Below are 52,995 nucleotides of genomic sequence, written 5' to 3' on the forward strand. Positions count from 1 at the left end.
GTGCAGCCGCATGCCGGCCGGCAGCGTCGCGCAGAATTCGACCAGCCGGTGGTCGAGCAACGGCTCGCGCGCCTCAAGTCCCACCGCCATGCTGGTGCGATCGACCTTGGTGAGGATGTCGCCGGGCAGCCAGATCATCATGTCGGCATATTGCGCGCGGTCGAGCGCATCGCGCGCCGGCGCCGCCCGCATCGCCGCGACGTAGCGATCCTCGGCGCGATGTCCGCCGAGCACCCGCCGCGCCTCCGTGCTCAGCAATTGCGCGCGCAGCTCGGGCGAGGTCACGCCCACGGCGCGCGCATAGGCTTCGTCGCCGTCCGTCCCGAGCGCAAGCAGCGTCGCCTTGGCGCGCAACGGTCGCGGTGCCCAGTCGGCTTTGGGGTAATAGCGCCCGAGCGTGCCGAACGCCGCGCGCCGCCACCGATCGGGCAGCATCCCGCGCACCCGTTCCTCCGCCGCCTGGAATCTGTAGCGGCGATAGCCCGCCAGCATCTCGTCGGCGCCGTCGCCCGACAGCGCCACCGTCACGCTCTTCCGCGCCAGCGCCGCGACCTGATAGGTCGCCAGCGCGCTGCCGTCGGCGAAGGGTTCGTCGAAATGGTGGACCAGCGTGTCGATCAGCGCGAAATCGTCGGGCCGGACCACCTGCGCGTGATGATCGGTGGCGAAACGCTGCGCCACCAGCGCGGCATGCGCACGCTCGTCGTGTCCCGCCTCGTCGAAGCCGATCGTGCAGGTCTTGACCGCCGCCTTGCTCGCCTCCGCCATCAGCGCGACCACCGCCGAACTGTCGACCCCGCCCGACAGGAAGGCGCCGAGCGGCACGTCGGCGACCATCCGGCTGCGCACCCCGTCGCGCATCCGCGCCAGCAATTCCTCGCCGAGCGCCTTGGCCGATCCGCCCGCGCGATCGGCGAAGCTCAGCGACCACCAGCGCCGCGGCCGCGGCACGCCCTGCCAGCGCTGGACGTGGAGGAAATGGCCGGCGGGCAGCTTGCGGACGCCCGCGACGAGGCAGGCATCGTCCGGCACATAGCCATAAGCGAGGAAATCCTCGACCGCGGTCACGTCCGGCACCCGCCGCAGCAAGGGATGCGCGAGCAAGCCCTTCAGTTCCGAGGCGAAGGCGAGGCTGCCGTCGGACAATTCGACGTAATGGAGCGGCTTCACCCCCATCCGGTCGCGCGCGAGGAACAGCGTCCCCTGGTCGGCATCGTGCAGCGCGAAGGCGAACATGCCGTTGAGCCGGTCGAGCAGCGCCGGCCCCCACGCCCGCCAGCCGTGCAGCAGCACCTCGGTATCGCCCTCGGTGACGAAGCGCGCGCCCTTGCGCTCCAACTCGGTGCGCAGTTCGGCGAAATTGTAGATCTCGCCGTTATAGGTGATCGTCAGCGCGCCTGCCTGCATCGGCTGCGGCGATCCGTCGAGATCGATGATCGACAGCCGGCGATGGCCGAGCCCGACGCCGGGTGCGGTCCAGATCCCCTCGCCATCCGGCCCGCGATGCGCCTGCGCCGCGATCATCGCGCCGATCCGCGACGGATCGACCGGCTTGGGCGTCTCGGGATGGAAGATACCGGCGATGCCGCACATCAGCGCGGCGCCACGACGGCATCGCTCACGCCGTCGACCGGGCCGAGCGCCGCCGCCAGCGCAGCGATATCGGCGCGCGCATCGCGCCCGGGCAGCACCTCCGCGGACAAATGGACCGCCACCGCGCGCTGCGTGCCGCCGAACAATCTCGCCTTCATCGTCTCGATCTTCACCACGCGCTCGTCCGACGTTACATTATCGCCGACGACGTACCATGTCGCGACGACCCGCTCCACCGGCCCGGCGGCGGTGATCCGCATCGCCTTGCCGCCCGCGATCGGCGCTTCGTCAGCGACGCGCACCCACCGGTCCTCTTCGCGGATCGCGCCGGTGCCGAAGGCGCCAATTTTATGCCCCTCGCCCTGCGACCCGAAGACCGCGATTCCCAGATCGACCGCCGCGCCGCCACGCGCATAGCGACCGAACAGCATATGGTCGGCACCCGGATAATACGGCATCCACGGCGCCCGCCGGCTGAGCGGCGCGCGCGTCCACCCCGCCACCTGCGGCAGCGCGATCCGCGCGGGCAGCGGTGTCGCGCGATGCGCGATTCCTACGCTCCACATCGGCCAGACGCTCGCCACCGCCACGGTGAGCAGCACGCCGATCGGCAGCCCCATGCGCCCGCCGGCGACCGGCGGCAGCGCGGCGGGATCGAACGCCGGCGCATCGGGCGCGCGATCGAACCAGCGCCAGCCGATCGCCAGCACCGCCGCCATCACCAGCCCGAAGAACAGCCAGCCGTAGACGATATGATCGAAGCCCGTCGCCGCCTCGACGCTGGTCAGATGCGCGGCATAGATCGTCCCGAACGCGCGCAGCCCGTTGGCGAGCACCGGCACGACCAGCGCGGCGAGCAGGAACCACGCCCGCCGCCGCCACGACACGAAACAGACGTCGGCGACCAGCACGCCGAAGGCGAGCATCGCGATGACGAACTTGGCGCCCGAACATGCCTCCGCGACCTCGAACCAATAGCGGCCCGCATGGATCAGCACGCCGTTCGAACTCGCCGGAACCCCGGCCAGATGCAGCAGCGGCATCACCATCCGCACCGTCACGGCTTGCAGCAGCGGCTCCATCTCCTCGCCGAACGGCACGAGGAACAGCGCATAGCCGAGCGGAAAGGCGAGCCCGCGCGCCACCTGCGGCCCGAGCAGCGTCACCACCGCGCCTTGCAGCATGACGACCAGCCCCAATTGCCGCGCGAAGCTGACCGAGCCGGCGTCGCCCATCAGCCACCCTGCCCCGCCGACCGCGACCAGCGCCAGCCCCGGCCACCACGCCATCGGCGTCAGCGCCGCCAGCTCGCGCCGCCGCTGCCACACCAGCCAGCCGATCACCGGGCCGATGAAGAGGCAATGGCCAAAGGTCGTGCTCGTCCACCAGATCGACACCAACCGCGCGACATCGTCGGGAACCAGCAGCAGGATCGCCGCCGCCGCCAGCGCCAGCCCGATGCCATGCCGCCGCCACTGTGCGCCGGTCACGCCAGCCCCAGCAGAGCATCAAGCGGCGCGAGCCGCGCCGCCCAGTCGTACCGTACGACCACCCGCGCCCGTGCCGCGGCACCAAGCGCCGCCGCTGCGCGCGGCTCATCGAGCAGCGCCGAGATCGCCGCGACATGCGTCGCAGCGTCGTCGGCGACACGCAGCGTGCCGCCGTGATCGATCCCCTCGGCCGCAGCGAGGGAGGCGACGACCGGCCGCGCCATCGCCATCGCCTCGAGCACCTTGTTCTGGATACCGCGCGCGAGCCGTAGCGGCGCGACGCACACGTCCGCCGCCGCGAGCCACGGCCGCACGTCGTCCACCGCGCCGGTGACGATCACGGCGTCGGACGCGAGCGCCTGCACCGCCGCGGTCGGCGCCCGCCCGACGATCGCGAAGCGGACGCCGGAATAGCGCGCCCGCAGGTCCGGCAGGACGTCGCAAGCGAACCAGATGACGGCGTCGATATTGGGCCGGTAATCCATCTGCCCGGTGAAGACGATCAGCGGCCCGTGAGGCGCGGACCCGCCCCCCAATCCCCCCGTCACCCCGGACTCGTTCCGGGGTCCACTCTGCGGCGCGGAGAGCGGCGCATGAGCCGCGACCGTTCTCCCGGAGACGGGTGGACCCTGGAACACGTCCGGAGTGACGGCGTGGGTAGGGCCGGCTTTCCGTGCCACCACGCCCGGGTCGAACGCCGCGGCGTCGATCCCGTTCTCCACCGCCACGATCCGCCCGGCCGCGCCGCCGGAGCGAAACAACGCCGCTTCCGCCTCGCTGACGAACAGGCTCGCCGAAACCTCCGCGGCAACCCGCCGTTCGAACGCGCCCAGCATCCGCGCCTCGCGCCGCATCATCCACCGCATCGGCGCCGATCCCGCCTCGGCGAAGCCAGCGAATTTGGCTGAATCCATATCGACGAAGTCCATCACCGCCGGCACGTCGGCGGGCAGATATTGCGCCATCTGTCCCGAGAAGCAGTAGACCGCATCGGCCCTTACCGCCGCAACCGCACGCCGCATGTCTCCCGATTCGAAGGCGGTCAACGACACCGGCAAGCCACGCGCCAGCGCCTCCACCGCCGCCACCGCCTGCGGCTTGCGCCGCCGCACGATCGTCACGCCCGCCAGCCCGTCGAGCGCGGCCGGCACAGCGAAATCCGCCTCGCTCTCCCCGAACGCGATCAGATGCACCCGCGCCCGCGCCATCAGATAGCGCAACACGTGATAGCTGCGGATCTTGTCGCCCCGATCGGGCGGGAAGGGCGCGCGATGGGCGAGGAAGAGGAGCTCCATCACCCCAGCCCGCGCGAAATCCACGGCCCCAGCGCATTGGCGACCGGCAACGGCAACCGCTGCCACGTCCGTACCATCAGCGCATATTTCGGGTTGAGCGGGTTGACCTCTCGGCTCCCCCCCTCGCTGCGCTTGGCATAGAGCCGCGGCACGTCGGCGAAGCCCCAATTCTTCTTGAACGCCGCCGCACCCGTCCCGGTCTTCGATCGCCCGAAATCGAACCGCGTACAGCCACGCGCCCGCGCATGGCCCATCAGCGCGAAATACATCCGGTCGTTGGCGCGCAGGCCCCGCGCCGCCGCGGTGCCGCCGCCCCAATAGGGAAACACCGCGCCCTGGAAATACAGGCTGAGCACGCTCGCCACCACCCGCCCCTCATGGCGCACGGTCAGCACGTCGGCGTCCATCGCCTCGGCGACGCAGCGGAACAGTTTAGCCGGAAACACCGGCGTGCCGAGATTGCGCACCGATTCGGCATAGACGCGATAGTGATCGCCGAGCAGCGCCGCCCCTCCCGTCTCCACCGTCAGATCGAACCCGAGCGCCCGCCGCACCTCGGCGCGCTGCTTGCGCGGCACGGCGAGCAATTCGGCATCGTCGTCCGCCGCCAGATCGCGCACGAAGCCGAGATAGGAGGTGTCGTCCGTCTCCCATCCCGCCGGCGCGGGTCCGCCACGCAACTCGACGCCCGGACAGCCGATCCGGCGCGCCAGCGCCCAGGCCGCCTCACCCAGCGCATCGACGCCCTCGCCGAGCACCCCGCCATCCACTCCGAAGCCGGTCGATACCAGCGCCTTGCCGAACAGCGGCGACCGCATCGCGGTCAGCGGCAGCGCGCCGACGATCGCCCCGCCCCGCGCGGCGACGAGATAGCGCGCGCGCTGGCCGCAGCCGCGTTCGACAGCGCGGCTCCAAGCGGTGAGATGGAACGGCGTCGCGCCTGCGCTACGACGGACGAAGTCGTCCACCGTCGCGCTCTCCCCGGTATCGCGCAGATCGGCCTCGCGCACGCCGATCGCGGTCACGACAGCAGCGCCGCCTCGCGCGCCACGACCGTATCGACCCGGCCCCAATCGTGCCGTTCGATCAGCCCGCGCAGCTTGCCCGCCATCGCCCCCAGCCGCGAATAATGCCGCACCTTCGATCGCAGCGGCGCCTGCCGCACCCGCGGCTGGTCGGCATCGACCTCCCAGGGGTGGAAATAGAAGATGCCGGCATGGCCTTCGCGATTGACCTGCCGCACCGCGAAATCGGTCAGCGCCGACGGCAGCAGCCGGAAGAACCCGCCCCCCGTCGCCAGATGCCGCCCGCCGATCCGCGCCACCGTCACCGGCAGTTCGATCAAAGGCGAGTCCTTGATCGGCCGGAACGCATAGCGCGGTGCATCGCGCCAGCCATAATGGTCGTGCGCCACCGGTGCGACGCTCGACGAATAGACATAGCCCGCCTCCGCCAGCTCAGTGAACGCCCACAGGTTGCGCGTGTCGATCGAGAAGCTCGGCGCGCGATAGCCCGTCACCGCCTGCCCGCCGGCATTCTCCAGCGCCGTCCGCGCCCGCGCGAGATCGGCGCGGAACGCCGCCGCATCCATCGTGAACACGCGCTGGTGATCCCAGCCGTGGCTGGCGATCTCATGCCCCGCCTCGACGATCCGCCGGATCAGCCGCGGCTGCCGCGCCGCCACCCAGCCGAGCGTGAAGAAGGTCGCCTTGACCCCGCTCTCCGCGAACAGGTCGAGCACCGCGCCGGTGTTCGCCTCGACGCGGCTGGCGATCGTCGTCCAGTCGCTCTTGTCGATGACCCGCTCGAACGCGCCGACCTGAAACCATTCCTCGACGTCGACCGACAGGCCGTTGCGCACCGCGCTACGCGGCATGGTCCCACGCCGCCGGAGGACGGATCGGGACGTGATCGTCGCGGATGTCGGACGCGCCAGCGGCCATCGCCGCGGAGGCTGCCGCCGCCTCGTGACGATCGGCTTCGACCCAGTCGACCAGCAGCGTCAGCACGCGCCGGAGCGCGCCCTCCTGCTGGTTGATCCGCGCCTCCAATGCCGCGATCCGCGCCTCCGCGGCGGCAGACAGTCCCTCGTCCGCGGCGGCACGATCCGGCACCGGCTCCGCGACCGGCTCCGAAGGCGCGGCGCGCGGCACGAAGCGCCTCACCGAACTTTCCTGCTCGACCGGCGCCGGTGGCGGCGCAGCGGCCGCCGACGGTTCGCTCGCCGGCATCGGCAGATCGCCGTGGAGGTCGCCGAGCACCTGCCGGACGACCGCACCGTCGATGATCTCCGCCCCCTCGACCGCAGCGTGCAGCATCACCCGTCCCGCGAGCAGGTTGAGCCGCCGCGGCACGCCGCCCGACCCCTCGTACAGCGCGGCGAAGGCATCCGCGGCGAAATCCGGCCGCCCCTGCCAGCCGACCACCGACAGCCGGTGCGCGACGTAATCGGCGACCTCATGCGCTTCCATCGGGTCGAGATGGTGGATGGCGATCACCCGCTGGCGCAATTGCTCCAGCCGCTCCGAGCCGTGCAGCCGCTCGCGGAACTCCGGCTGACCGAGCAGCAGGATCTGCAGCAGCGCATGCCCGCCCGCCTGGAAGTTGGACAGCATGCGCAGTTCTTCGAGCGAATCGATCGGCAGCGCCTGCGCCTCGTCGACGATCAGCAGCGTCCGCCGTCCGGAGCGTGCCACCGCATGCAGCCCGCGCTCGATCGCGGTGAGCAATTGCGCCTTGGCGAGACCCTGCGGATCGACGCCCAGCCCGGTCGCGACGATGCGCAGCAGGTCGTCGGCGGGGATCGCGGTCGACACGATGGTGATGACGTTGAGCGCCTCGGGATCGATCTGCGCGGTGAGATGGCCGACGAGCGTCGTCTTGCCCGCGCCGATGTCGCCGGTGACGACGACGAAGCCTTCGCCCTGCGCCAGGCCGTAACCGAGATAGGCCATCGCCTTGCGATGCGTCGCCGTCTCGTACCAGAAGCGCGCGTCGGGCGTCAGCTGGAACGGCCGCCCCGATAATCCGAAATGCGCGTCGTACATAAGCCGATGCCCTTAGAACGAGTAGCGCGCGGCAAGCAGTGCCTGCGCCGACCAAGCGGTATCCACGTCACCGGTATCGAACGCGTAAACGCCCGCGCTCGCCGTGGTGGTGATCCGCCCGAAACTGTGACCATAACTCGCCGTACCGCCATAGGACCAGAGCCCGGCGCTGCGGGCGATCCCCGATTCGTAGTAATTGACGAACAGGTTGGCGTCGAACGTCGACAGCGCGGTCAGCGTGCGATTGAAGAACAGCTGCGCATAGGCGCTCTGGTCCTCGATCCCGTACAGCGTCACGCCGGGTACGTCGTCGCGGTTGAACAGCTTGCGGTTGGCATAGCCGACGCCACCGCCATAGGTCGACCGCCCGCGCGTGATCGACAGCACCGCATCGACGCCGCGTGCCCGATAGCTCGCGGTCGAGATCGACTGGAACACGTCGTTGAGGCAACCGCCCGGCGTCGAACCGCTGGTCGAGAAGATGCAGCCGTTATATTGCTGAGTGAAGGCGTCGCGCGCCGACAGGAAGCTGGTCGGCAGATTGGCGAGCCCGGTGCGCAACTGCCGGCCGAAGGTGGTGACGCTGTCGTAGACGTCGGCGGCGAAGCCGACATGCTCCGACGCCTGATAGGTCAGCAGCCCGGTATAGCTCAGCGAGCCGTAACGCTTGCCGACATGCGCCTCCGCCGACAGCCGCCGGTTGGGCCGCCACACCACGCCGGCATCATAATAGACGCCGTTGGTACGATAGGCGATCTGGCGCGGTGCCGCTGGATCGGTGACGAACCGTCCGTCGCGATCGACCACCGGCGCCCCCGCCGCATCGGTCAGCGCCGCGCGGTTGCTCGTCTCGACCAGTTCGTATCCGACCCCGCCGGTCAGCGCGACATAGGGCGAGACCGGCAGCAGTGCGTCGCCGCGTACCCGCCAGCTCTGGTAGCGGCCGTCGAGCTGCCCGGCATCCTCGCGCTCCCAGCCGCCGCTCGCGGTCAGACCGACCGGCAGCACCTGCCCCGGCCGTACGCTGGCGCTGACCCCCGCAGCCTGGCCGAACGAATCGTCGTAATAATCGAGCCGCGGCTGTCCCGCCGGCACCGCGGTGAAGCTCGGGCTCTCGACCTTGGTATAGCCCGCCTGATAGCTTGCCGCGATCGCCACCGGACCGGCCTGCGTCGCATAGCTTGGACCGCCATAGATCGCATAGACTTGGCTGATGTTGTCGACATTGCCGACCAGCACGCCCGGTGCCGCGCCGCGGATGTCGGAGCGGCTGCGCGTCGCGATGCCGCCCGCCTCCAGCGTCAGCCCGCGCGCGACCTGCGCCGACACGCGGGCGAGCCCGGTATGGATGTCGTCGTCGCCGATCCGATCGTCCCAGGCGATCCGCCGTTCGTAGCGATAGGACAATTGTCCCGTGAGCCGCGCGCTGCTCGCCGCGACGTCGATCCCCGCGGCGATCGTCGAATAGGTCAGCACGTCGCCGGAATTCAGATCGGCGTCGAGCACCTGACCCAGCTCGATATAGGGCACGGCATTCAGCCGCCGGCTCTGCGCCTCGGCCTGACCGGCGACCGCCAGCGCGGCCAGCGCCCCCCCTACCGACAGCATCCGGATCACTTGCCGGGCTCCTGCCCGTAATAGGTGCCGTAGCGATGGCCGCCGGGGACGAAGGACACGGCGTTGAGCACCAGCGCGATCTCGTCGCAGCCGTCGAGTCGCTGCACCGCCTCGCGTAGCTCGTTCTCCGGCGTGCGGTCGGCCCGCACCACCAGCACCACCTGCCCGACCAGCATCGCCAGCACCGCCGCGGGCGACGCCGCCAGCGCCGGCGGCGAATCGAAGATCACGATGCGCCGCGGATTGGCTTCGAGCAGCCGCGCGAGCACCTCGCGCGTCCGTGCCGAGGCGAGCAGTTCGGTGTCGGTCGCGGTCTTGGTCCCCGCCGGCAGGATCGCCAGCCCGCCGACATCGGTGCGGATCACCAGGCTCTCGACGTCGATCCGGCTGTCGGCGAGCGCGTCGAGCAGCCCCGGCTGTTCGGCGAGGCCGAGCCGGGCGAGCACGTCGGGCTTGGCGAAATCGGCATCGACCAGCAACACCTCGGTGTCGCGCTCCGCCGCCATCGACAGCGCCAGATTGACCGCGCAGAAGGTCTTGCCGTCCCCCGGCCGCGCCGAACAGACGAGCGCGGTACGCGCCCGGTCGCGCGCCGCGGGATCGTCGCGCCCGGCCCGCGCGACGCGTTCGCGGGTGATGAGCAACTGCCGCTTGATGAGCCGGAATTCCTCGGCGAGCGGGCCGACCGGCGCGCCCGGGACGATCATCCCCGCCTCGGCGAGCATGCCGCGGTCAATCCCGGCGATATCGGTCAGCTCGGGCGTTTCGTAGAAGGCGTCGGGCAGCTCGTGGCCGACCGGCGCGCGCAATTCCGCCGGAATCGCGAGGAAGGTCGGGTCCGCGCCGGGATCGGCGGCGGTCCACGCATCGACCGGCGGCGGTGGCGGCGGCGGTGCGGCGACCGCCTCCAGCACCGGCAGGTCGAGCGCCGGCGCCCGGCGACGCAGGTGCGTGCCGAAATCATAGACGCGCGCGGCGCGCTCGAGCAGCGATTCGGCACGATCCGGCGTCGGCGTCATCTCGTCGTCCCGTCGCAAGCCGTTCATGCCGCCATCCCCCGTTGCAGCACTTCGACGCCGAGCAGCAGCACATAGGCCGCGACCAGTCCAGCGGTGCCGCCGAGGAACAGCTTGAGCCGTTTGGTCCGTTGGTCCGCCTGCATCCGCGTCACCACCTCGCCGATCGAGCCGATCACCGGCATGCCGGTCGCCTTCTCCAGCCGCGGCCCGGTCGCAAAGGTCGCGCGCAACTGGCCGAGCGCGAACGCCGCACCGATCCCGGCGGCGAGCCCGGCGATCAACACGCCGGTCAGCAGCAGCATCCGGTTGGGCGCGGTCGGCGCGCGCGGCATCGTCGGCGGGTCGATCACCGAGAATTTGACGTTGTCGGTCTGCGTCTGCGCCTGGCCGCGCAATGCGATCTGCTGGCGCTGGGTCAGCAACTGGTCGTATTGATCCTTGAGCACCTGATAGTCGCGGTCGATCTGGCCCTGCTCCGCCGCCACTTCGGGATCGCCCGACAATTTGGCGTTGAGCTGGTCGAGGTCGCCCTGCAACTGCGCCTTGCGCATCTTGAGCGCCGCCACCGCCGACTGTTTGTCCGCCATCATCGACTGCAGCGAGAGGTACAAGGGGTTGGGCGTGCCGCCGCTACCCGCGCCGACCGGCTCGCCGCGCGCCGCCGCCTGCGCCGCGGCGAGCTGCCGCTTGAGCGCCACCACATCGGGATGCTGGTCGGTATAGCCACGCGCCCGCGCATCGGCGAGTTGGCCCTGGATCGCGTTGAGCGCCGCCCGCGCCGGCCCGGCGGCGACGCCGCCCGCACCCGGGATCGACGCCGGCGTCCCCGCCATCTGCCCCTGCACCGCCGCGAGGCTCGACTGCGCCGCGGCGAGATCGCCGTCGACCTGCGCCATCTGGCTGCGCGACGCACCGATGCGGTCGCCGACCGATCCGGTGCCCGGCAGGGAGCCGAGGTAGCGCGTCTGGAAGTCGGCGCGCTTGGCGTCCGCGTCGGCGAGCTGCTTCTGCAACTGGTCGAGCTGCTTGTTGAGGAAATCGAGGCTCTGCGTCGTCTGGCTGCGATCGCGGCCGAGGTTCTGCTCGACGAAGATGTCGATCAATTTCTGCGTGATCGCCCGCGCCAGCTTGGGGCTGGAGGCGGTCGTCGTGATCTGGAACAGATTGTCCTGCTGGCTCTCGACCTTGATCGCGCTGGCGAGGCCGGCGACGCGATCGGCGACGTCCCGATCGCTCGACACCGTCTGCGCCAGATCGGTGCCGCGCACCACCTTCTCGAGGTTGACCGCGCTGATCAGCGTCTGGCGGATCGTGTCGACGTCCTTCTGCTGGGTCTGCGCCGGCGCGTCCATCGACGCGGGCAGGATCGACTGCATCTGCACGAAGACGCGCGCGCGCGATTCGTAGCGGCTCGGCATCTGGCTGACCACGAACCAGCCGGCGACGCACACCCCCCACGCCACCGCCAGCGCGAGCCAGCGCCGCGTCCAGATCGCATGCAGCGCCAGCCGCACCTCGTCGTAGAGGCCGTTCATCGCGCGCCGATCCCGCCGGACCGGTTCAGGACACCCACGCCCACGCTCAGAACATCGATTCGGGGATGATGATGACGTCGCCCGGTTGCAGGCTGACGTTGGCGCTCGAATCGCCCTTCTTGAGCAGATCGGCGATCTGCAGCTTATATTCCTGCTGCTCCCCGGTCTTGCGATCGTGGCGCACCAGCTTCGCCTTGTTGCCCGCGGCATATTGGTTCAGCCCGCCCACCGCGATCATCGCATCGAGCAGCGTCATGTTGGCGCGGTACGGAATGGACGCGGGCTTCTCGGTCGCGCCGATCACCCGCACCTGCTGGCTGTAGGTGCCCGAGAAATTCTCGACGATCACCGAGACGATCGGGTCCTTCACATATTGGCCCAGCGCCTGCTTCATGTCGGCGGCGAGCACCGACGGCGTCTTGCCGACCGCGGGCATGTCGTTGATCAGCGGTGTGGTGATGCGGCCGTCGGGGCGCACCTGCACCTTCGCCGACAATTCCGGATTGCGCCACACGAAGACGTTGAGCTGGTCGAGCGGGCCGATGACATATTCCTCGCCCGGCTGCTCCTTGCTCGCGACATAGGTCGCCGGCGGCAGCACGGGTCCGCTGGCGCTGCTCGCACAGCCGCCGAGCACCGACGCCGCGGCACCGACGGCGAGCAGGACACGGACGGGAACACCGGAACGCATAATCTTCTCCTGACCCCCAGACGCAGGACCGCATTGCGATGCGGGGCGCGTGCGGCACGTCATGGGGCGGGAGAGGTGAAGATAGCGTTAGGAACGCTAGGTCAACGATTTCGCCGACATGCCGACGCCCTCCCCAAGGCCGCCGGCCTTCGTTATCATGAACCGATGATCCGTGCTCTTCTTTTGGTGACCGCATCGTTCACCTTCGCCGATCCCGTTTCGGCACAGTCACTGCAGCCGCTGACCGATCTCCAGATCACCGCGGTCAGTTCCGCCACCCAGTCGGAACGGATCGTCCCCGGCCAGCAGCAGACCGTCCGCCGCCACAGCGGCCCGGTCAGCGTGGTCGTGACGGAGAGGGGCATCGGCCGCGCCCGCCTGCTCCGCATCGACGGCGAGGTCGCGGCGGCGGAAGCGACCCAGCGCCCGCTCTGCGGCGCCGCGGTGACCGCCGGCGCCTGCCACCCCGGCGACCCCGCCACCGGCATCGAGATCACCTATCATCTGGGTCCGCTGCCGTCCGGTACACGGATCGGGGTACAGGACACGTCCGCCGCGCTTCCCGCCCGGACGCTGGGCGCGGAGATCGTGCTGCGATAGCCGCCGCGGCCGGTCAGCCCGCGACGATCTCCACCGCCGGCGGATGGCCGAGGAACCCCGCCGGGCTCGCCGACGCGCCATAAGCGCCGGCGAGGAACACCGCGATCACGTCCCCCGGTTCGGCATGCGGCAGGCCGACACGATCCCCAAGCCGGTCGAGCGGCGTGCAGAGCGGCCCGACCACCGAAACCTTTTCCGCCGCCGCGCCGCCGATCTCCGACGCCAGCGCCAGCGGATAATTGCGCCGCACCACCGTTCCGAAATTGCCGCTCGCCGCGAGCTGATGGTTGAGCCCGCCGTCGGTGACGAGGAAGGTTTCGCTCTGGCTCTCCTTGCGATCGATGATCCGCGTCAGATAGACGCCCGCCTCGGCGACAAGCCACCGCCCCAGTTCGATCGCGAACCGCGCGCTGCGCAGCACCTCGGCGCGCCGGTCGAGCACTTCTGCCAAAGCCGCCCCGACCCGCTCGACGTCGAGCGGCACGTCGCCCGCGAAATAGGGGACGCCGAACCCGCCGCCGAGATTGACCAGAGGCGGCGCCGCCCCCGCCTCCTCGCCCAGCCGCGCAGCGAGCGCCAGCGTCGCTGCCTGCGTCTCGATGATCGCGCCCGCGTCGAGCGCCTGGCTGCCCGCGTAGATATGGAAGCCGCGCCAGTCCGCGCCGGCGGCGACGATCCGCCGCACCAGCGCCGCGGCGCGCGCCGCATCGACGCCGAACGGCGACGGCCGCCCGCCCATCTTCATCCCCGATCCGCGCAGCTCGATATCCGGATTGACCCGCACCGCGAGCCGCGGCGTCACGCCCAGCTCGTCACCGAGCCGCAGCGCGCGTTCCGCCTCGCCCTCGGATTCGACATTGAGCGTCGCGCCGCTGCGGATCGCGCCGATCAGCTCGGCATCGCGCTTGCCCGGCCCGGCGAAACTGATCGCCGCCGCCGGCTTGACCGCCAGCGCCATCTCCAGCTCGCCCCCCGAGGCGACGTCGAGCCCGTCGACCAGCGGCGCCACGCGGTCGAGCAGCGCCGGCAACGGATTGGCCTTGATCGCATAATGCAGGTCGATTCCGGGAAACGCCGCGCGGAACCGCTCCACCCGCGCCGTCACGATCCCGACGTCATAGACGAACGCCGGCGTCTCCACCGCCCAGTCGGCAGCCGACGTCCCGGCGATCGTCAGCATGCCGGATTGCGCGGCGAATTCCGCCGGCAGGGGTCCCATCGGCTTCATGCCGTCACCTCGCTGCGGATCGCGGCGCGATCCAGTTTGCCATTGGCGTTGCGCGGCAATTCGTCCCGCCACACGTAACGCGCCGGCTGCATGAAGCTCGGCAGCAACGCGCGCAACCGCGTCCGCAACGCCTCCTCCTGCGCGGCATCGCCGGCGAGCATCACGACGATCCCCTGCCCCAGCCGCGCGTCCGGCACGCCGATCGCCACCGCCTCGCGCGCCTCGCCGCCGGCGAGCACCGCCTCCTCGATCTCGAGCGGGCTGATGCGATTGCCCGCGCTCTTGATCATCTCGTCGTCACGCCCGACGAAGCGGAACAGCCCGTCCGCCCCCTCGATCACGGTATCGCCCGACCAGACCGCCAGCCCGCCGCTCGCCGACCAGTCCGGCGCCGGCCGGAACCGCTGCGCGCTCCGCTCGGGATCGCGCCAATAGCCCTGCGCGACCAGCGGCCCGGCATGGACCAGCTCACCCGGCTCGCCGATTGCGCGCGCGCCATCCGCGCCCACCGCCATCACCTCGGCGAACGGGATCGCCCGCCCCATCGCATCGGGATGCGCATCGATCAGCGCCGGATCGAGCCAGGTCGAGCGGAACGCCTCGGTCAGCCCGTACATCGCCACCAGCTCCGCCCGCGGGAATCGCGACCGCAGCCCCCGCACCAATCGCTCGGTCAGCGCACCGCCCGAGTTGGTCAGCCGGCGCAACCGCGCCGCGGTCGCCGCCGGCCAGTCTACATCGAGCAATTGCACCCAGAGCGGCGGCACCCCGGCCAGCGTCGTCGCCCCGACCCGCTCGACCGCCTTCACCACGTCGCGCGCGGTCAGATAGTCGAGCGGCGCCACCGCCGCCCCCGCATACCAGCTCGAAAAAAGCTGGTTCTGCCCGTAATCGAACGACAGCGGCAGCACGCCGAGCACCCGATCGTCCGGCGCGAGGCGCAGATAATGCGCGACCGACACCGCGCCGAGCCACAGATTGGCATGACTGAGCATCACCCCCTTCGGCCGCCCGGTCGACCCCGAGGTATAGAGGATCGCCGCTAACGCCTGCGGGCCCGCGGCCGACCGGCCTGGCCCGTCGCGATCCAGCGGCACATCCTCGACCACCCGGCATCCCGCCGGCACGTCGCCCGCCTCCAGCGTCGCCGCCCGCGCCGCCTGCGTCACCAGCAGCGCCGCGCCGCTGTCGGCAAGGATATGCGCGACCTGCGCGCGCCGCAGCGCCGGATTGACCGGCACGTGCACCAGCCCCGCCCGCGCCGCCGCCAGCGGCATGACGCAGGCGAGCGCCGTCTTGGGCAGCCACGTCGCCACCCGCTCCCCCGCCGCCAGCCCGAGCCCGCCGAGCCAACCCGCCGCGCTCGCCACCGCCGCCTCCAGTTCCGCGAACGTCCATGACCGCTCGCGCTCGATCAGCGCCGGCGAGTGCGGCGCGCCGCGCAGCAGATGGTCGATCGGAAACGGCGTGGGATCGGGCGACAGCATGGCCCCTCATAGCGTCACCCCGTTGCCGAATGCAGCCCCAGCCTCTAACGGGCGTCGATCCGCAACCGGTAAGGGCGCCGCTTTGCTTCCTGAAGGCTATGATACCGTCGAAACCACCGTCCGCGCCGTGCTGCGCGACGTGCTCGGCCTCTCCGCGGACCGCGTCGCGGGCTTCACCGCGACGACGCCGCTGTTCGGCGCGCTGCCCGAACTCGATTCGATGGCCGTCGCCGGCGTCCTGACCGAGATCGAGGACCGGCTCGGCATCCTGATCGAGGACGACGAGGTCGACGGCGAGATGCTCGAGACGTTCGGCGCGCTCGTCGAATTTGCGGCGAACAAGGCGCTCGTCTAGCGTCGCGCGGCATGGCGCCGCGCATCGATCATTACGACTGGGCCGGCGGCCGCGAGGCGATGCTGCGCTTCGGCCCCGATACCGGCCCCCTGCTCGTCGCCGCGCTGCCGCTGTTCGAGGAAGCGAATCGCACGCGCACCTTCACCGTCACGCTGCTGCGCGCCCTGGCCGCGCGCGGCATCGCCAGCGTGCTGCCCGACGTGCCGGGCCAGGGCGAGAGCCTCGCACCGCTCGCGACGCTGCCGCACATGGCCGAAGCGCTCGCCGCGATCCCGCCGGAGGGTCGCCCCACCTATGCAATCGGTATCCGCAGCGGCGCGCTCCTCGACACCGCCGCGCCCCGCATTGCGCGCTGGCATTTCGCGCCGCAGTCCGGCGACGAGCTCGCCCGCCTTCTGCTCCGCACATGGCGGGCGGCGGGGAACAGCGTGCCGCAGCCCGACCCGATCGAGATCGCCGGCAATCCGATCCCGCAGGCGCTGCTGGCATCGTTCGGCGCGGCGCAGCCGGCACCGGCCGATCGTGTCGTCCGCCTGATCACCGACCCCGCCGAGGCCGATCGCAAGATCGACGCCGCGCCGCTCTGGCGGCGCAGCGAGCCGGGAAACGATCTCGCGCTGGTCGAGATACTGGCCGATGACATCGCGGCGTGGCTAACCCGATGCGCAGCCTGATCGCCTTCCCCTGTGCGGGCGAGACGTTGGTCGGCACGCTCGATGCCGCCCCCGGCCGGACCGGCCTGCTGATCGTCTCCGGCGGCAACGAGATCCGCTGCGGCGCGCACCGCGGCATGGCGTTGCTCGCCGCCCATGTCGCCGCAGCGGGATATCCCGCTTTCCGCTACGACCGCCGCGGCATCGGCGATTCGACCGGTAAGAACAATGGCTACCTTTCGAGCGCCGACGATCTCGTCGCGGCCGCCACCGCCTTCCGAAGACAGGCGCCTCAGCTCACGACGATCCTCGCTTACGGCAATTGCGACGCGGCGAGCACGCTCGCGCTCCACGGCCGCGCCGCGGGCATTGACCGCCTCCTGCTCGCCAATCCGTGGACGCTCGAGGACACGGACGACCTGCCCCCCGCCGCCGCGATCCGCGCGACCTATCGCCAGCGCCTGACCAGTCGCGCGGGATGGGCCAGATTGCTCAGCGGCAAGATAAATTTTGCCAAAGCAATCAATGGTTTGCGGAAGGCTTCTCGCACCGCGCCGCAACCGCTGGCAACGCAGATGGTCACCGCCATCGAGGAATGGGGCGACGCGGCGACGGTCATCCTCGCCACCGGCGACGCCACCGCACAAGCCTATCGCGCCGCCGCCCGCCACCTTCCCGCGCAATCGATCGAGACCGCCTCGCACAGCTTCGCCCGCGAGGAGGATCAGCGCCAGCTCCGCGACGCCGTGCTGGCGGCGCTGGCGGGTGCCGAAGTTTAGTTCACGCGAAGACGCGAAGGCGCGAAGATGATTTGCGCAGAGACGCGAAGACGCAGAGATGTTGCGTTCAGGAATGCTCTGCGCGCCGTCACGTCGCTCCGCTCTCCGCCCCCCAATCGTCACCCCGGCGAAAGCCGGGGCCCATGGTAACGATGATCCAGATGGCGTGCGCGACCCCAAGCGACTGCGTGTCCATGGGTTCCGACTTTCGTCGGAATGATGAAAAGGTAGGCCGGCCGCCTCCGACTATATCCGCGCAGGCGGCCACCCCACACGAACCATCTTCGCGTCTTCGCGCGAAAATCCTATTCCGCTGCCTCGGCCATTTCCTCGAACTCCGCCGTCGCGAGGAACCGCTCGGCGTCCAGCGCCGCCATGCACCCGGTCCCCGCCGCGGTCACCGCCTGCCGATAGACCTTGTCCGCCACGTCGCCGCAGGCGAATACGCCCGGCACGCTGGTCCGCGTCGAGCCCGTCTCCACCGCGATATAGCCGTCGTCGTCGAGCGCGAGATGCCCGCGGAACAGCTCGGTCGCCGGATGATGGCCGATCGCCACGAACCCGCCCTCGACGTCGAGCCGCGACTGTTCGCCGGTCACCGTATCCTCCAGCGTCAGCGCCACCAGCCCGGCATTGCCGCCGCCGTCGACGAACTCGCGCACTTCCTTGTTCCACAGAACCGTGACGTTGGGATGCGCGTGGAGCCGCTCCTGCAAAATCCGCTCCGCGCGCAAGGAGTCGCGGCGATGGATCAGCGTCACGTCGTCGCTGTGGTTGGTCAGGTACAGCGCCTCCTCGACCGCGGTATTGCCGCCGCCGATCACCGCCACCTTCTTGCCGCGATAGAAGAAGCCATCGCAGGTCGCGCAGGCGGACACGCCCTTGCCCTTCATCGCCTCCTCGGACTCGAGCCCGAGCCACTTGGCCTGAGCGCCGGTGGCGATCACCAGCACCTCGCCCTCATAGACGTCGCCGCCGTCGCCGATCAGCCGGAACGGCCGCTGCGACAGGTCGACTTGCGTGATCGTGTCCCACATCAGCCGGGTGCCGACATGTTCGGCCTGCTTCTGCATTTGCTCCATCAGCCACGGCCCCTGGATGACGTCGGCGAAACCGGGATAATTCTCCACGTCGGTGGTGGTGGTGAGCTGCCCGCCGGGCTGGATGCCCTGCACCACGATCGGCGCCATCCCGGCCCGCGCGCCGTAGATCGCCGCCGACAGCCCCGCCGGGCCGGAGCCGAGGATCAGCATACGCGTGGAATGAGTGGTCATGGAAACAACGCCTGTCGGGGAAGTGGAAGATTCGGATGCTGATCTAGGGGATCGCAACGCGAATTTGAATGCCGTCGGCAAATCGCCGCCGTCCGGCCACGTCGATATCGCGAAACGTCTATCATGAGCCTGCTGGCCGGAGCGGACGACGATGACATGGCGCTTGATCCTGTTTGCGGCGACGATGCCGGTCGATCCGGCGGCACTGGAGCGCCTGCCCGCCGTCCGCATCGTCTATTACGACGTTCACGGAACGCGCTATCGGGAGATCGATGACGATCAGCGGCGGCGGGGTCCGGTCGATCCTGCGGACGGCCAGCGTTACGACGCGTTCACCCGCCTGCGCATCCGCTGGCGCTGGCCGATCGGCCGCGACGGCCGATGCGATGTGCGACATCCGCAGGTGACCTACCGGATCACGGTGACGCTGCCCCGCCTGCACGATCGCGACGCGGTGTCGCCCCTGTTGCGACGGTGCTGGGATCGTCGGGTCATGCATTTGCGCGTGCACGAGGCGGGGCATGTCAGGCTCGATCTCGCTTACGTCCGACGCGTGACGCAGGCGCTGCGCCACTCGACCTGTACGCCCGCCGATCCCGTCGCCGCGGCGCTCGGCGAGCAGCTCAATGCCGCCACGCGCGCCTACGATCGGATCACCGACCACGGGCGGCGGCAGGAGCGCTGGCATGGTACGGATATCTGACGGTTTCCCCTGCATCCAACCCACGCCCCGCGCGTTCCAGTTCGCGAAGCGAGAGGGATGACCGAAGTGGCCGAAGACAAGATCAGTACCGAACCCTATACCGGTCCGTCCGGCGGCTGGGGGTCGATGAAATCGGTCGCCCGGATCAATCTGCGCGAGAAGGTCAATCCCGAGACGGTCCGCGAGCTCGCGCGGCAGAACAAGCCCGAAGGCGTGATGTGCGTCTCGTGCGCCTGGGGCAAACCCGCGCATCCGCATATCGCCGAATTCTGCGAGAATGGCGCCAAGGCGACGGCGTGGGAACTGACCACCTATCGCACCACGCCTGAATTCTTCACCAAGCACACCGTCACCGAATTGCGCGGCTGGAAGGACTTCGACCTCGAGCAGGCCGGCCGCCTCACCCATCCGATGAAATACGACGCCGCCAGCGACCGCTATGTCGCGGTGAGCTGGGACGAGGCGTTCCAGGACATCGGCGCCCACCTCAAGACCTACGACCCGACCAAGGTCGTCTTCTACGCCTCGGGCCGCGCGAGCCTCGAGACGAGCTATATGTGGGCCTTGATGGCGCGGATGTACGGTAGCCAGAACCTGCCCGATTCATCGAACATGTGCCACGAGACGACGTCGGTCGGGCTCAAGTCGGCGATCGGCTCGCCGGTCGGCACGATCCATCTGTCGGATTACGACAGTTGCGATATGATCCTCTATTTCGGCCAGAACCCGGGCGTGAACAGCCCGCGCGCGCTGCACCCCCTGCGCGCCTGCGCCAAGCGCGGCGTCGAAATCATCGTGTTCAACCCGCTCAAGGAGCGTGGCCTCGAACGCTTCACCGACCCGCAGAACCCGATCGAGATGGTCACCGGCAAGTCGACGCCGATCGCCAGCCAATATCATCAGGTCAAGACCGGCGGCGACATCGCCGCGATGATGGGCATCTGCAAATATGTCATCGAGGCGGACGACCAGTGCCGGCGGATCGGCGCGCCCGCGATCCTCGATCACGCCTTCATCGCCGAGCATACCAAGGGCTTCGAGGCGTTCACCGAGATGGTCCGCGCGACCGACTGGGAGCGGATCGAGCATGAGAGCGGCCTCACCCGCGCCGAGCTGGAAGGCGTCGGCGCCATCTACGCCAAGTCGAAGCGCGTGATCTGCGTCTACGGCATGGGCCTGACCCAGCATGTCCACGGCATCGACAATCTGCACACGCTGGTGAACCTCATGCTGCTGCGCGGTAACGTCGGCAAGCCCGGCGCCGGCTTCGGCCCGGTCCGCGGCCACAGCAACGTCCAGGGCCAGCGCACCGTCGGCATCACCGAAAAGCCCGAACTGGCGCCGCTCGACCGGCTGAAGGAGCTCTACGATTTCGAGCCGCCGCGCGAAAAGGGCTGGGACACGGTCGAGGCGTGCGAGCATATCATCGCCGGCACCGCGCAGGCGTTCATCGGCCTCGGCGGCAACCTCGCCCGCGCCGTCCCCGCCACCGCCGAGATCGAGCCGGCGTGGCAGGGCATGGACCTGACCGTCAGCATCGCCACCAAGCTCAACCGCACGCACCTGCTGCCCGGCAAGACCTGCTATCTGCTCCCCTGCCTCGGCCGCATCGAGACCGACGATCAGGCGAGCGGCCCGCAGGCGGTGACGATGGAGGACAGTTTCAGCCGCATCTACGGCTCGCGCGGCAAGGCGACGCCCGCGGCGGAGACCTTGCTGTCGGAGCCCGCGATCGTCGCCGCCATCGCCAAGGCGACGCTCGATGCCAATCCGAAGCTCGACTGGGACGCGTGGGTCGGCGACTATGCCCTCGTCCGCGACGCGATCGAAGCGACCTATCCGGACAAATTCACCCGCTTCAACGAGCGGATGTGGGTACCGGGCGGCTTCTGGAAGGGCGTCGAGGCGGCGCATCGCCAGTGGCTGACCGAGAGTGGCCGCGCGGAATTCAACGTGCCGACGACGCTCAACGCCACCGGCTTCGAGGAGGCGCCCGGCCGCTTCCGCTTGATGACGCTGCGCTCGAACGACCAGTTCAACACCACCGTCTACGGCTATCACGACCGGTTCCGCGGCATCAAAGGCACGCGCGACATCGTCTTCATGAACCGCGCCGACATGGCGACGATGGGGCTGGCGGAGCACGACCTCGTCGATCTCGTCGGCGACACGGGCAGCAACGGCGACCGGCGGGTCAACAAATTGCTCGTCGTGCCCTATGACATTCCACAGGGGTGCCTCGGCGCCTATTATCCGGAGTGCAACATCCTGATGCCGGTGACCCACAAGGCCGAGCAAAGCCATGTTCCGGCCGGCAAATCCGTGCCCGTCCGGGTGGAGCGCACCGCCTGATCCTCGCCGCGATCCTCGCCGGCGGCCGCTCCAGCCGGTTCGGACGGGACAAGGCGGCCGCCCTGTTCGCCGGGCGGCCGCTGCTCGACCATATGCGCGACCTCGGCGCGGATCGCGCCGATGCGGTGGTCGTCGTCGGGCGCGACGGCGGCGTGCCCGATCTGCCCGGCCCCGATCTCGGCCCGCTCGGCGGCATCGCCGGCGCGCTCGCGCATTCCGCCGCGCATGGCTTCGAGACGGTGTTGACGCTCCCCTGCGACATGCCGCGGCTGCCCGAGGCGCTGCTCGACGCGCTGCTGCGACGCGCGCCGAGCTATTGCAGCGAGGCGCCAGTGATCGGCCATTGGCCTGCCAAGCTGGCGCCCGAGCTGCTCGCGCATCTCGCCATATCGGAGCGTCGCTCGGTGACCGGCTGGGCGCGGGCGATCGGCGCGCTGCCCATCGCCAGCCCAGCGCCGCTCGCCAACGTTAACACCCCTGCCGACCTCGCCGCGCTGTGAGTGCCGCGCGGGCGGAAGCGACGTTGATCCTGCGCCCCGACGGCTCGGTTACCCCCGGAACGCGCGCGATCGCGGTCGAGACGCCCGTCGCGATCGAGGTCGACGGACTCGGCTATGCGGTGATGATGATGACGCCGCAGGATCTGGAGGCGTTCGCGACCGGCTTCATGCTCACCGAGCGGCTCGCCGACACCCCGGCCGACATCCTCGACATCGACGCCTATCACGCCGAGGCGGGCTGGATCGTCCGCATCGCGCTCGCCGACCGCTGCCGCGGCCGCATCCATGACCGCGTCCGCCACCGCACCAGCGACACGAGCTGCGGCCTATGCGGCATCGCCAGCCTCGAACAGCTCGCCCGCCCGGTGGCGCGCCGCCCCGACCGACCGACGGCATCGCCCGCCGCGATCTTCGCCGCGCTGGCCGCCGTCCGCGACCACCAGCAGCTCAATCGCGAAACCGGCGCGGTCCACGCCGCCGCCGCCTGCGCCGCCGACGGCGCGATCCTCGCGCTGTGCGAGGACGTCGGCCGTCACAATGCACTCGACAAGCTAATCGGCCGCGGGATGCCGGGCGCGTTCACGCTGGTCACCTCGCGGATCAGCTTCGAGATGGTCGACAAGGCGCTGGTCGCCGGCACGCCGCTGCTCGTCGGCATTTCCGCCCCGACCAGCCTCGGTATCGACCACGCGCGCGCCCATGGCCTGACGTTGGTGGCGCTGGCCCGGTCCGATGCGATGCTGGTGCTGAGCGATCCCTGGTCGCTATTCGCTCAGTGACCCCAATCCCAGACGTGCGCCGACCAGTCGCGCACGCCGGCCGCGATCTCCGCGAACCAGTCGATCACCATGTGCCGGTAGGCGCCGTCCAGAAATGCCCCATCGGCGACGATCATCACCATCACCACCGCGGCCCACAAGACGCCGCGGTGCATCGGCTCGGGCTTGCGGACCAGCTTCACCTCGCTCGCGCGGCGGTCGGCCAGCCGTCGCTCGGGCAGCGCCGGGCGCGCGACCGGCGCGGCGCGCCGCTCGCTACGGCGTCGTTCGGGGGGATGGTGATAGGGCATGACCGGTCTCGCTGCGCAGCACCGTCCGGGGTCGCACACCGAACGTTTACAAAGCGTTATCGCTGTCCGTATCGCTCACACCGGCGGGCGCTACCGAAGAAATGGTAGCGGAGGAGGGACTTGAACCCCCGACCCCAGGATTATGATTCCCGTGCTCTAACCAGCTGAGCTACTCCGCCCCGCCGTGTGAGGTGGCGCCTATAAGTGTGCGATGCAGCAGCCGTCAAGCGAACATATGCCGGGAAAGCACTTCCCATGGTCCGCCGCGATACCACCAGGTCGCAAGTCCCGCGATCTCGACCTCGCGCGGCCGGAAATCGCGGCTGAGCGCGGTCAGCAGCAGCTTGGCGATATTGGGCTGCACCTTGTTCTGGATGGTGACGTGCGGTCGCCAGCCGCCCGCGTCCTGCGGCGTCAGCAGCCCGACGAAGGCGTCGGCGAGTTCGGCACGGATCGCGACCAGCTCGGGCGATTCGATGCGATAGGCGACGCCGCGCCCCAGCGAGATCAACCCGCCGACCCGCGCCACCGGCGCCGTCACGCCGCGCGTCATGCCCGTGAGCCGATGTTTCAGCTCGGCCTCCGCCGACGGCGGCAGATGATGGAACATGGTGAGATGGGCGGAGAGCTGGTTGCGCTCGGGCGGAAAATGCGCGGCGCGCTGCGCGTCGAACCAGCCCTGATCCTGCCGACCGAAGAGCGCGGTCACGATGATCGGCGCGGTCAAATCTCCACCTGACTGCCGAGCTCGACGACGCGGTTCGTCGGCAGGCGGAAGAATTCCATCGCGCTTTCGGCGTTGCGCAGCATCCACGAGAACAGTTTCTCGCGCCACAGCATCATGCCGGGCCGCTCGGAGGGCAGCAACGTCTGGCGCGACAGGAAGAAGCTGGTGTCCATCATCTTGAAGTCGGTACCGCAGCTATGGACGCGCTTGAGCGCCGCCGGCACGTCGACCTCTTCCATGAAGCCGTAGCGCAAGATCAGGCGGAAGAAGCCGTCGCCCATCTCCTCGTTGCTCGCGCGCTCCGCCTCGGGCCAATAGGGCTGCTGGACGATCTTGACGGTGAGCAGGATGACGCGCTCGTGCAGCACCTTGTTGTGCTTGAGATTATGCAGCAGCGCATGCGGCACGCCGTCCGACGACGAGGTCATGAACACCGCCGTCCCCGGCACCCGGCTCGCCGAGCTGGCGGCGGAGGTGATGAACACCTTGATCGGCATCGCCGCCTCGCGCAGCCGGTCCATCATCAGCTGCCGCCCCTTCGACCAGGTGGTCAGGAAGGTGAAGACGATGAAGCCGACCATCAGCGGGAACCAGCCGCCATCGGGCACCTTGGTGAGGTTCGCCGAGAAATAGGCGCCGTCGACGAGGAAGAAGACCGCGAGCAGCGGCGCGGCGGCATAGATCGGCCAGTTCCACAGTCGGGTCAGCGCGACGCCGAGCAGGCAGGTGTCGATGAACATCGCCCCCGTCACCGCGATGCCATAGGCCGAGGTGAGGTTGGACGAGGTGCGGAAGAACAGCACCAGCAGGATCACCATCACCATCAGCATCCAGTTGACGATCGGGATGTAGATCTGGCCGGCGGTCGCCGCGCTGGTATGTTCGATGCGCAGCCGCGGCATGAAGCCGAGCTGGATCGCCTGTTGCGTGACCGAGAAGGCGCCCGAAATCACCGCCTGGCTGGCGATGATCGCCGCCATCGTCGCGAGCAGCACCAGCGGCAGCTGGAGGCTATCCGGCGCCAGCATGTAGAAGGGGCTTTTCAGCGCCTCCTGCCCGTCGCGGAACAGCAGCGCGCCCTGCCCCAGATAATTGCACATCAGCGCGGGCAGCACGAACACCAGCCACGACAGGCCGATCGGCTTGCGCCCGAAATGCCCCATGTCGGCATAAAGCGCCTCGGCGCCCGTCACCGCCAGCACCACCGAGCCGAGCGCAAGAAAGGCGCGCACCGGATCGGCGATGAAGAAATGCACCGCATGATGCGGCGAGAAGGCCCAGAGCACCTCGGGCGTCTGGACGACGCTGATGATGCCGAGCACCGCGATCACCGCGAAATAGACGAGCATGATCGGCCCGAAGACGAGGCCGATCCGCGCCGTGCCGCTCTTCTGCACCCAGAACAGCGCGATCAGGATCGCGATGACGATCGGCAGCACCAGCCCGGCGAAGGCCGGTGCGGCGATCGCCAGACCTTCCACCGCGCCGAGCACGGTCACCGCCGGGGTGATCATCGAATCGCCGTAGAACAGCGACGTCGCGAAGACGCCGAGCAGGATGATCCCCGCCGACCAGCGCCGGCTCTTGGTCCGCCCCGAGACGAGCGCGAGCAATGCGAGACTGCCGCCCTCGCCCTTGTTGTCGGCGCGCATGATGATCGCGACATATTTGATCGTCACGACGATCATCATCGACCAGAACATCAGGCTGAGCACGCCCATGATGTGCAGCGGATCGAGCGTCAGTTGATGATGCCCGGCGAAGGTCTCGCGAAAGGCGTAGAGCGGGCTGGTGCCGATATCGCCGAAGACGATGCCGATCGCCCCGACCGCCAGCTTGAGCAGGCCGTCGTGATGGCCATGATCGCCCGAATCGTCCCGCGCACTCGGGACGGCGGCCGGTACGGGGCCACTCACGAGCGGTACGACCGATCCGACGCGCTGCGGCGACCGGCGCTGTTCCCAACCTGTTCCATAGGCGCGCGCCTTAGCATGGGCTGAACGATGCGGGCAACGGCGTCGCGGCGGCGCCGTATCGATCAGGGACGTCTAAACACCTCGCGAATCACGAAATGCGACGCGAGCCGGGTGACGCCGGGCAACCGCGCCAGCGTCTCGCGATGGATGCGCTCGAACGTGTCGTCGCGCCGCACCTCGACGTGGAGCATATAGTCGGCCTCGCCGCTCATCAGGAAACAGTCGCGGATTTCGGGAACGTCGCCGATCTCGCGCTCGAACGCCGCCATCGTCTCCTCGCGCTGGTCACGCAGCGTGACGTTGACGAGGACGACGCTGGGATTGCCGCGTGCCGCCTTGCTGAGCACCGCGCGGAAGCCGGCGATATAGCCGCGCTCCTTGAGCGATCCGACCCGGCGATGCGCCGCGCTCGGCGACAGGCCGACCGCCTCGCCCAGCTCGGCGCTGGTCAGGTCGGAATTGGCGAGCAGATGGGACAGGATTTTGCGGTCGAGGGCGTCGATCATGGATCTCCCGCTACACTGCCATTATGCGCAAGAAAATCCCGCCAGCCGTGTCGCTGTCGCAAAACATTGCGACCTTCTCCCGCCCGGCCGCGGCTATGGGTAGATCAGAAGAGGAGAACACAGATGCGCATCGGCGTCCCCAAGGAAATCAAGAATCACGAATATCGCGTCGGCCTGACCCCGCCGTCGGTCGCCGAGCTGGTCGCCGCGGGCCATGAGGTCGTCGTCGAGACCAAGGCCGGCGCCGGCATCGATTTCGAGGATCAGGATTATATCGACGCGGGCGCGACCATCCTGCCCGATCCCGCTGCGGTGTTCGCCGCCGCCGACATGATCGTGAAGGTCAAGGAGCCGCAGACGAGCGAGATCGCGCTGCTCGAACCGCGCCACCTGCTCTTCACCTATCTCCACCTCGCCGCCGACAAGCCGCAGGCCGAGGGGCTGATCAGGTCGGGCGCGACCTGCATCGCCTATGAGACGGTGACCGCGGCGCGCGGCGGCCTGCCGCTGCTCAAGCCGATGTCGGAAGTCGCGGGTCGCATGTCGGTGCAGGTCGGCGCGCATTATCTCGAGAAGGAACAGGGCGGCCGCGGCGTGCTGCTCGGCGGCGTGCCGGGCGTGGCGCCGGCGAAGGTCGCGATCCTCGGCGGCGGCGTCTCGGGCGTCAACGCCGCGCAGATGGCGGTCGGCATGCGCGCCGACGTGACGATCTACGACATCTCGAACGATCGCCTCGCCGAACTCGACATGTTCTTCTCCAGTCAGATCAAGACCGCGTACGCCAGCAAGGCGGCGATCGCGGCGGCGGTGAAGAGCGCGCATCTCGTCATCGGCGCGGTGCTGGTGCCGGGTGCGGCCGCGCCCAAGCTGGTGACGCGCGAGATGGTCAAGACGATGAAGCGCGGCGCGGTGATGGTCGATATCGCGATCGACCAGGGCGGCTGTTTCGAGACCAGCCATGCGACCACGCACGAGGACCCGGTGTTCGAGGTCGACGGCGTCACCCATTATTGCGTCGCCAACATGCCAGGCGCGGTCGCGCGCACCTCGGCCTTCGCGCTCAACAATGCGACGCTACCGTTCGCGCTCAAGCTCGCCAATCTCGGTGCCGAGGCGGCGATGGCGGCCGATCCGCATCTCGCCAACGGCCTCAACGTCTCGGGCGGCAAGATCCGCCATCAGGCGGTCGCCGAAGCGCTCGACCTGCCGTTCGCGGCATGGAACGGCTAAGCGGAACGAACGTGGAACAGGGTGGTTGAAGCCTCCGATACCAAGAGAGGCTTCAACCATGTCCGAGATCGAAAACCCCAAGACCCACCCGACCTCGAATGCCGAAAAGGATCCGAGCGACTGGACCACCGGCGACGAGACGATGACCGGCGCGCAGGCGAGCTACCTCAAGACGCTGTCCGAGGAAGCCGGCGAGGAATTTGACGATTCGCTGACCAAGGCGGATGCATCGAAGCGCATCGACGAATTGCAGGGCAAGACCGGCCGCGGCAAATAATCACGCCGCTGGCGGAAGACGGGCTTCGGCGCTCAGGCACGAACGGACGTTCGCCTGACGCCGGGGCCCGTTTCCCATGAGCCTGCCCGGCGCCGCAGACGGGACGCGCACCCGGTAGGATCGCATGTGTCTCAAGCGACTGCATCCGCAGCGCGAATACGCCGCGCTGTCCTACGCCACACGCAAGATGCTAGGGATCGCCGTCATTCGGCGTTCTTTCTCATTGTGGTCGATCAGTGCACAACTGGAAACGATGAGGCCGGATCGTTTCCGTTCAGGTGTCCATCTTGTCCATGTTGCCACGATTTCGCCGCAATTACTGCGGGCCTTGCGTCGCCAGCAAACGGTCGAGCAAGTCGAGCCGGACCGCGATGTCGCGCCGATAGGATGCCCCCTCCGGACACAAGGCCAGCGCCTTTGCCCACGCCTGCCGCGCCGCCGGATAGTCGTTGGCGCGGACATAGGCGAGGCCCAGAAAGAACAGCGGCGCCGGATGCTCGGGTGCGATCCGGATCGCCTGACGGAAGGCGAACAGCGCCGGCGGCGATAGCATATTGCCGTCATGCGTCGCCAGCGCGGTACCAAGCCCGGTCCACAGCATCAGGCTGCGCGGATAGCGGTTGAGCCCGCCGAGGATCGCCCGCACCGCTGACCTTCGGTCTCCCGACCGCGCCATCGCATCCGACGCGATCAGATAGGCCGCATCGGCGGTGAACCGCCCGAGCATCCGCTCGCGCAGGTCGACCAGCGACGGATCGTCGGCGACGCGCAAGGCCTCGGGCCGTGCCGGACTGGCCGGCAGCGTCGGCGAGCCCTGCCACGCGTAGCCGGCCGCGCCGAGCATCAGTGCCGCGCCGATCATCGACCACAACAGCCTGTCGACCCGCAGCAGCACGAGCGCGGCCATTGCCGCCGCCGCGATCAGAATAAGCATCAGCCAGCCCATCAGCGCCTCCGCCGCCGAAAGCTCGACCGCGCGATCACGGCACCGAGCACCAGCAAGGCGATCGGCGCGAGCCACAAGGGCCAGGTCGCCGCGCCGAGCGGCGGATCGTAGCTGACGTAATCGCCGTAGCGTTCGATCAGCCACGCGCGGACCGAATCGGGTGTCTCGCCCGCGGCGATGCGGCTGCGCACCAGCGCGCGCATGTCGCCGGCCATGCTCGCGTCGCTGTCGGCGATCGACTGGCCCTGGCAGACGAGACAGCGCAGCGTCGCCATCAGGTCGCGCGCCTTCGCCTCCTGTGCGGGGTCGCGCAATTGCGTGTTGGCGAGCGCTGCGGGCGGCGTCGACGGATCGGCCGCGACCGGCGCCGCGATCAGCGCCAGCAGGAGCAGGGCATGCTTCATCGCGCGCTCCTGACCGCGGCGGCGATCGCGTCGACGTCCTCGGCGCGGATATCGCCGATATGCTGGAGGACGATCCGCCCCTTGCCGTCGATCACGAAGCTCTCCGGCACCCCTGACGAGCCGAGCGCGAGTTGCACCGCGCTCTGGGCATCGGCGCCGATCCGCTCGTAGGGATCGCCGTAGCGGGCGAGGAAGTCGCGCAACGCCGGCGCGGTATCGCGGATCGCGATCGCGTCGACTTGGACCCCCATCGCCTCCAGCCGCAGCAGCTGCGGCGATTCGGCGGCGCAGGGGATGCACCAGCTCGCGAAGACGTTGAGCAAACGGGGCTGGCCCCGTCGGAAGTCCGCGGTGGACAGGCCGGGCTTGCCCGCGACGATCGGCGGCAGTGCGAAGTCCGGCAGCGGCTTGCCGATCAGCGCGGACCGTACGGCGCGATCGGCGGGAGCGAACAGGCCGCTCGCCACCACCACGACGATCGCAGCGAACACCGCAAAGGGTAGCCAGAGCAGCCACCGCCTCATGCATAGGCCTCGCGCGCCGCCGCCCGGCGCTCGCGGCGCCAGCGACCGACCAGCGACAGCGCGCCGCCCAGCGCGATCAGCGCACCGCCGAACCAGATCAGGGTGACGAACGGCTTCCACCACAAGCGCAATTGCCAGCGCCCCTGCCCGTCCGGCTGACCGAGCACGGTGTAGAGCTGGCCGTCCCATTCGGTGGCGATCGCACTCTCGCTGGTGGTCGTCACCGGATCGGAGAAGAAGCGCGATTGCGGGCGCAGCACGATCCGTTCGCCGTCGCGGGTGGCGCTGAGCCGCGCTTCGAGCGCCGACCAGTTTTCGCCCACCACCGGTTTGATGCCGTCGAGCCGGACCACATAGGGCCCGACGCGCACCGGCTGGCCGACGCGCGCGGCGATCAGCGTCTCGGCGGTATAGGCGCTGTCGCACGCCATGCCGGCGAGGCTGACCGCGATGCCGAGATGCGCGACGACCATTCCCCAGGTGAACAAAGGCGTGCGCCACGGATTGCGGCCGATCAGCGGCAGCACGCTCGCGACCGCAAGCCCGGCGGCGAGCGACAGGCCGAGCAGCGGCATCACCCCGGGCGGCGCCAGTGCGATCAGTCCGGCGCCGGTGAAGCCCGCCGCGGCGATCGGCCAGATCAGTCGGTCGAGCAGCGCGCCCGCCTCGTCACGGCGCCAGCGCAGCAGCGGGCCGACCGCCATCGCCACGACCAGCGCAAGCGCGATCGGCCCCGCCGCCGCGTTGAAGAAGGGCGGGCCGACCGAGAGCTGGACGCCGAAGCTCGCAGCGACGAGCGGATAGAGCGTGCCGATCAGCACGACGCCGAGGATCACCGACAGCAGCAGGTTGTTGATCACCAGCCCGCCCTCGCGGCTGACGAACTCGAAGGTCGTGCCGGCGCGCACGGTGCCGATCCGCGCCGCGAACAGCGCCAGCGCACCGCCGATATAGAGCGCGAGCAGCACGAGGATGAAGGCGCCGCGCTCGGGATCGACCGCGAAGGCGTGGACGCTGGTCAGGATACCCGAGCGGACGAGGAAGGTGCCGATCATCGACATCGAGAAGGCGACGACCGCGAGCATCACGGTCCAGGCGCGCAGGCCGTCGCGGGTGGCGAGGACGGTCACCGAATGGAGCAAGGCGGTCGCCGCAAGCCACGGCATCAGCGAGGCATTCTCGACCGGGTCCCAGAACCACCAGCCGCCCCAGCCGAGCTCGTAATAGGCCCAATAGCTGCCCGCGGTGATGCCGAGCGTCAGGAAGATCCACGCGCCGAGCACCCAAGGGCGCATCGCCTTGGCGAAGACCGGGCCGACGTCGCGGGTGATTAGCGCACCGACCGCGAAGGAGAAGGCGACCGAGATGCCGACGTAGCCGATGTAGAGCGTCGGCGGGTGGAAGGCCAAACCCGGGTCCTGCAACAGGGGGTTGAGACCGAGGCCGTCACGCGCCGCCGGGCTGATCCGCGCGAAGGGGTTGGAGGCGAAGAGCAGGAAGGCATAGAAGCCGAGTGCGATTCCGGCCTGAGCGCCGAGCGTCGCGATCAGCGTACGTTCGGGCAGGCGCCGTTCGAGGATCGCCACCGCACCGCCGGCGAGGCCGAGGATCGTCACCCAGAGCAGCATCGACCCTTCGTGATTGCCCCAGGCGCCGGCGAATTTGTAGAGCCACGGCTTGGCGGAATGGCTGTTCTCGACGACCAGCTTCACCGACATGTCCGAGTCGAGGAACAGCGCGATCAGCGCCGCCATGGCAATCGCAGCGAGCCCGCCCTGGACGATCGCGATCGGCCGTACCGCGGCGACCAATGCCGGCTGGCCGCGCGTCAACCCGAGCGCCGCCATTGCCAGTTGCAGCGCGGCGAGCGCGGCGGCGAGCCACAAAGCGGCGAGACCGGCCTCGGCGATCACGGCTTGAGCGTCCGCGTCTCGTGCATCTTGCCGGCGAGTTCGGGGGGCATGTATTTTTCGTCGTGCTTTGCGAGCAAATTGGTGGCGGTGAAACTGCCGTCCGGATTGAAATGCCCCTCGGCGACGACACCCGAGCGTTCGCGGAACAGGTCCGGGGTGATACCGGCGAAGGTGACGGGCGTGGTGGCGATGCCGTCGCCCACCACGAAATGGACGGTGACGCCGTCGGGTGCGCGCTTGATCGAGCCTGCCTGTACCATCCCGCCGAGCCGTACCGCCCGGCCGAGTGGCAAGCCCTGCCGCGCGACGTCGGAGGGCGCGTAGAAGAAGGACGCCTGATCCTTGAGCGCCGACATCGCCAGCAGCGCCGCAGCGACCACCGCCGCGAGCGCCAGCAGCGCCAGCGTCAGCCGTTGATGCTTCGCCTTCACTTCTCGAGGCGCTTCATCGCCAGCCAGCTCGCCAGCGTGAGGGCGGCGGCGGCGCCAAGCGCGACCGCATAGGCCGCGAAGACGAACGGCCAGGCGTTCACGGCCGGGCCATCCGCCGCAGCCGCGCTTCCGCCTTGAGCCGGGCGAGCGTGGCGCGCATCCGCATCAGCACGATCGCCGCGAACAGCAAGGTGAAGCCCGCCATGGTGAAGCCCAAAGGCCAGAGGATGCTGCCGGCGATGCTCGACCGGGTGAGGCCGATCGACGGCCCCTGATGGAGCGTGTTCCACCACACCACCGAATAGCGGATGATCGGCAGCAGCACGGTGCCGGCGATACCGTAGAGCGCCGGGATACGGCCGTCGCCGCCGCGCTCGGCATCGGCGCGGGCGAGCGCCATATAGCCGCAATAGACGAAGAACAGCAGCAACATCGAGGTCAACCGGCCGTCCCATTGCCACCACGTCCCCCAGGTCGGCCGGCCCCAGATCGAGCCGGTGACGAGGCAGACCGCGGCGAAGACCGCGCCGGGCATGGCAATCGCACGCGCGGCGACATTGGCGAGCGGATGACGCCAGACGAGGAAGGCGATGCTGCTGATCGCCAGCCCGCTCCAGCCGCCCATGCCGAGCCAGGCGGAAGGGACGTGGATGTAGAGGATGCGGACGCTTTCGCCTTGCAGATAGTCGGGCGGCGTCTGCGTCAGCCCGGCCCAGCAGCCGATCGCCAGCAGCACGATTCCCGCCCACAGCAGCACCGGCGTCGCCGGACGCGCGAGGGCGACGAAACGCGCAGGATTGGCAAGGGCATGGAGGGTCGGCACGGCTGTGCGAGCCATAGGAAACTTTGCGGGCGGCGTCACCCGTTGTCGTCGGGTGTTGGACGACATGGACAACATGGACACCTTAACGGAAACGATCGAGCCTGATCGTTTCCGAAATTGCACCGATCGTCACGATGAGAAAGAGCGTGATGTCGGTGATAGCGATGTGGCGGGGTGTAGGACAGAGGCGGGGCGATGGCGGCGTGACGTATCGCAGCATGGCGCGTGCTAAAACGCCCCCTCCACCACTCGCCTACGGCGAGCGGTCCCCCTCCCCCGCTTCGCGAGGGAGGACTTGATCTCATTGCTCCCCAGCCGGGGCAGGGCAATCGCATATGGACGCTCATGCGAGCCTGTCGTCTTCCACGCCCATCCCGTCACCCCGGACTTGTTCCGGGGTCCACCCTGCGGCGAGGGGAGAGGCTTGATTCGACACCGCTCCCTTGCGGCCCGGTGGACCCCGGAACGAGTCCGGGGTGACGAACCTCATGAGGAAAGCGATCGATCCTCATCCCTGCGGCCATATGCAATTGCCCTCCACGCCAGGGGGAAGTGGCGCGGCGAAGCCGTGACGGAAGGGGGGATACGCACCAACGCGCCTTTGCCCCCCGCGGTTTACCCCCGCCCGATCAGCCGCTGGGCAATCGTGTCCGCCACTTCCGCGGCGGGACGACCGGTGCGCTCGCTTTCGTCCCAGACCTCGTCGAGGCGGGCGGGGATCTTGGCGATGCGTGCCATTACCTCGGCCTCGTCGCCCTGACCGAGATATTCGAGGCCGACGTTGATGATGCCGCCAGCGTTGATGACGTAGTCGGGCGCGTAGAGGATGCCGCGATTGTGGAGGCGATCGTAATCCTCGCGCGTCGCAAGCTGGTTGTTGGCGCCGCCGGCAACGACCTTGGCAACCAGCGTGGGGATCGTCGCCTCGGTGAGGATCGCACCCAAAGCATTGGGGCTGAAGATGTCCGCCTCGACGCCGAGGATCGCCCCGGCCGCCACCGTGTCGGCGCCCAGTTCGGCGGCGAGCGCCTTGGCGCGCCCGGCATCGACGTCGGCGAGCGTCAGGCGTGCGCCGTCCTTCGCAAGCAATTTGGCAAGCCCGCCGCCGACCGAGCCGACGCCCTGGATCGCGACGTGGACGCCCTTCATGTCGTCGGTGCCGAGGCCGCGCTTTGCCGCCGCCTTGACGCCGAGATAGACGCCATGCGCGGTGTACGGGCCCGGGTCGCCGCCCGCCGCGCCGCTTGCCACCGGCAGACCGCTGACGAACTTCGTCTCGCCGGCGATGACCTTCATCCGCGCCTCGGACATGCCGACGTCTTCGGCGGTGACGTACTTGCCGCCGAGCGATTCGACCGCACGGCCGAACGCCTTGAGCCGGTCTTCACTAATGACCGCACCCGGCGCATCGGCGAGGATGACACCCTTGCCGCCGCCGAGCGCGAGGCCGGCCATGGCGTTCTTGAAACTCATGCCGCGCGACAGGCGCAGCGCGTCGGTGACCGCCTGATCGCCCGAGGCATAATGCCAGAAGCGCGCGCCGCCGGCCGCCGGCCCGAGATGGGTGGAGTGGACGGCGATAATGGCGCGAAGACCGGACTCCCGATCGGTGAAGGCGTGGACGCCCTCATGCGAATCGAAATCGGGAAGGTCCCACACCGAGGTCATAGCTCACTCCGCTGCCAGAAAATTGCCCCGCCAGAAAATTGCGGAAGGCCGTAATATTATTTCTCGACGCGCTTGGCTAGTCAGGATTTGACCAGATACCGACAGGGCGGAGAATGGGGCGACCGACGGGACTTGAACCCGCAACTTCCGGCATCACAAGCCGACGCTCTAACCAATTGAACTACGGTCGCCGCGAACGCATGCGCCCCTAGCGGGGGCGAACGCCCCGCGTCAAGGCCGTCAGAAGCTTCCTTCGACGGAAAGTCGATATCCCCCCTGCCCGCCGACGAATCCGGCGGCAGCGAGACGCTGTGCCGCAGCGGGGTCGCCGGGCGCGATGCGCAGCGCCGCGGTGTAGCGGCCGGCGCCGGTGATGCGCAGCTCGATACTCTCGGTGCCGGCCTGGCTGGCAAGCGGCAGCAGCAGTGCGCCAGCGTCGCAGCGCGCGACGCCCGACACTTCGGTCGGCAGCGGCACGCCCGCCGCCTCGCCGATCAGCCGGGCGCGGACGCGACCCTCCGCCTTGTCGCAGACGGTATCGGTGAAATGGACGGTGACGCCTTCCAGCGACAATTGGTTGACCGGCAAGGGCGCGAAGGCGCCGCCGGTGGGGAGCGTCGCCGTCATGTCGTCGATGCCCTGGCCGTGACGGCTGAGCGTGATCGCACCGTGGATCAGACCGGGGGCGCCGTCGACGGCGACACGAGCGCGACCGAGCAGCAGGGCGAAGGGCGAGAGGCTGGCGTCGAGCGAACCGAGTGCGAGATCGCCGAACCGCGCCTCGTTGAGCCGGCCGTCCCAGACGCTGCCGGTGACGGTGCGCGCGGAAAAGCCCTGTTCGCCGAGCCCGACCGCGCCGAGCACCAGCCGCAGCGGCAGGAAGACGAGCAGCGCGAGCAGCAGCAGCGCGCCGAACAGCGCGACCGGGCCGGTGCGGAGCCGGATGCGCCTCATGCCGCACGCGCCCGGACGACGAGGTCGGCGGCGACGCTGCCGTCCTGATTGTCGCGCCACGTCGCCGATTCGACGAGGATGCCGTTCGCCTCGAGCCCGCCGAGCCAGCGGCCGAGCGCGGCGGGCTTGGCCGCCTGGATCGTGGCATGGACGCGGCCGCCGCCGGTGTCGTCGACGGTGGCGAGCGCGAGGCCGGCGGCGTCGGCGCGCAACCGCAGCGTGTCGGCGAGCGAGCCGTTGAGCGGCACGCGCCGGCCGGCGGAACGGAGCAGGTCGACCTCGTCCTGCGTCGCGGCGAAGCGGACGACCGCATCGGCATAGCGTTCGCGGGCTCCCGACAGGCCGTCGCGGACGGGCAGGATGATCCCGCCCCAGATGATCGTCACGATGAGCAAAGCGAGCATGACGAGGATCATCCGCCGTTCGCGCAAAGATCGTCCCGCGAACCAGTTGCGCAAGGACCTCATCGCCGGCTCACCGTCATCTCGCCCGTCACCCTTCCATTGGCGGACTGGAACGTCCCCGCCTCGACGGTGAAGCCGGCCGCCTCGAGCGTCCGCTTGAGATCGGTCGGCAGCGATTCGCGCGCCGCGCCGACGCCGATACGGACGCTGCCGTTCGACTGGAAATCGAGCGATGTCAGCTCGGTACCGGGTGTCGCTCGCACCGCGTCGTAGATCGCCGCGACCGTCGTGGTGAAACCGAGGCCGGGGCCGCGCACCGCCGACAGGCGTTCGGCGAGTTGGCGGTCGACGTCGGTCACCGTTTCGCCGCGGGCGAGGCCGGTGCGGCCGAGCGCCTCGGCGCGGCTTTCCAGCGCATCGGCGCCGAAGCTGTATTTGGCGATCCGGACGAGATCGATGGCGAGCGTCACCAGCAGGATGGCGGCGCCGAGCACCGCCAGCCGGCGGACCAGCGCCCAGTCGATGCCGATGCGGCGACGACGGCGGGCGAAGGCCCCCTGACGCAGGTCGAGCACCGGCGCGGCGAGCGCAGCGGCGAGCGCGGCATCGATCCCGTCCCGGTCCAGCGTGTGTTGCGGCGTGTCACCGATGACCAGATCGGCGAGCGGCGCCTCGTCGGCGAAGCCGGTGGTGCGGCTGCGTACCAGCGCCGCGCCGGCGATCGTCGCACGGACATAGCCTTCCTCAGGACGCGGCAGCAGCAGCGGTGCGGGCAGGATCGCCAGCGGATCGATGCCGTGCGCCGTGAGGTCGGTAAGCCATTGCGCCATCTGCGCGAGCGCGACGACGGCGATCGGGCGTTCGCCCTCGCCTTCGTCGCCGACCGCGACATGGAGTTCGGCGAGCGGGGTGGCGCTCGCCTCGGCGACGAGCAGGCGCGCGGCGGCGACCGCCTGCGCGGGCGAACGGACGGGCAGTTCGGCCCAGTGCAACGCGACCGATTCGGCGGGCGCGATCGCGATGACGGGATCGTCGCTTGCCGGCGGCACGCCGTCGCTTTCGCGGGTCGCGCCATCGGCAAAGCGGAGCCAGCGATAGCCGCGGTCGCCGGCGGGGAGGAACAGGAGCGTCGTCATGATTCGTCGCCCCATTGCCGCGCAACGAGCCGCGCGGGAAGCCGGCTTGCGTCGATCAGCGCCCTTTCCTGCAATTGCACGCCGCCGGTACTGACGTCGATCGCGAGCGCGAACCAGGTCGAGGTGACGGCGAGGCCGCCGCTGCCGCTGTCGGGCGTGGCACCGTTGCCGGCGAGGTTGAGGAAGGTGCTGGCGTCCTTGAACCCCTGCGGCGGGCGGCGGAGCAGCATGCCGCGGATCGCATCGGCCGACAGATTGCCGGGGAAGAGCATCGCGACCAGTGGCGCCTGTTCGGGGGTGAGCGTGTTGATGTTGATCGCCGCCGGCTTGGCATCGGGCAAGGTGCAGATCCACGGGCGAAGCTGCGCGTAGATGTCGGGCGTGACGCCGTCGACCGCGCGCAGCTCGCTGGGGTCGGCCATCAGCGTGCCGGCGGTACGATACGGGGTGGCGCGGGCGAGATAGACCGGGTCCTCGGCGCCGTTGCCTTGCTGGTCCTGATCGCTGTCGATCCAGTCGGCGGTGGCGGCGGCAATCCGTTCGGCGGATTGCGTGGGGACGTTGATCGCGCGCATCAACCGGACGAACTGGATGCGCGACGCGATCGCCTGTGTCGAAGTGTAGACACCGGGGCCGAGCTTCGTGACGAGGCCGTTGAGGTTGAAGCAATTGCCGCCGTCGCGCACCCGCGCCACCGCGAGGCCGCCGCCGGGCAGTGGCAGACCGAACGGGCGATTGCTCCAGCCGCCCGTCAGCGTGACCCGGTCGCGGCTGGAGCCGAGCATATCGGTGACCTTGGTGGTGGCGAGCGCCTCGGCGGCGCGGGCATAGCCGCGCGCCTGTTCACCGGCGAGCGCGTTGCCGGCGAGCCGCGTCGTCAGCCGCAGCCGTTCGAGCGCAGTGCCGGCGAGCACCGCGATCATCGCGACGAGCAGCAGCACGGTGAGCAGCGCGGCGCCGCGCTCGCGGTCAGCGGACATCGGGTGGTCCGGGGGGCGTACCGGTAGCACCGGGGGTCGGCGAAGCGCCGGGGACCGGGCTTGCGCTGCCGCCGGCGCCGACGAGCAGCATCAGGCGGAAGGCGGTGCCGTCGGTGCGACGGACGGTGATCTCGGCCGCCTGCGGCAGCGCTGCGCCCTGCGTGCCGTCCCAACGGTCGCTCCATGCGCCCCGGTAGCGATAGCGGGCGGCGATGCCGGCGACCTTGTCGAGCAACGTCACCGCGGGCAGCGGCACGGCGCCGTCGAGCATCGGATAGGCGACGCGCAGCAGGGTGTTGCCGTCGAGCTGATAGGCGACCTTCTGCGCGCTCGCCCGCGGCGCGGCGTCGACATTGGCCCAGCCGGTACGGACGAAGCGGATGCGGCCGTCGCTTTCGCCGGTGAAGGCGGGGAGCATGGTGCCGCCCTCGTCGCGTGCGGGCCGGTCGATCGCCTGACCGAGGTCGCCGGCGAGCAGCGACGCGGTGCGGTTGAGCGCGGCGATATCGTCGAAGCGCTTGCCGGTGGCGGTCTGCGCGCGGACGCTGAAGGTGAGGATCGCGACGCCGGCGGCGGCGATCAGGCCGAAGATCATCAGCGCGATCATCACCTCGACGAGGGTGAAGCCGGTCTCGGTTGCGCATTGTCGGGACACCTGCCCCGCCTCTCCCGTCACCCCGGACTCGTTCCGGGGTCCACGGTCCCGCACACCGTCAAGCCGCTGGATAGGCGGCACAGTGGACCCCGGAACAAGTCCGGGGTGACGGCGTGGGTGGAGTGAGCGGAACGCCAACGTCACGACGGCTGGTCCGGCGGGCGGATCGCAGTGGTGCGGCCGACGATCTGGCCAGCGCGGTTGCTCACCGCGACGTCGATGCGGACGATCGCGGCATTGCCGGTGCCGCGCACCTGCCGCACCCAGGTCCACGTCCGGCCGCCATTGACCTCGCTGCCCGTCGTGCGGCCGGCGACGGGCGGCTGCGCCTCGGTAACCGCATCGTTGGCGACGTTGCGCGCGACGAGGCCGGCGACGAGGCTCTCGTCGAGCGTGCGGGCGCCACGGATCGTCGCCGTCTCGAGCCGCAGCAGCGCGAGCACCGCGAGGCTGAACACCGCGAGCGCGACCATGATCTCGATGAGCGTGAAGCCGCGCGTCCGCATCAGCTCGCCACCCGGACCGAACCGTCGGCGGCGAGGTCGATCACCGCGCGCGCGCCGCTGCGCGTCAGCGTGATCTGCGCGGGGCGGTCGGCGAGGCCGGTGGGGTCGAAGACGATACGCAGGCGGCCACTCGCCTCGCCGGTGGCGGCGACGGTGCCCTCGGTCCAGCGTTCGACGCGCAGCGGCTTTTCCGCCATCGCCACCCACTGGCCGGCGCCGCGCCGGTCGAAGCCATAGCCGCCCGCGGTGACCCAGATGCTGACCGGCCGGGCATCGACGATCGCGGCATCGTGCGCGGCGCGGGCGCGCAGGGCGAAGCGCGCCGCCTCGTCCGCCACCCGGCCGCGCGGATCGGGCATGTTCCACACCGCGACGGCCGCCGCGAGGCCGATGATGGTCACCACCACCATCAGCTCCACCAGCGTAAAACCGTTGCGGCGCGGGGCCATGGCTATTGCCAGCTGGTGATGTCGGCGTTGACGCCCTCGCCGCCGTCCTTGCCGTCGGCGCCGAGACTCCAGACGTCGGCCTCGCCGTGCTGGCCGGGCGAGGCGTAGAGATACGGGCGGCCCCAGGGATCGGGCGGCAGCTTCTTGATATAGCCGCCGCGCTGATATTCGGCGGCGTTGACGCCCGCGGGGGCGGTGACCAGCGCCTGCAGGCCCTGCGACGTGGTCGGGTAGCTGTTCATCTGGAGCCGGTACATTTCCAGCGCGCCCTCGATCGTGCTGATGTCCGATTTGGCCTTGGTGATCTTGCCCTTGTCGCCGGCGGGCAGGACGTTGAACGTCACGATCGCGGCGAGCAGGCCGATGATGACGATGACCACCATCAGCTCGACGAGCGTGAAGCCGTGTTCGGCGGAACGCCTCACGGGCGTGAAACCCTCTTCGCGACGGTGCGGCTTCTTCTTGGATGTACGCATGACTTGCCTCATTGTCCTGCCAGCGTGTTGAGCTGGAGGATGGGGAGCAGGATGGATAGCACGATCGTCGCGACGACGCCGCCCATCACGACGATGATCGCGGGTTCGAGCAGCGACAAGGCGGTGGCGGTGAACCGGTCGAACTCGCGTTCGAGATAGTCGGCGGCGCGTTCCAGCATCTCGTCGAGCCGCCCCGCCGCCTCGCCCGACGCCGCCAGATAGGTCAGCAGCGGCGGGAAGACGTTGGCGCGGCGCATCGCCGCCGACAGGCTGCCGCCGCCGCGGATGGCGTCGACGATCTCGTCGGAGGCGGCGCGCAGGCGGCGGTTGTGGATCGTCGAGGCGGTGAGCGCGAGCCCTTCGAGCAGCGGCAGGCGGCTGGCGATCATCGTGCTCAAGGTGCGCGACATGCGCGCGGCGTGGAGGTCGCGGAACAGCCGGCCGAGCAGCGGCAGGCGCAGCAAAGCGGTGTCGAAGGCGAGGCGCAGCGCGGGGTCGCGCAGCGCGTACCAGCTGCCTAACGCCACTAACGCCACGCATAGAGCGATCAGCCACCAATAGCCGACGAGGAAGTCGGACAGGCCGATGACGATCCGGGTGAGCAGCGGCAATTGCTGTCCAACGGTATCGAATTGCTCGACAACTTGCGGGACGACGAACATCATCAGTGCGGTGACGACACCCATTGCGACGACCGCGAGGATGGTCGGATAGGCGAGCGCGGTAATGAGCTTGCCGCGGATCTCCGCCTGGCGTTCGAGCAGGGCGGCGAGCCGGTCGAGGATCGTCGGCAGGCTGCCCGAGCTTTCGCCCGCCGAGACCATCGCACGATAGAGCGGCGGGAAGCTCTTGCCCTCGCGCGCCATCGAATCGGCGAGGCGGCGGCCCTCGACGACGCCGGCGTGGACGTGGGCGACGATGGTGCGGACGCTGTCCTGTTCGGTCTGGCGGGTGATGGTGCGGAGCGATTCCTCGAGCGGCGAGACGCGGTTGAGCGTCGCGAGCTGGCGGGTGAAGAGGGTGAGCTGCTTGACGCTCATCTTCCTCGACCCGAATTTGATGCCGAACAGCGGGCGGCTGGTCGCCGCGGGCGGCGCGCCGGGGTCGAGGCGGACGACGTACAGCTTGCGGCGGTCGAGCTGCGCGCGCGCGGCGTCGAGCGACGGTGCGGCGACGTGGCCGCGCTGCTCCTGCCCGCGGGTGTCGATGGCGAGATAGTCGAAGTCAGCCATGCCATTTACGCCTGCGAGGAGAGAGCGATGGCTTATGGCGCGTGTTTGCGCGGGACATGTCCTCAATTCCATCGTCACCCCGGACTTGTTCCGGGGTCCACCGGGCCGCAGGGGTGCGGCAGGCTCCTCCAGCCGTTCTCCTCGCCGCGGGGTGGACCCCGGAACAAGTCCGGGGTGACGGAATATTGTGGACGAAGCGATCGAGCCTCACGGGCGCCGCCATAGCCAATGGCGATGCCCTGCCGGGAACGATGGTCGCGCAGTTACGCATCGTCCACCACCACGACATCGGTCGCGTCCCTGCGCGAGACGCGCACCGCCTCTTCCGGCGTGGTCAGGCCGCGGCGGACCAGCGCCTCGGCGGCCTGGGCGAGGCTCGGCGTGCGGGCGAAGGCGTGGGCGGCGATCGCGGTCTCGTCGGTGCCGTCGTTGATCATGCGGCGGATCGTGTCGTCCACCCGCACCGCCTCGAACACGCCGATCCGGCCCTTGAAGCCGGTGTGGTTGCATTCGGGGCAGCCGACCGATTCGTAGACGGTCGCGTCGGGCTCGATGCCGAGCAGGCCGGCGACGCCATGCGATCCGGGTACCGCATGGCGGCAGACCGGGCAGAGCCGGCGCACCAGCCGCTGCGCGATCACCGCGCGCAAGGTCGAGGCGAGCAGGAACGGCTCGACCTTCATGTCGCGCATGCGGGTGATCGCGCCGATCGCGTCGTTGGTATGGACGGTCGAGAGCACGAGATGGCCGGTCAGCGACGCCTGCACCGCGATCTCGGCGGTCTCGCGATCGCGGATCTCGCCGACCATGACGACATCGGGGTCCTGGCGCAGGATCGCGCGCAGACCCGCGGCGAAGGTCAGCCCGACCTTGGGATTGACCTGCGTCTGGCCGACGCCCTCGACGGCATATTCGACCGGGTCCTCGACGGTGAGGATGTTGCGGCTGCCGTCGTTGAGCAGGCGCAGCGCGCCGTAGAGCGTCGTCGTCTTGCCCGAACCGGTCGGCCCGGTGACGAGGATGATGCCATTGGGCTCGGCGAGCGCGCCGCGCAGCAGCGCGTACATCGCCGGATCGAGGCCCAGCGCCTCGAGATCGATGCCGGCATTGTCCTTGTCGAGGATACGCAGCACGACGCGCTCGCCGGCGCGGCTCGGCAAGGTAGAGACGCGGACGTCGAGCAGCTTGCCGCCGAGGGTGAGCCCCATGCGGCCGTCCTGCGGCACGCGCCGCTCGGCGATGTCGAGCCGGGCCATGACCTTGATGCGGCTGACGACGACGGGGGCGACGTGCGGCGGCATGCGCAGCGTCTCGCGCAGCACGCCGTCGATGCGCATGCGGACGATCAGGCCGGTCTCATAGGGCTCGATATGGATGTCGGAGACGCCGTTGCGCGCGGCGTCGGCGATGATGCCGTTGATCAGGCGGATCGCGGGGGCGTCGTCGGCGGTGTCGAGCAGGTCCTCGGCGGTCGGCAGCCCCTCGGCGAGGCTGTCGAGCTCGTCGCCCATGCCGACCGCGGCGAGCGCATTGGCCTGACCGTCCATCGCGTAATTGTCGGAGAGCAGGCGGTCGAACTGCGGCGCCTCGACGATCGACACGTCGAACGGGCGGGCGAGATAGCGGCGGATCTCGATCAGCGCCTTGGGATTGGCGCCGGCGCGCAGCGCGACGGTGAGATGCGTGTCGGTGTCGGTATGGGTGACGACGACGCCGTGCTTGCGGGCGAAGGCGTAGGGGATGGCGAGCATCGGGAGCGGCTCGGCCGCGGCGGGGGGCTCGGGCAGGACGAGGGTCTCGGGGGCGGTGTCGGGCGCGTCGAGGGCGTCGCCGGTGCGGATGATCATTGCTGGTGCCTAACCGGGTTCGTCATTTCCGTGGTGGAGTCGATGTCCCTGACGGCCGCCGCCTCCCCTTCGTCATCCCCGCGCAGGCGGGGATCCAGACGCGCAGGTGTCGCGATGGCGCCGCGAGGTCTGCGCGTATGGATCCCCGCCTGCGCGGGGATGACGGTGTTGGGGGTGAGAGGTGTGCCCTCTCCCTTCGTCATCCCGGCGGAGGCCGGGACCCATGGGTGCGGGTCGTTGATGGCGCGCGCCGACGCCGGTTGCGCCGCGTCCATGGGTCCCGGCTTTCGCCGGGATGACGATGGGGGGGCGGCGTGACGGACGGAGGGCGTGAGACGTGATCGGCCCATTCCGGTGCGACGGATCGTAACGGACGCCCCACCGGCTTGGTCATCCCCGCGGAGGCGGGGATCCAGACGCGCAGGTGTTGCGATGGCGCCGTGAGGTCCGCGCGTATGGATCCCCGCCTGCGCGGGGATGACAGAGTTGGGGGTGAGGCGGGCGCCCTCCCCGTTCGTCATCCCGGCGGAGGCCGAAACCCATGGCTGCGGGACGCTGAAGGCGCGTGCCGACGCCGACCGCGCCGTGTCCATGGGTCCCGGCTTTCGCCGGGATGACGATGGGGGGGTATACGCGGCGGGCGTGTTCCTCATCGGTCCCTCGGGCGGATGACCTTCGTCGTATTGTGCTGGATCGGCACCGCGATGCGCGGGTCCTCGATGTTGCCGGGGATCGGTGCCGAGGGGATCGGCGGTGCGGCGCCGAGATAGTCGCGGACCAGCTGGTCGATCGACGGCTCCTCGTTGGGCGATTGCAGCCCCTGTTGCAGGCGGATGTAGCCGTAGCGCTGCTCAGCGACCCGGCGGCTGTCGGCGGCGCTGCGCAGGATCGTCGGGCGGATGAAGATCATGAGGTTGGTCTTGTTGCGCGACTTGGCCTTCGACTTGAACAGGTTGCCGAGCACCGGGATGTCGCCGAGGAGCGGGATCTTCTCGATCGTGCGGCGCTCCTCGTCGCTGAGCAGGCCGCCCATCACCGCGATCTGGCCCTCGTCGACGGTCAGCGTCGTCTCGATCTCGCGCTTGTTGAGGATGAGGTCGCTGTTGTCGCTCGACACCGGGCCGGCGATCGAGCTGACCTCGAGGCGCAGGTTGAGCTTGACCGTGCCGGACGAATTGACCTGCGGCCGCGCGGTCAGCTCGATGCCGACATTCTCGCGCTGCGTGGTGCGGAAGGTGTTGTCGAAATTGTTCGACAGCGCCTGGCCGGTGGTGATCGGAATCTCCTGGCCGACGAGGCTGTGCGCTTCCTGATTGTCGACCGTCACCAGATGCGGGACCTGCAACAGGTTCGACGTCGTATCGCTCTTCACCGCGTTGATGATCGCGCCGAACAGGACGTCGCCGATCTTGCCGCCGAAACCGCCGAAACCGCCGGTCGAGCTGAGGATCGAATTCAGCGCCGACTGGGTGAGCGTATCGGACGCGGTATTGTTGGTCACGGTGGTGACAACGCCGTTCGCGACCGTCGTCGTGGTGTTGTTCGACAGTTCGCGCGCGCCGATCGCGCCGGCGATCTGGAGGATGTTGGGCGCGCTGTTCGAGAAGGTCGAGGCCGCGAAGGCGCCGCCCGACGGGTTGGCGAGGACGAATTGCGCGCCGAGCTTGTTGACCGTCGAATCGGAGACTTCAGCGACGATCCCCTCGATCAGCACCTGTTCGCGGCGGGTGTCGAGCTGGCGGACGACGTCGGCGAGTTGCCGCTGGATATCGGCGGGCGCGGCGATGACGATCGCGTTCGCGCCCTGGAACCGGGTGACGACCGCGGCGGTACGCCCGCCCTGGGTGGTGATCGCAGGCTGGTTGGGGCCGTTGGCGCTGCCGCCGCCGCCCGGCTGCTGGACCGGTGCCTGCGTCACCTGACGCTGCTGGCTCTGGCCGCCGCTGCCGCCGGTGCTGCTGCCGAAGCCGGTCTGGGTGCGCGAGAGCTGCGTCTCCTGCACCGCATCGGGGGTCTGGCCGACGAGCTGCTGGAGCACGGGGAGCAATTGCGCGGCGTCGGCATTTTCGAGGAAGACGACGCGGATCTCGGTGCCGTTCTTCGCCTTCTGGTCGAGGTCCTGCGCGACCTGGACGAGGCGCGCGACGCTGTTGGCGTCGCCGCGGATGATGACCGAATTGCTGCTGTCGACCGCGGTGACGCTGGTGCCGACGCCGCCCTGCGCACCACCGCCGCCCTGCCCGCCGGGCGCGCCGGTGGCGAGGCCCTGCAAGGCGGCGGCGATCTCCTTGGCGGAGGCGTTCTTCAGCGCGACGACGCGGGTCGAGGCATTGTCGGCGTCGACGCGGCGCAGCACCTCGCGGATGCGGCGGATGTTATCGCCGAAATCGACCACGACGAGGCTGTTCGAGCCGCGATTGGCGCTCACCGACCCTTGCGCGCTGACCAGCGGGCGCACCGTCTCGATCGCCTGCGTCGCGTCGATCGAGCGGAGGCGGACGATCTCGGTGACGAAGCTGTTGCGGTTGGCGCCGGCCGACCCGATGCGGCTCGGTTGCGAGGCGGCGTTGTCGATCGGCTGGATGCGGAAGGCGCCGTTGCCGGTCGGCACCGCGACGAGGCCGTTGGCGCGCAGCGTCGACAGGAAGGTCTCGAAATATTCGGAGCGGCTGAGTGGCCGGTCGGTGACCACCGTCACCTTGCCGTTGACGCGCGCGTCGATGATGAAGGTGCGACCCGTCACCTTGGCGGCGTCGGCGATGAAGGCGCGGATGTCGGCGTCGCGGACGTTGAGCGTGGTCTGGGCCAGCACCGTCGTCGGCAGCGCGAGCGCGGCGGTGGACAGCAGCAGGGCGGAAGCGAGCGTCTTCATGGGAACCGTCTTCATCAATTGGGCGCGATCGTGATGGCGAGCGCAAGCGTCTGCGACCCACGTTCGACGGTGATGGGGATGTTGCCGCCGCCGGCGAAATCGGCGGTGACGCGGTCAAGGTCCTGCGGGCCGCTGACCGGTCGGCCGCCGATCGCGGTGACGACGTCGCCGTCGCGCAGGCCGGCGTTGCGGAACAGCGCGCCCGACCCCTGCGAACGGACGACGAGGCCGGAGATGCGGCCCGAATCGATGCGCGGGATGAAGCCGATCTCGTTGCGGATCTGGTTGGCGCGGATCGCCGCGGGGGCGCCGGTGCCGGGCGACGGCGGCGCGGGCGGCGTGCCGGGGGCGCCGAGCGCGGCGGGCTGGGCGCCGGCGGGCGCGTCGGACTGGACGAGGAACAGATCCTCGGCCGTGCCGCCGCGATCGATGGTGATATGGTCGAAGGCGACGGCCTTGAGCCGGACGCCGGGCTGGATCTCCTCGCCCACCGCGACGCTCTTCTGGACGTTGTCGGGACCGGCGAGGATCGCCGAGCCGCGGCCCGACGCCTCGTCGACGCGGATGCCGAACAGCGTCAACTGGAGCGAGGTGACGGTCGCCGGCCCCTGTTGCGGGCCGCCGAGGCGGAAGAAGGGATCGAAGCCGGCGAGCACGTCATAGGGGCGGCCGGGCACGGTGACCGCCGCCGGGCGCCAGTCGCCGAGCGGCGACACCGGCGTGACGAGCGTCCACACCAGTCGCGCGCTCTGCGTCGCCAGCCCTGCGATCAGGATCAGCTCGGCCAGCGAATAGACGTTCACGACGGGCAAGCGGCGCAAAAGGCGCCGCGTGCGCGCGTCGAGTTTCAAGCGCATGAAGTCATCCCGTCCCGCAGCGTCCGCCTACGCATGGCATGTTACGCTTTTGCGGCAAAGAGGGATCATACGGTGACGATGCGGGTGCCGAGCCGTTCGGCTTCCTCGGGATCGTGGGTGACCATCAGGATCGGCAGGCCGGCCTCGTCGCGGACGCGGAGCAGCGCGTCCATGATCTCGCCGCGGCGCGACCGGTCGAGCGACGACAAGGGCTCGTCGAGCAGCAGGAAGGCGGGGTCGCTGAGCAGCGCGCGGCCGATCGCGACGCGGCGTGCCTCGCCGCCCGACAGGGTGCGCGGCCAGCGGTCGAGCAGATGGCCGATGCCGAGCATCGCGACGGTGGCGGCAAGGCCGCTGTCGTCCGCGGCGCCGTAGAGGAGGTTGGCGCGGACGCGGCGATGCGGGAACAGCCGCGGGTCCTGGAAGACGTAGCCGGCGCGGCGGTGCTCGGGGGCGACGTCGACCGCTTGCGCCGAATCGAACAGCGTGCGGCCGGCGACGACGATGCGGCCGGCATCGGGGCGGAGCAGGCCGGCGACCATGTTGAGCACGCTGGTCTTGCCGATCCCCGACGGGCCGAAGAGGACGGTGAGCCCCTCCCCCGCATGCAGGTCTAGCGCGACCGAGGCTTCGCCGAGCCGCTTCTCGACGCGGATCTCAAAGGACATGCAGGCCCCGGCGGACGCGGCGGGTGAGCAGTTCGGAGATCAGCAGCGCGGCGAGGCTGAGCGCCACCGACATGGCGGAGAGGCGCCAGACGGTCGCCTCGGCACCGGGCTGCTGGAGCGCCGAATAGATGGCGAGCGGCAGCGTCTGCGTCTCGCCCGGCACGTTGGAGACGAAGGTGATCGTCGCGCCGAATTCGCCGATCGAGCGCGCGAAGCCGAGCACCGCTCCGGCGAGGATGCCGGGCAGGCTGAGCGGCAGGGTCAGCGTCCAGAACACCCGCCACGGCCCGGCGCCGAGGGTGCGCGCGGCGCTCTCGAGGCGGCGGTCGACCGCCTCGATCGACAGCCGCATCGCGCGGACCATCAGCGGCAGCGCCATGATCGCCGCGGCGATCGCCGCGCCGGTCCAGCGGAACAGGACGGTCACGCCGAACCAGCGTTCGAGCAGGCTGCCGAGCGGCCCGTTGGGACCGAAGGCGAGCAGCAGCAGCCAGCCGGTGACCACCGGCGGCACCACGAGCGGCAGATGGACGAGCGCGTCGACCAGCAATTTGCCGGGAAACCGCCCGCGCGCGAGCAGCCACGCCAGCGCGAAGGCGAGCGGCAGCACCGCCGCCATCGCGACGCCGCCGACCTTGAGCGACAGCGCGACGATCGTCCATTCGGCGGGCGACAGCATCAGCGCGGGGTGAATCCGTAGCCGGCGAAGATCGCCTTGCCGGGGCGGCTGATCAGGAAGCGGCGGAAGCCCTCCCCTTCCGGATTGCGCGAGGCGGCGAGGCGAGCGACGGGATAGGTGATCGGCGGATGGCTGCGCGCCGGGAAGACGCCGGCGATGCGCACATTGGACGACGCCCTCGCGTCGGTGGCGTAGACGATGCCGAGCGGCGCGGCGCCGCGCTCGACCAGCGTCAGGGCGGCGCGGACGCTGTCGCCGCGCACGATTTTGGCGGCGACCGCGCTCCACACGCCGAGGCTGCGCAGCGCCGCCTCGGCGTAGCGGCCGGCGGGGACCGGCGCGTCGGCCATCGCCAGCGGCCCGGCGGCGAGCACCCGTGCCAGCGCGGCCGGCGGGCGGACGGGGATGCTGCGGACCGGATTGCCCTTCGCCGCGACGACGACCAGGCGGTTGCCGAGGAAGGTGACGCGGCTGCTCGCGACGATCAGCCGCTTGGCGGCGAGCGCGTCCATCCACTCCTGATCGGCGGAGACGAACAGATCGGCGGCACCGCCCGCCTCGACCTGCCGCGCCAGCGCCGAGGAGGCGGCGAAGGACACGACGGGGCGCGGATGGCCCTGCCTCGCCCAGGCGTCGGCGGCGGCGTTCATCGATTCCTGAAGGCTGGCGGCGGCGAGCACCAGCGGCGGCTTGCGCTGCGCCGCCGCGGGCGCGGCGATCGCGAGCGACAGGAGCAGCAGGAAACGGATCATCACGGCACCTCGAACCAACGAATATATACCGCCGTATACAAGGGCTGCGTCCGGCGCGACCGGCGTTTTCAGCGCGGTCGCGGCGCGCGCCTCTCCGCAGCGAATCCTCTCGTATCGCCCCCTACCCGCAACCATCCTCAGCCCGGAACCAGTCGGGGGTGAAGGGGAATATCGCCGACAGGGATTCCAAACCGCATCACGTCGCGCTCACCCGGCCGGTGCGCTGGAGCTTGCCCCAGCCGACCATCGGGCCGCGCAGCGCCTGGGCTATCGCCTTCAGCACGACGTAATACATGATCTGGCGATAGCCGATCCGTTGCGGGATCAGCAGCCAGAGCAGGCGCCATTTCTCGCGGCGTTCGAGCGCGAAGGCGATTGTCGCGGCGAGCAGGTCGATCGCGGTGAACACCAGCCAGAAGCCGAGCATCGTATAGACGTCGTGGCTGGTCTGCGCCCAGCCGTGCGCCTGGATGTCGAGATAGGTGACGAAGAAGCTGACGAGCAGCGCCAGATCGATGATCGGGCTGATCGCGGCGAGCAGGATCTGGAAGACGATCGCCTGCGGCAGGCCGACCCAGCCGAGCCCGCGCGGGGCACTGCGGCCGATCGCCGAGCGATGCTTCCACAGGCATTGCAGCGTGCCGAACGCCCAGCGGAACCGCTGCTTGGCGAGCGCGCGGAACGTCTCGGGTGCCTCGGTCCAGGCGATCGCATATTGGTCGTATTGCACGCGCCAGCCGGCGCGCTGGATCGCGATGGTGAGGTCCTGATCCTCCGCCAGCGTGTCGTGCGGATAGCCGCCCACCGCACGGATCGCCGCCAGCCGCCACGCGCCGACCGCACCCGGCACGACGGTGATCGCGTTCAGGCGGGCGAAGGCGCGGCGTTCGAGGTTCTGCGCGGTGATATATTCGAGCGCCTGCCATTTGGTGACGAGGTTGACCCGGTTGCCGACCTTGGCGTTGCCGGCGACCGCGCCGAGCTGCGGATCGTCGAACCAGCGCGCGAGGCGGGCGATCGTCGTCGGCTCGAACTGGGTGTCGGCGTCGAGCGCGATGACGATCTCGCCCTTCGCCAGCTCCAGCCCGGTGTTGAGCGCGCGCGCCTTGCCGCCATTCTCCAGCGTCAGCAGGCGCACGCGGGGATCGTCGGCGAAGGTGGCGGCGACGATCGCGGAGGTCGCATCCTTCGAGCCGTCGTCGATCACGATCACCTCGATCCGCACGTCGGTGGAGGCGAGCACGCCGCGCACCGCGCGTTCAATGACGCGCTCCTCGTTATAGGCGGGGATGAGCACGGTGACGAAGCGGTCGGGGTCGATGCGCGGGAAGACGGTGCGCCCCTCGCGCCGCGCCTGGATCAGCGCCAGCGCGGAGAGCGCCAGCGCGCGCAGGATGCCGATCGCGATCGCGATCGCGAACAGCCAGCGCAGGCCGATCGCCATCGCGCCGAGCATGGTGAACAGGCCGAGATCGACATTGGCGGCGAGCTGGTCGCTGGCGCTGATCGGCGGCATCGCGGCACGGCGCGACAGGCCGGCGAGCGTCGACACCGGCACGAACTGATAGCCGAGCGCGCGCAGCCGATCGATGATCACCGGCAACGCCGCGACCGTCTCGGCGCGATTGCCGCCGGCGTCGTGGAGCAGGATGACGTTGCGGCTGCAATCCGCATCCGAATCCTCGTCGCAATGGTCGGGGCCGCTGGTCACCCGGGCGATGGTGGCGTCGATGATCTGCTGGACGCCCGGCCGCTTCCAGTCGCCGGGATCGACGTGCAGGCCGACCGAGACGTAACCGCGTTCCTGCGCCTGCAGGGCCGGCTCGATCTCGTCGGCGGTGGAGGGTTCGGCGTCGCCGAAATAGGGCGCGCGGAAAAAGCGCAGCGAATGGCCGGTGAACGCCTGGAACAGGCGCTGCGTCGCATTGAGCTCGAACCACACCTGCCCCGGCGAGACGGTGGCGAGGTTCGGATGGGTATAGGTGTGGCTGCCGATCTCATGCCCCTCGGCGACCATCCGCTGGAGCAGCGAACGCTGGGTCAGCGCATTCTCGCCGACGATGAAGAAGGTGGCGGCGACGTGCTTCTGCTTGAGCACGTCGAGGATCTGCGGCGTCCAGGTGCGATCGGGACCGTCGTCGAAGGTCAGCGCGAGCTGGGTCTTGCGATAGCCGGTGCGATCGACCTCATAGGCCTTGGGCAGGCGATCGAAGCGCACGTCGGTGATCGCCCCACCCGGCCCCGCCACCGCATGACGCGCGCCGGGCACGGGGGTGGCGGCGATCTTGAGGATCTCGCCCGCGCCCTCGATGTCGACGTTGGTGCCGGCGGGGATGGCGTCGATCGCCGACGGCGGCGGCAAGGTGCGGTGATCGCGGCCGAACAGCGACCACAGGCCCGGGTCCTCCGAACCCAGCCGCCACAGAGCGACGCTGCCGACGCCGGCGCGGTGCAGCATCTCGATCTGGTTATAGGCGGAGGCGGCGTCGAGCAGCCAGACGACGTGGCGGGTGCCGCCCTCGCTATAGGCGAAGCTGCTGTTGCCGCTGGCGCGATCGAAGGCGGGCATCGTCCCCGAATCGCGCGCCGCCTGCCACGCCTCCTCGACGCCGAGCGGGTCGCCGCTGCCGTCGTGCCAGTCATAGGCGTAGGAGCCGATCGCGACGACGAGCTTGGCGGCGGGGATGCCGCGCGCCGCATTGGCGACGGTCTCGGCGAACCAATGCTGCGAGGCGATCGGACCGGCGGGGCCGCTCGTCTCGTGCTCGTCATAGGCCATCAGGAAGATCTTGTCGGTGACCCGGGCGTAGGCGGGCAGGTTCCAGTCGGGATTGGCAACCGGCGCGGCGATCGATACGCTCCAGCCACGCGGTGCGAAGCGGCGCTGCGCCTCGCCGAGGAAGGTGCGATAGTTCGCCTGCGCGCTCGCCGGCAGGTCCTCGAGATCGAAGAAGGCGCCGCCGGCGCCGTTCGCCGCCAGCCACGGGATCAGCCGGTCGAGAAAGGCGGCGCGCGCTTTCGGGTCGGCGAGCAGCGCGGCGGTGCCGGCGCCGTCCCAGGTGCCGTTGGTGGCATTCTGGATCATCGGGATGACGACCGGGCGATGCACCGCGCGGTTGAGGATGGCGCGGCCGGCGGTGTCACGGAACACGGTGAGGTGATGATCGGCGCCGGTGACCGAGACCCAGCCGGGGATCACCCAATCGAGCTGTTCGACATGGCGTTCGAGGCTGGCGGCGCTCGACGGGTCCCAGGGGGTGTGGAAGGCGATGGCGAGGTTGGGGTTGGCGGCCGCATCCTTGCCCCGGCCGGTGCCGAGCAGCTCGCCGGCGTAATAATTGAGGCCGCGCTTGGCGCGACGGATGACGCCGTGCGGGGGGGCGAGCCGGCGCAGCACCGGGCGCTCGACGTCCACCGGCAGCAGCGGCGCCGCAGGGACGGCGCCGATCGACACCGCGAACACCGCGACCGCGAGGATGACCAGCGCGACGAACGCGACGACGCCGAGCGTGAAGCGCCGCTTGCGCCGCCCGCTGGCGTCATAGAACACGGGATATTGAGACATGATACGGCACTTCCCCCCCGCCCCACATGCGCCAGACCGGGTGCCGCTATCAAGACGCGCCGATGACAAAGCCGTCACGGGCGGCGATCATACGCGGTGCAGGGGTCGACGTTCGGTCACTCCTCCTACCGGGCACGGCCATCGCATACGGACATCTGTTTGATCCGGACGACTTTCCAAACCCACTCCGTCACCCCGGACTTGATCCGGGGTCCCGCTTCTCTGGACTTGTCTCTTCTACACATCTGACG

At 69.7% G+C, this 52,995-nt stretch carries 50 protein-coding genes and 2 tRNA genes (1 of these 52 only partly in view); 10 read left to right on the top strand and 42 right to left on the bottom strand.

Going from position 1 to position 52,995, the window contains the following annotated elements; translation table 11 throughout:
- The 10 genes in view from AC07UH_RS08600 to AC07UH_RS08645 are tightly spaced (at most 46 nt apart) and all read right to left on the bottom strand, a layout consistent with a single transcriptional unit that may run on beyond the window.
- Positions 1-1,593: the 5' portion of an XrtA/PEP-CTERM system amidotransferase gene (locus tag AC07UH_RS08600; RefSeq protein WP_495180128.1), read on the bottom strand. It extends 294 nt beyond the left edge of the window; only the first 1,593 of its 1,887 coding nucleotides appear in the window; it begins with the start codon at positions 1,591-1,593; the stop codon falls past the left edge of the window.
- Entirely contained in the window at positions 1,593-3,083 is a 1,491-nt protein-coding gene (gene xrtA / locus AC07UH_RS08605; RefSeq protein ID WP_495180127.1) for an exosortase A, read from the bottom strand. The genes AC07UH_RS08600 and xrtA overlap by 1 nt, the downstream gene beginning before the upstream one ends.
- Entirely contained in the window at positions 3,080-4,378 is a 1,299-nt protein-coding gene (locus AC07UH_RS08610; RefSeq protein ID WP_495180126.1) for a glycosyltransferase, read from the bottom strand. The genes xrtA and AC07UH_RS08610 overlap by 4 nt, the downstream gene beginning before the upstream one ends.
- Positions 4,378-5,403 carry a FemAB family XrtA/PEP-CTERM system-associated protein gene (locus AC07UH_RS08615; protein ID WP_495180125.1) on the bottom strand — a complete coding sequence of 342 codons (1,026 nt, stop codon included), beginning with the start codon at positions 5,401-5,403 and terminating at the stop codon, positions 4,378-4,380. Before AC07UH_RS08615 ends, AC07UH_RS08610 begins: the two co-directional genes overlap by 1 nt.
- On the bottom strand, positions 5,400-6,254 hold the full coding sequence (locus AC07UH_RS08620) for an XrtA system polysaccharide deacetylase (protein WP_495180124.1): 855 nt from the start codon (positions 6,252-6,254) through the stop codon (positions 5,400-5,402). Before AC07UH_RS08620 ends, AC07UH_RS08615 begins: the two co-directional genes overlap by 4 nt.
- The gene (locus AC07UH_RS08625; protein ID WP_495180123.1) at positions 6,244-7,425 is read right to left on the bottom strand and encodes an ExeA family protein; all 1,182 of its coding nucleotides are present in this window, start codon (positions 7,423-7,425) and stop codon (positions 6,244-6,246) included. Before AC07UH_RS08625 ends, AC07UH_RS08620 begins: the two co-directional genes overlap by 11 nt.
- Before the next feature lie 12 nt (positions 7,426-7,437).
- Complete coding sequence (locus AC07UH_RS08630; protein WP_495180484.1) at positions 7,438-9,033, bottom strand: hypothetical protein; 1,596 nt, start codon at positions 9,031-9,033, stop codon at positions 7,438-7,440.
- A 5-nt stretch (positions 9,034-9,038) separates the two neighbouring features.
- A complete protein-coding gene (locus AC07UH_RS08635) occupies positions 9,039-10,061 on the bottom strand; it encodes an AAA family ATPase (RefSeq protein WP_495180483.1) in 1,023 nt (340 codons plus the stop codon).
- A gap of 23 nt (positions 10,062-10,084) precedes the next feature.
- On the bottom strand, positions 10,085-11,596 hold the full coding sequence (locus AC07UH_RS08640) for an XrtA system polysaccharide chain length determinant (RefSeq protein ID WP_495180122.1): 1,512 nt from the start codon (positions 11,594-11,596) through the stop codon (positions 10,085-10,087).
- Between the two features lie 46 nt (positions 11,597-11,642).
- Entirely contained in the window at positions 11,643-12,287 is a 645-nt protein-coding gene (locus tag AC07UH_RS08645; RefSeq protein ID WP_038659714.1) for an XrtA/PEP-CTERM system exopolysaccharide export protein, read from the bottom strand.
- Between the two features lie 165 nt (positions 12,288-12,452).
- Here AC07UH_RS08645 and AC07UH_RS08650 point away from each other — a divergent pair, with 165 nt between their 5' ends.
- Positions 12,453-12,887: a DUF4879 domain-containing protein gene (locus AC07UH_RS08650; protein ID WP_495180121.1), complete on the top strand. Its 435-nt coding sequence runs from the start codon at positions 12,453-12,455 to the stop codon at positions 12,885-12,887.
- Positions 12,888-12,900: 13 nt separating this feature from the next.
- Here the strand turns inward: AC07UH_RS08650 and AC07UH_RS08655 are convergent, their stop codons facing one another.
- Together AC07UH_RS08655 and AC07UH_RS08660 are read right to left on the bottom strand one after the other, a co-directional pair.
- Positions 12,901-14,115, bottom strand: coding sequence for a pyridoxal-dependent decarboxylase, exosortase A system-associated (locus AC07UH_RS08655; protein ID WP_495180120.1), 1,215 nt, complete (start codon positions 14,113-14,115; stop codon positions 12,901-12,903).
- Positions 14,112-15,602, bottom strand: a complete 1,491-nt coding sequence (locus AC07UH_RS08660) for an AMP-binding protein (RefSeq protein WP_495180119.1) — start codon at positions 15,600-15,602, stop codon at positions 14,112-14,114. Before AC07UH_RS08660 ends, AC07UH_RS08655 begins: the two co-directional genes overlap by 4 nt.
- Positions 15,603-15,684: 82 nt before the next feature.
- On the opposite strand from AC07UH_RS08660, the gene AC07UH_RS08665 reads away from it, so the two are divergent.
- From AC07UH_RS08665 to AC07UH_RS08675, 3 genes are read left to right on the top strand one after another with little or no spacing between them, the layout of a single operon-like run.
- Positions 15,685-15,957, top strand: a complete 273-nt coding sequence (locus tag AC07UH_RS08665; RefSeq protein ID WP_179508861.1) for an acyl carrier protein — start codon at positions 15,685-15,687, stop codon at positions 15,955-15,957.
- Between the two features lie 11 nt (positions 15,958-15,968).
- Positions 15,969-16,631 (top strand): hypothetical protein, encoded by a 663-nt coding sequence (locus AC07UH_RS08670; protein ID WP_495180118.1) that lies wholly within the window; start codon positions 15,969-15,971, stop codon positions 16,629-16,631.
- Positions 16,619-17,389, top strand: coding sequence for a hydrolase 1, exosortase A system-associated (locus tag AC07UH_RS08675; RefSeq protein ID WP_495180482.1), 771 nt, complete (start codon positions 16,619-16,621; stop codon positions 17,387-17,389). Before AC07UH_RS08670 ends, AC07UH_RS08675 begins: the two co-directional genes overlap by 13 nt.
- A 305-nt stretch (positions 17,390-17,694) precedes the next feature.
- Here AC07UH_RS08675 and trxB read toward each other — a convergent pair whose 3' ends face one another.
- Positions 17,695-18,663 (bottom strand): thioredoxin-disulfide reductase, encoded by a 969-nt coding sequence (gene trxB / locus AC07UH_RS08680; protein ID WP_495180117.1) that lies wholly within the window; start codon positions 18,661-18,663, stop codon positions 17,695-17,697.
- A gap of 151 nt (positions 18,664-18,814) precedes the next feature.
- On the opposite strand from trxB, the gene AC07UH_RS08685 reads away from it, so the two are divergent.
- Genes AC07UH_RS08685 through fdhD form a run of 4 tightly spaced genes read left to right on the top strand, consistent with a single transcriptional unit; the run spans position 18,815 to position 22,997 of the window.
- The gene (locus AC07UH_RS08685; RefSeq protein ID WP_495180116.1) at positions 18,815-19,366 is read left to right on the top strand and encodes a DUF922 domain-containing protein; all 552 of its coding nucleotides are present in this window, start codon (positions 18,815-18,817) and stop codon (positions 19,364-19,366) included.
- Between the two features lie 57 nt (positions 19,367-19,423).
- Positions 19,424-21,718 carry an FdhF/YdeP family oxidoreductase gene (locus AC07UH_RS08690; protein ID WP_495180115.1) on the top strand — a complete coding sequence of 765 codons (2,295 nt, stop codon included), beginning with the start codon at positions 19,424-19,426 and terminating at the stop codon, positions 21,716-21,718.
- A gap of 11 nt (positions 21,719-21,729) precedes the next feature.
- Positions 21,730-22,218 carry a molybdenum cofactor guanylyltransferase gene (locus AC07UH_RS08695; protein WP_495193943.1) on the top strand — a complete coding sequence of 163 codons (489 nt, stop codon included), beginning with the start codon at positions 21,730-21,732 and terminating at the stop codon, positions 22,216-22,218.
- A gap of 23 nt (positions 22,219-22,241) precedes the next feature.
- Positions 22,242-22,997 (top strand): formate dehydrogenase accessory sulfurtransferase FdhD, encoded by a 756-nt coding sequence (gene fdhD, locus AC07UH_RS08700; RefSeq protein ID WP_495180114.1) that lies wholly within the window; start codon positions 22,242-22,244, stop codon positions 22,995-22,997.
- Here the strand turns inward: fdhD and AC07UH_RS08705 are convergent.
- From AC07UH_RS08705 to AC07UH_RS08725, 5 genes are all read right to left on the bottom strand, one after another.
- Positions 22,991-23,287 (bottom strand): hypothetical protein, encoded by a 297-nt coding sequence (locus AC07UH_RS08705; RefSeq protein ID WP_495180113.1) that lies wholly within the window; start codon positions 23,285-23,287, stop codon positions 22,991-22,993. The two genes, fdhD and AC07UH_RS08705, sit on opposite strands and share 7 nt — an antisense overlap.
- Positions 23,288-23,389: 102 nt before the next feature.
- Positions 23,390-23,466: transfer RNA gene (locus AC07UH_RS08710), tRNA-Met, on the bottom strand.
- Positions 23,467-23,510: 44 nt separating this feature from the next.
- Positions 23,511-24,014 (bottom strand): 2'-5' RNA ligase family protein, encoded by a 504-nt coding sequence (locus AC07UH_RS08715; protein WP_495180112.1) that lies wholly within the window; start codon positions 24,012-24,014, stop codon positions 23,511-23,513.
- Positions 24,011-25,930, bottom strand: a complete 1,920-nt coding sequence (locus AC07UH_RS08720; protein ID WP_038659746.1) for a potassium transporter Kup — start codon at positions 25,928-25,930, stop codon at positions 24,011-24,013. Before AC07UH_RS08720 ends, AC07UH_RS08715 begins: the two co-directional genes overlap by 4 nt.
- Before the next feature lie 122 nt (positions 25,931-26,052).
- A complete protein-coding gene (locus tag AC07UH_RS08725) occupies positions 26,053-26,496 on the bottom strand; it encodes an Lrp/AsnC family transcriptional regulator (protein WP_137898596.1) in 444 nt (147 codons plus the stop codon).
- A gap of 123 nt (positions 26,497-26,619) precedes the next feature.
- Here AC07UH_RS08725 and ald point away from each other — a divergent pair, with 123 nt between their 5' ends.
- Complete coding sequence (gene ald / locus AC07UH_RS08730; RefSeq protein WP_495180111.1) at positions 26,620-27,726, top strand: alanine dehydrogenase; 1,107 nt, start codon at positions 26,620-26,622, stop codon at positions 27,724-27,726.
- 58 nt (positions 27,727-27,784) lie between these two features.
- Positions 27,785-28,003 (top strand): DUF3072 domain-containing protein, encoded by a 219-nt coding sequence (locus tag AC07UH_RS08735; protein ID WP_137898594.1) that lies wholly within the window; start codon positions 27,785-27,787, stop codon positions 28,001-28,003.
- Between the two features lie 316 nt (positions 28,004-28,319).
- On the opposite strand, the gene AC07UH_RS08740 is transcribed toward AC07UH_RS08735, so the two are convergent.
- The 24 genes from AC07UH_RS08740 to AC07UH_RS08855 all read right to left on the bottom strand — a co-directional run bounded on the left by AC07UH_RS08740 (position 28,320) and on the right by AC07UH_RS08855 (position 52,744).
- Positions 28,320-28,937 (bottom strand): tetratricopeptide repeat protein, encoded by a 618-nt coding sequence (locus AC07UH_RS08740; protein WP_495180110.1) that lies wholly within the window; start codon positions 28,935-28,937, stop codon positions 28,320-28,322.
- An 11-nt stretch (positions 28,938-28,948) separates the two neighbouring features.
- A complete protein-coding gene (locus AC07UH_RS08745) occupies positions 28,949-29,353 on the bottom strand; it encodes a cytochrome c-type biogenesis protein (protein WP_495180109.1) in 405 nt (134 codons plus the stop codon).
- On the bottom strand, positions 29,350-29,877 hold the full coding sequence (locus tag AC07UH_RS08750) for a redoxin family protein (RefSeq protein WP_495180108.1): 528 nt from the start codon (positions 29,875-29,877) through the stop codon (positions 29,350-29,352). Before AC07UH_RS08750 ends, AC07UH_RS08745 begins: the two co-directional genes overlap by 4 nt.
- Positions 29,874-31,790, bottom strand: a complete 1,917-nt coding sequence (locus tag AC07UH_RS08755) for a heme lyase CcmF/NrfE family subunit (protein ID WP_495180107.1) — start codon at positions 31,788-31,790, stop codon at positions 29,874-29,876. Before AC07UH_RS08755 ends, AC07UH_RS08750 begins: the two co-directional genes overlap by 4 nt.
- Positions 31,787-32,221 carry a cytochrome c maturation protein CcmE gene (gene ccmE, locus AC07UH_RS08760; protein ID WP_495180106.1) on the bottom strand — a complete coding sequence of 145 codons (435 nt, stop codon included), beginning with the start codon at positions 32,219-32,221 and terminating at the stop codon, positions 31,787-31,789. The genes AC07UH_RS08755 and ccmE overlap by 4 nt, the downstream gene beginning before the upstream one ends.
- Before the next feature lie 97 nt (positions 32,222-32,318).
- Entirely contained in the window at positions 32,319-33,059 is a 741-nt protein-coding gene (ccmC, locus tag AC07UH_RS08765) for a heme ABC transporter permease CcmC (RefSeq protein ID WP_495180105.1), read from the bottom strand.
- A 600-nt stretch (positions 33,060-33,659) separates the two neighbouring features.
- Positions 33,660-34,712 (bottom strand): Glu/Leu/Phe/Val dehydrogenase family protein, encoded by a 1,053-nt coding sequence (locus AC07UH_RS08770; RefSeq protein WP_495180104.1) that lies wholly within the window; start codon positions 34,710-34,712, stop codon positions 33,660-33,662.
- 114 nt (positions 34,713-34,826) lie between these two features.
- Positions 34,827-34,903 (bottom strand) — tRNA-His (locus AC07UH_RS08775).
- Positions 34,904-34,952: 49 nt separating this feature from the next.
- A complete protein-coding gene (gene gspN, locus AC07UH_RS08780; RefSeq protein WP_038659776.1) occupies positions 34,953-35,666 on the bottom strand; it encodes a type II secretion system protein N in 714 nt (237 codons plus the stop codon).
- Entirely contained in the window at positions 35,663-36,133 is a 471-nt protein-coding gene (locus AC07UH_RS08785) for a type II secretion system protein M (RefSeq protein ID WP_495180103.1), read from the bottom strand. The genes gspN and AC07UH_RS08785 overlap by 4 nt, the downstream gene beginning before the upstream one ends.
- Complete coding sequence (gspL, locus tag AC07UH_RS08790; protein WP_495180102.1) at positions 36,130-37,206, bottom strand: type II secretion system protein GspL; 1,077 nt, start codon at positions 37,204-37,206, stop codon at positions 36,130-36,132. Before gspL ends, AC07UH_RS08785 begins: the two co-directional genes overlap by 4 nt.
- Entirely contained in the window at positions 37,203-38,186 is a 984-nt protein-coding gene (gspK, locus tag AC07UH_RS08795; protein ID WP_495180101.1) for a type II secretion system minor pseudopilin GspK, read from the bottom strand. Before gspK ends, gspL begins: the two co-directional genes overlap by 4 nt.
- Positions 38,176-38,841, bottom strand: coding sequence for a type II secretion system minor pseudopilin GspJ (gene gspJ, locus AC07UH_RS08800; RefSeq protein ID WP_495180100.1), 666 nt, complete (start codon positions 38,839-38,841; stop codon positions 38,176-38,178). The genes gspK and gspJ overlap by 11 nt, the downstream gene beginning before the upstream one ends.
- Positions 38,842-38,981: 140 nt before the next feature.
- On the bottom strand, positions 38,982-39,347 hold the full coding sequence (gspI, locus tag AC07UH_RS08805; RefSeq protein WP_495180099.1) for a type II secretion system minor pseudopilin GspI: 366 nt from the start codon (positions 39,345-39,347) through the stop codon (positions 38,982-38,984).
- On the bottom strand, positions 39,347-39,796 hold the full coding sequence (locus tag AC07UH_RS08810) for a GspH/FimT family pseudopilin (RefSeq protein WP_495180098.1): 450 nt from the start codon (positions 39,794-39,796) through the stop codon (positions 39,347-39,349). The genes gspI and AC07UH_RS08810 overlap by 1 nt, the downstream gene beginning before the upstream one ends.
- 2 nt (positions 39,797-39,798) lie before the next feature.
- The gene (gspG, locus tag AC07UH_RS08815; RefSeq protein WP_495180097.1) at positions 39,799-40,272 is read right to left on the bottom strand and encodes a type II secretion system major pseudopilin GspG; all 474 of its coding nucleotides are present in this window, start codon (positions 40,270-40,272) and stop codon (positions 39,799-39,801) included.
- A gap of 8 nt (positions 40,273-40,280) precedes the next feature.
- Positions 40,281-41,504: a type II secretion system inner membrane protein GspF gene (gene gspF, locus AC07UH_RS08820; protein ID WP_495180096.1), complete on the bottom strand. Its 1,224-nt coding sequence runs from the start codon at positions 41,502-41,504 to the stop codon at positions 40,281-40,283.
- Between the two features lie 263 nt (positions 41,505-41,767).
- Complete coding sequence (locus AC07UH_RS08825) at positions 41,768-43,351, bottom strand: GspE/PulE family protein (protein ID WP_495180095.1); 1,584 nt, start codon at positions 43,349-43,351, stop codon at positions 41,768-41,770.
- Positions 43,352-44,000: 649 nt separating this feature from the next.
- On the bottom strand, positions 44,001-46,223 hold the full coding sequence (gene gspD / locus AC07UH_RS08830) for a type II secretion system secretin GspD (RefSeq protein ID WP_495189830.1): 2,223 nt from the start codon (positions 46,221-46,223) through the stop codon (positions 44,001-44,003).
- A gap of 14 nt (positions 46,224-46,237) precedes the next feature.
- Positions 46,238-47,080 (bottom strand): type II secretion system protein N, encoded by an 843-nt coding sequence (locus tag AC07UH_RS08835; RefSeq protein WP_038659802.1) that lies wholly within the window; start codon positions 47,078-47,080, stop codon positions 46,238-46,240.
- Positions 47,081-47,145: 65 nt separating this feature from the next.
- Positions 47,146-47,748, bottom strand: coding sequence for an ATP-binding cassette domain-containing protein (locus AC07UH_RS08840; protein ID WP_495180093.1), 603 nt, complete (start codon positions 47,746-47,748; stop codon positions 47,146-47,148).
- Positions 47,738-48,427 (bottom strand): molybdate ABC transporter permease subunit, encoded by a 690-nt coding sequence (gene modB, locus AC07UH_RS08845; RefSeq protein ID WP_495180092.1) that lies wholly within the window; start codon positions 48,425-48,427, stop codon positions 47,738-47,740. Before modB ends, AC07UH_RS08840 begins: the two co-directional genes overlap by 11 nt.
- Complete coding sequence (gene modA / locus AC07UH_RS08850; RefSeq protein WP_495180091.1) at positions 48,427-49,179, bottom strand: molybdate ABC transporter substrate-binding protein; 753 nt, start codon at positions 49,177-49,179, stop codon at positions 48,427-48,429. Before modA ends, modB begins: the two co-directional genes overlap by 1 nt.
- A 196-nt stretch (positions 49,180-49,375) precedes the next feature.
- A complete protein-coding gene (locus AC07UH_RS08855) occupies positions 49,376-52,744 on the bottom strand; it encodes a glycosyltransferase (protein WP_495180090.1) in 3,369 nt (1,122 codons plus the stop codon).
- Positions 52,745-52,995: the final 251 nt, after the last annotated feature.

It is taken from the genome of Sphingomonas sp. GW821-FHT04B01, assembly GCF_059420425.1.

Coding starts and splice junctions, on each gene's coding strand:
- AC07UH_RS08740 (WP_495180110.1), bottom strand. CDS start 28,937: ATGCTTATTCTGATCGCGGCGGCGGCAATGGCCGCGCTCGTGCTGCTG.
- AC07UH_RS08745 (WP_495180109.1), bottom strand. CDS start 29,353: ATGAAGCATGCCCTGCTCCTGCTGGCGCTGATCGCGGCGCCGGTCGCG.
- AC07UH_RS08770 (WP_495180104.1), bottom strand. CDS start 34,712: ATGACCTCGGTGTGGGACCTTCCCGATTTCGATTCGCATGAGGGCGTC.
- gspF (WP_495180096.1), bottom strand. CDS start 41,504: ATGGCTGACTTCGACTATCTCGCCATCGACACCCGCGGGCAGGAGCAG.
- gspL (WP_495180102.1), bottom strand. CDS start 37,206: ATGACGACGCTCCTGTTCCTCCCCGCCGGCGACCGCGGCTATCGCTGG.
- AC07UH_RS08650 (WP_495180121.1), top strand. CDS start 12,453: ATGATCCGTGCTCTTCTTTTGGTGACCGCATCGTTCACCTTCGCCGAT.
- AC07UH_RS08620 (WP_495180124.1), bottom strand. CDS start 6,254: ATGCCGCGTAGCGCGGTGCGCAACGGCCTGTCGGTCGACGTCGAGGAA.
- AC07UH_RS08685 (WP_495180116.1), top strand. CDS start 18,815: ATGACATGGCGCTTGATCCTGTTTGCGGCGACGATGCCGGTCGATCCG.
- AC07UH_RS08625 (WP_495180123.1), bottom strand. CDS start 7,425: ATGTACGACGCGCATTTCGGATTATCGGGGCGGCCGTTCCAGCTGACG.
- AC07UH_RS08630 (WP_495180484.1), bottom strand. CDS start 9,033: ATGCTGTCGGTAGGGGGGGCGCTGGCCGCGCTGGCGGTCGCCGGTCAG.
- AC07UH_RS08670 (WP_495180118.1), top strand. CDS start 15,969: ATGGCGCCGCGCATCGATCATTACGACTGGGCCGGCGGCCGCGAGGCG.
- AC07UH_RS08610 (WP_495180126.1), bottom strand. CDS start 4,378: ATGGAGCTCCTCTTCCTCGCCCATCGCGCGCCCTTCCCGCCCGATCGG.
- AC07UH_RS08660 (WP_495180119.1), bottom strand. CDS start 15,602: ATGCTGTCGCCCGATCCCACGCCGTTTCCGATCGACCATCTGCTGCGC.
- ald (WP_495180111.1), top strand. CDS start 26,620: ATGCGCATCGGCGTCCCCAAGGAAATCAAGAATCACGAATATCGCGTC.
- gspD (WP_495189830.1), bottom strand. CDS start 46,223: ATGAAGACGCTCGCTTCCGCCCTGCTGCTGTCCACCGCCGCGCTCGCG.
- AC07UH_RS08750 (WP_495180108.1), bottom strand. CDS start 29,877: ATGAGGCGGTGGCTGCTCTGGCTACCCTTTGCGGTGTTCGCTGCGATC.
- AC07UH_RS08705 (WP_495180113.1), bottom strand. CDS start 23,287: ATGCCCTATCACCATCCCCCCGAACGACGCCGTAGCGAGCGGCGCGCC.
- AC07UH_RS08655 (WP_495180120.1), bottom strand. CDS start 14,115: ATGAAGCCGATGGGACCCCTGCCGGCGGAATTCGCCGCGCAATCCGGC.
- AC07UH_RS08645 (WP_038659714.1), bottom strand. CDS start 12,287: ATGCGTTCCGGTGTTCCCGTCCGTGTCCTGCTCGCCGTCGGTGCCGCG.
- AC07UH_RS08810 (WP_495180098.1), bottom strand. CDS start 39,796: ATGGCCCCGCGCCGCAACGGTTTTACGCTGGTGGAGCTGATGGTGGTG.
- AC07UH_RS08675 (WP_495180482.1), top strand. CDS start 16,619: ATGCGCAGCCTGATCGCCTTCCCCTGTGCGGGCGAGACGTTGGTCGGC.
- AC07UH_RS08785 (WP_495180103.1), bottom strand. CDS start 36,133: ATGAGGTCCTTGCGCAACTGGTTCGCGGGACGATCTTTGCGCGAACGG.
- gspI (WP_495180099.1), bottom strand. CDS start 39,347: ATGCGGACGCGCGGCTTCACGCTCATCGAGATCATGGTCGCGCTCGCG.
- gspN (WP_038659776.1), bottom strand. CDS start 35,666: ATGAGGCGCATCCGGCTCCGCACCGGCCCGGTCGCGCTGTTCGGCGCG.
- modB (WP_495180092.1), bottom strand. CDS start 48,427: ATGCTGTCGCCCGCCGAATGGACGATCGTCGCGCTGTCGCTCAAGGTC.
- gspG (WP_495180097.1), bottom strand. CDS start 40,272: ATGCGTACATCCAAGAAGAAGCCGCACCGTCGCGAAGAGGGTTTCACG.
- AC07UH_RS08835 (WP_038659802.1), bottom strand. CDS start 47,080: ATGCGCTTGAAACTCGACGCGCGCACGCGGCGCCTTTTGCGCCGCTTG.
- AC07UH_RS08640 (WP_495180122.1), bottom strand. CDS start 11,596: ATGAACGGCCTCTACGACGAGGTGCGGCTGGCGCTGCATGCGATCTGG.
- trxB (WP_495180117.1), bottom strand. CDS start 18,663: ATGACCACTCATTCCACGCGTATGCTGATCCTCGGCTCCGGCCCGGCG.
- AC07UH_RS08725 (WP_137898596.1), bottom strand. CDS start 26,496: ATGATCGACGCCCTCGACCGCAAAATCCTGTCCCATCTGCTCGCCAAT.
- AC07UH_RS08825 (WP_495180095.1), bottom strand. CDS start 43,351: ATGATCATCCGCACCGGCGACGCCCTCGACGCGCCCGACACCGCCCCC.
- AC07UH_RS08635 (WP_495180483.1), bottom strand. CDS start 10,061: ATGACGCCGACGCCGGATCGTGCCGAATCGCTGCTCGAGCGCGCCGCG.
- AC07UH_RS08735 (WP_137898594.1), top strand. CDS start 27,785: ATGTCCGAGATCGAAAACCCCAAGACCCACCCGACCTCGAATGCCGAA.
- gspK (WP_495180101.1), bottom strand. CDS start 38,186: ATGTCCGCTGACCGCGAGCGCGGCGCCGCGCTGCTCACCGTGCTGCTG.
- AC07UH_RS08840 (WP_495180093.1), bottom strand. CDS start 47,748: ATGTCCTTTGAGATCCGCGTCGAGAAGCGGCTCGGCGAAGCCTCGGTC.
- AC07UH_RS08855 (WP_495180090.1), bottom strand. CDS start 52,744: ATGTCTCAATATCCCGTGTTCTATGACGCCAGCGGGCGGCGCAAGCGG.
- ccmC (WP_495180105.1), bottom strand. CDS start 33,059: ATGGCTCGCACAGCCGTGCCGACCCTCCATGCCCTTGCCAATCCTGCG.
- AC07UH_RS08690 (WP_495180115.1), top strand. CDS start 19,424: ATGACCGAAGTGGCCGAAGACAAGATCAGTACCGAACCCTATACCGGT.
- modA (WP_495180091.1), bottom strand. CDS start 49,179: ATGATCCGTTTCCTGCTGCTCCTGTCGCTCGCGATCGCCGCGCCCGCG.